Source organism: Sanguibacter sp. Leaf3 (assembly GCF_001425965.1).
Classification (GTDB): domain Bacteria; phylum Actinomycetota; class Actinomycetes; order Actinomycetales; family Cellulomonadaceae; genus Sanguibacter; species Sanguibacter inulinus.
The window spans coordinates 283063-339352 of sequence record NZ_LMRH01000003.1 but is presented as its reverse complement, the minus strand read 5'-3'; the positions used below and the strand labels follow the sequence as shown (position 1 = coordinate 339352).

General features: G+C 71.6%; 51 protein-coding genes and 1 pseudogene (2 of these 52 running past the window's edge). 25 read left to right on the top strand and 27 right to left on the bottom strand.

The window, feature by feature from the left end; translation table 11 throughout:
* From ASG53_RS14955 to serS, 4 genes are all read right to left on the bottom strand, one after another.
* Nucleotides 1-640: the start of an ABC transporter substrate-binding protein gene (locus ASG53_RS14955; protein ID WP_056135150.1), read on the bottom strand. Its footprint begins 737 nt before the window's first position; 640 of the gene's 1377 nt are visible here — the first part of the coding sequence; its start codon is at nucleotides 638-640; the stop codon falls past the left edge of the window.
* A gap of 150 nt (nucleotides 641-790) precedes the next feature.
* Nucleotides 791-1858 carry a LacI family DNA-binding transcriptional regulator gene (locus ASG53_RS14950; RefSeq protein ID WP_056135147.1) on the bottom strand — a complete coding sequence of 356 codons (1068 nt, stop codon included), beginning with the start codon at nucleotides 1856-1858 and terminating at the stop codon, nucleotides 791-793.
* Nucleotides 1855-2790, bottom strand: a complete 936-nt coding sequence (locus tag ASG53_RS14945; RefSeq protein WP_082544100.1) for an HAD family hydrolase — start codon at nucleotides 2788-2790, stop codon at nucleotides 1855-1857. The genes ASG53_RS14950 and ASG53_RS14945 overlap by 4 nt, the downstream gene beginning before the upstream one ends.
* The gene (gene serS / locus ASG53_RS14940; RefSeq protein ID WP_056135144.1) at nucleotides 2787-4070 is read right to left on the bottom strand and encodes a serine--tRNA ligase; all 1284 of its coding nucleotides are present in this window, start codon (nucleotides 4068-4070) and stop codon (nucleotides 2787-2789) included. Before serS ends, ASG53_RS14945 begins: the two co-directional genes overlap by 4 nt.
* Before the next feature lie 160 nt (nucleotides 4071-4230).
* Here serS and ASG53_RS14935 point away from each other — a divergent pair, with 160 nt between their 5' ends.
* Nucleotides 4231-4599 (top strand): DUF2200 domain-containing protein, encoded by a 369-nt coding sequence (locus tag ASG53_RS14935; protein ID WP_056135141.1) that lies wholly within the window; start codon nucleotides 4231-4233, stop codon nucleotides 4597-4599.
* 6 nt (nucleotides 4600-4605) lie between these two features.
* Here the strand turns inward: ASG53_RS14935 and ASG53_RS14930 are convergent, their stop codons facing one another.
* Both ASG53_RS14930 and ASG53_RS14925 read right to left on the bottom strand, forming a co-directional pair.
* Nucleotides 4606-6075 (bottom strand): sensor histidine kinase, encoded by a 1470-nt coding sequence (locus ASG53_RS14930; RefSeq protein ID WP_056135138.1) that lies wholly within the window; start codon nucleotides 6073-6075, stop codon nucleotides 4606-4608.
* On the bottom strand, nucleotides 6072-6725 hold the full coding sequence (locus ASG53_RS14925) for a response regulator transcription factor (RefSeq protein ID WP_056136348.1): 654 nt from the start codon (nucleotides 6723-6725) through the stop codon (nucleotides 6072-6074). The genes ASG53_RS14930 and ASG53_RS14925 overlap by 4 nt, the downstream gene beginning before the upstream one ends.
* A gap of 95 nt (nucleotides 6726-6820) precedes the next feature.
* Between ASG53_RS14925 and ASG53_RS14920 the strand changes: the two genes are divergently transcribed.
* From ASG53_RS14920 to ASG53_RS14900, 5 genes are all read left to right on the top strand, one after another.
* The gene (locus ASG53_RS14920; protein WP_056135135.1) at nucleotides 6821-8053 is read left to right on the top strand and encodes a LolA family protein; all 1233 of its coding nucleotides are present in this window, start codon (nucleotides 6821-6823) and stop codon (nucleotides 8051-8053) included.
* On the top strand, nucleotides 8050-9171 hold the full coding sequence (locus ASG53_RS14915; RefSeq protein ID WP_235533957.1) for an ABC transporter ATP-binding protein: 1122 nt from the start codon (nucleotides 8050-8052) through the stop codon (nucleotides 9169-9171). Before ASG53_RS14920 ends, ASG53_RS14915 begins: the two co-directional genes overlap by 4 nt.
* On the top strand, nucleotides 9158-10066 hold the full coding sequence (locus tag ASG53_RS14910; protein ID WP_056135132.1) for an ABC transporter permease: 909 nt from the start codon (nucleotides 9158-9160) through the stop codon (nucleotides 10064-10066). The genes ASG53_RS14915 and ASG53_RS14910 overlap by 14 nt, the downstream gene beginning before the upstream one ends.
* Nucleotides 10067-10239: 173 nt before the next feature.
* Nucleotides 10240-11388 carry a diacylglycerol/lipid kinase family protein gene (locus ASG53_RS14905; RefSeq protein ID WP_056135130.1) on the top strand — a complete coding sequence of 383 codons (1149 nt, stop codon included), beginning with the start codon at nucleotides 10240-10242 and terminating at the stop codon, nucleotides 11386-11388.
* Between the two features lie 143 nt (nucleotides 11389-11531).
* A complete protein-coding gene (locus tag ASG53_RS14900; protein ID WP_156382834.1) occupies nucleotides 11532-14024 on the top strand; it encodes a hypothetical protein in 2493 nt (830 codons plus the stop codon).
* A 102-nt stretch (nucleotides 14025-14126) separates the two neighbouring features.
* On the opposite strand, the gene ASG53_RS14895 is transcribed toward ASG53_RS14900, so the two are convergent.
* The 3 genes from ASG53_RS14895 to ASG53_RS14885 all read right to left on the bottom strand — a co-directional run bounded on the left by ASG53_RS14895 (nucleotide 14127) and on the right by ASG53_RS14885 (nucleotide 16723).
* Complete coding sequence (locus tag ASG53_RS14895; protein WP_056135124.1) at nucleotides 14127-14987, bottom strand: glycosyltransferase family 2 protein; 861 nt, start codon at nucleotides 14985-14987, stop codon at nucleotides 14127-14129.
* A 56-nt stretch (nucleotides 14988-15043) separates the two neighbouring features.
* A complete protein-coding gene (locus tag ASG53_RS14890; protein WP_056135120.1) occupies nucleotides 15044-15871 on the bottom strand; it encodes a DUF5926 family protein in 828 nt (275 codons plus the stop codon).
* 75 nt (nucleotides 15872-15946) lie between these two features.
* Nucleotides 15947-16723: a hypothetical protein gene (locus ASG53_RS14885; protein ID WP_056135116.1), complete on the bottom strand. Its 777-nt coding sequence runs from the start codon at nucleotides 16721-16723 to the stop codon at nucleotides 15947-15949.
* A gap of 255 nt (nucleotides 16724-16978) precedes the next feature.
* Here ASG53_RS14885 and pgm point away from each other — a divergent pair, with 255 nt between their 5' ends.
* From pgm to ASG53_RS14870, 3 genes are all read left to right on the top strand, one after another.
* Nucleotides 16979-18649, top strand: coding sequence for a phosphoglucomutase (alpha-D-glucose-1,6-bisphosphate-dependent) (pgm, locus tag ASG53_RS14880; protein ID WP_056135112.1), 1671 nt, complete (start codon nucleotides 16979-16981; stop codon nucleotides 18647-18649).
* 231 nt (nucleotides 18650-18880) lie between these two features.
* Entirely contained in the window at nucleotides 18881-19642 is a 762-nt protein-coding gene (locus ASG53_RS14875) for a hypothetical protein (RefSeq protein ID WP_056135108.1), read from the top strand.
* Between the two features lie 353 nt (nucleotides 19643-19995).
* Nucleotides 19996-20772 (top strand): hypothetical protein, encoded by a 777-nt coding sequence (locus tag ASG53_RS14870; protein WP_056135104.1) that lies wholly within the window; start codon nucleotides 19996-19998, stop codon nucleotides 20770-20772.
* Nucleotides 20773-20889: 117 nt separating this feature from the next.
* On the opposite strand, the gene ASG53_RS14865 is transcribed toward ASG53_RS14870, so the two are convergent.
* Entirely contained in the window at nucleotides 20890-21210 is a 321-nt protein-coding gene (locus ASG53_RS14865; protein ID WP_056135101.1) for a GNAT family N-acetyltransferase, read from the bottom strand.
* Nucleotides 21211-21284: 74 nt separating this feature from the next.
* A complete protein-coding gene (locus tag ASG53_RS14860) occupies nucleotides 21285-22010 on the bottom strand; it encodes a hypothetical protein (RefSeq protein WP_056135097.1) in 726 nt (241 codons plus the stop codon).
* A 213-nt stretch (nucleotides 22011-22223) separates the two neighbouring features.
* Between ASG53_RS14860 and ASG53_RS14855 the strand changes: the two genes are divergently transcribed.
* Nucleotides 22224-23669: a glycosyltransferase family 2 protein gene (locus ASG53_RS14855; protein WP_056135094.1), complete on the top strand. Its 1446-nt coding sequence runs from the start codon at nucleotides 22224-22226 to the stop codon at nucleotides 23667-23669.
* Nucleotides 23666-24079 (top strand): hypothetical protein, encoded by a 414-nt coding sequence (locus ASG53_RS14850; RefSeq protein WP_156382833.1) that lies wholly within the window; start codon nucleotides 23666-23668, stop codon nucleotides 24077-24079. Before ASG53_RS14855 ends, ASG53_RS14850 begins: the two co-directional genes overlap by 4 nt.
* Before the next feature lie 45 nt (nucleotides 24080-24124).
* Here the strand turns inward: ASG53_RS14850 and ASG53_RS14845 are convergent, their stop codons facing one another.
* The gene (locus ASG53_RS14845) at nucleotides 24125-25051 is read right to left on the bottom strand and encodes a response regulator transcription factor (RefSeq protein WP_056136344.1); all 927 of its coding nucleotides are present in this window, start codon (nucleotides 25049-25051) and stop codon (nucleotides 24125-24127) included.
* 70 nt (nucleotides 25052-25121) lie between these two features.
* Nucleotides 25122-26516 carry a glycoside hydrolase family 6 protein gene (locus ASG53_RS14840; RefSeq protein ID WP_056135089.1) on the bottom strand — a complete coding sequence of 465 codons (1395 nt, stop codon included), beginning with the start codon at nucleotides 26514-26516 and terminating at the stop codon, nucleotides 25122-25124.
* Nucleotides 26517-26628: 112 nt separating this feature from the next.
* On the opposite strand from ASG53_RS14840, the gene ASG53_RS14835 reads away from it, so the two are divergent.
* Entirely contained in the window at nucleotides 26629-27891 is a 1263-nt protein-coding gene (locus ASG53_RS14835; RefSeq protein ID WP_056135085.1) for an MFS transporter, read from the top strand.
* Nucleotides 27892-28166: 275 nt separating this feature from the next.
* Here ASG53_RS14835 and ASG53_RS14830 read toward each other — a convergent pair whose 3' ends face one another.
* Nucleotides 28167-28997: a putative protein N(5)-glutamine methyltransferase gene (locus ASG53_RS14830; RefSeq protein ID WP_056135079.1), complete on the bottom strand. Its 831-nt coding sequence runs from the start codon at nucleotides 28995-28997 to the stop codon at nucleotides 28167-28169.
* Nucleotides 28998-29164: 167 nt separating this feature from the next.
* On the opposite strand from ASG53_RS14830, the gene ASG53_RS14825 reads away from it, so the two are divergent.
* A complete protein-coding gene (locus ASG53_RS14825) occupies nucleotides 29165-30940 on the top strand; it encodes a pyruvate dehydrogenase (RefSeq protein WP_056135076.1) in 1776 nt (591 codons plus the stop codon).
* A gap of 275 nt (nucleotides 30941-31215) precedes the next feature.
* A complete protein-coding gene (locus ASG53_RS14820; RefSeq protein WP_056135073.1) occupies nucleotides 31216-32298 on the top strand; it encodes a phosphotransferase family protein in 1083 nt (360 codons plus the stop codon).
* Between the two features lie 101 nt (nucleotides 32299-32399).
* On the opposite strand, the gene ASG53_RS14815 is transcribed toward ASG53_RS14820, so the two are convergent.
* The gene (locus ASG53_RS14815; protein ID WP_056135070.1) at nucleotides 32400-33821 is read right to left on the bottom strand and encodes an MFS transporter; all 1422 of its coding nucleotides are present in this window, start codon (nucleotides 33819-33821) and stop codon (nucleotides 32400-32402) included.
* A gap of 77 nt (nucleotides 33822-33898) precedes the next feature.
* Between ASG53_RS14815 and ASG53_RS14810 the strand changes: the two genes are divergently transcribed.
* Complete coding sequence (locus ASG53_RS14810) at nucleotides 33899-34537, top strand: TetR-like C-terminal domain-containing protein (protein ID WP_056135067.1); 639 nt, start codon at nucleotides 33899-33901, stop codon at nucleotides 34535-34537.
* 137 nt (nucleotides 34538-34674) lie between these two features.
* Here ASG53_RS14810 and ASG53_RS14805 read toward each other — a convergent pair whose 3' ends face one another.
* A complete protein-coding gene (locus ASG53_RS14805) occupies nucleotides 34675-35112 on the bottom strand; it encodes a DoxX family protein (protein ID WP_200945512.1) in 438 nt (145 codons plus the stop codon).
* Nucleotides 35113-35251: 139 nt separating this feature from the next.
* On the opposite strand from ASG53_RS14805, the gene ASG53_RS14800 reads away from it, so the two are divergent.
* The 3 genes from ASG53_RS14800 to ASG53_RS14790 all read left to right on the top strand — a co-directional run bounded on the left by ASG53_RS14800 (nucleotide 35252) and on the right by ASG53_RS14790 (nucleotide 38666).
* Nucleotides 35252-35752, top strand: a complete 501-nt coding sequence (locus tag ASG53_RS14800) for an NfeD family protein (RefSeq protein ID WP_056135062.1) — start codon at nucleotides 35252-35254, stop codon at nucleotides 35750-35752.
* A gap of 106 nt (nucleotides 35753-35858) precedes the next feature.
* The gene (locus tag ASG53_RS14795; RefSeq protein ID WP_056135061.1) at nucleotides 35859-37337 is read left to right on the top strand and encodes a flotillin family protein; all 1479 of its coding nucleotides are present in this window, start codon (nucleotides 35859-35861) and stop codon (nucleotides 37335-37337) included.
* A gap of 147 nt (nucleotides 37338-37484) precedes the next feature.
* Complete coding sequence (locus ASG53_RS14790) at nucleotides 37485-38666, top strand: alpha/beta hydrolase (RefSeq protein ID WP_156382832.1); 1182 nt, start codon at nucleotides 37485-37487, stop codon at nucleotides 38664-38666.
* Here the strand turns inward: ASG53_RS14790 and ASG53_RS14785 are convergent.
* The gene (locus ASG53_RS14785; RefSeq protein ID WP_235533956.1) at nucleotides 38623-39633 is read right to left on the bottom strand and encodes an EamA family transporter; all 1011 of its coding nucleotides are present in this window, start codon (nucleotides 39631-39633) and stop codon (nucleotides 38623-38625) included. The genes ASG53_RS14790 and ASG53_RS14785 overlap by 44 nt on opposite strands.
* 231 nt (nucleotides 39634-39864) lie before the next feature.
* Between ASG53_RS14785 and ASG53_RS20390 the strand changes: the two genes are divergently transcribed.
* Nucleotides 39865-40179 carry a DivIVA domain-containing protein gene (locus ASG53_RS20390; protein WP_162246157.1) on the top strand — a complete coding sequence of 105 codons (315 nt, stop codon included), beginning with the start codon at nucleotides 39865-39867 and terminating at the stop codon, nucleotides 40177-40179.
* A 131-nt stretch (nucleotides 40180-40310) separates the two neighbouring features.
* Here the strand turns inward: ASG53_RS20390 and ASG53_RS14775 are convergent, their stop codons facing one another.
* Complete coding sequence (locus ASG53_RS14775) at nucleotides 40311-40934, bottom strand: superoxide dismutase (protein ID WP_056135052.1); 624 nt, start codon at nucleotides 40932-40934, stop codon at nucleotides 40311-40313.
* Between the two features lie 180 nt (nucleotides 40935-41114).
* Here ASG53_RS14775 and ASG53_RS14770 point away from each other — a divergent pair, with 180 nt between their 5' ends.
* On the top strand, nucleotides 41115-42608 hold the full coding sequence (locus ASG53_RS14770; protein ID WP_235533955.1) for an FAD-dependent oxidoreductase: 1494 nt from the start codon (nucleotides 41115-41117) through the stop codon (nucleotides 42606-42608).
* On the opposite strand, the gene ASG53_RS14765 is transcribed toward ASG53_RS14770, so the two are convergent.
* Complete coding sequence (locus ASG53_RS14765) at nucleotides 42510-43604, bottom strand: VIT1/CCC1 transporter family protein (protein ID WP_056135049.1); 1095 nt, start codon at nucleotides 43602-43604, stop codon at nucleotides 42510-42512. The genes ASG53_RS14770 and ASG53_RS14765 overlap by 99 nt on opposite strands.
* 157 nt (nucleotides 43605-43761) lie before the next feature.
* On the opposite strand from ASG53_RS14765, the gene ASG53_RS14760 reads away from it, so the two are divergent.
* Nucleotides 43762-44367, top strand: coding sequence for a class I SAM-dependent methyltransferase (locus tag ASG53_RS14760; RefSeq protein ID WP_056135045.1), 606 nt, complete (start codon nucleotides 43762-43764; stop codon nucleotides 44365-44367).
* Between the two features lie 100 nt (nucleotides 44368-44467).
* Here the strand turns inward: ASG53_RS14760 and ASG53_RS19595 are convergent, their stop codons facing one another.
* The 6 genes from ASG53_RS19595 to ASG53_RS14735 form a co-directional block, all read right to left on the bottom strand.
* Nucleotides 44468-44638: a methionine/alanine import family NSS transporter small subunit gene (locus ASG53_RS19595; RefSeq protein ID WP_082544098.1), complete on the bottom strand. Its 171-nt coding sequence runs from the start codon at nucleotides 44636-44638 to the stop codon at nucleotides 44468-44470.
* Entirely contained in the window at nucleotides 44635-46197 is a 1563-nt protein-coding gene (locus ASG53_RS14755) for a sodium-dependent transporter (protein WP_056135042.1), read from the bottom strand. Before ASG53_RS14755 ends, ASG53_RS19595 begins: the two co-directional genes overlap by 4 nt.
* Before the next feature lie 302 nt (nucleotides 46198-46499).
* On the bottom strand, nucleotides 46500-47072 hold the full coding sequence (locus ASG53_RS14750; RefSeq protein WP_056135039.1) for a CG0192-related protein: 573 nt from the start codon (nucleotides 47070-47072) through the stop codon (nucleotides 46500-46502).
* A gap of 25 nt (nucleotides 47073-47097) precedes the next feature.
* Nucleotides 47098-50286, bottom strand: coding sequence for an AAA family ATPase (locus ASG53_RS14745; protein WP_056135036.1), 3189 nt, complete (start codon nucleotides 50284-50286; stop codon nucleotides 47098-47100).
* Nucleotide 50287: 1 nt separating this feature from the next.
* Nucleotides 50288-51472 carry an exonuclease SbcCD subunit D gene (locus ASG53_RS14740; protein WP_056135032.1) on the bottom strand — a complete coding sequence of 395 codons (1185 nt, stop codon included), beginning with the start codon at nucleotides 51470-51472 and terminating at the stop codon, nucleotides 50288-50290.
* Between the two features lie 87 nt (nucleotides 51473-51559).
* On the bottom strand, nucleotides 51560-51937 hold the full coding sequence (locus ASG53_RS14735; RefSeq protein WP_056135029.1) for an STAS domain-containing protein: 378 nt from the start codon (nucleotides 51935-51937) through the stop codon (nucleotides 51560-51562).
* A 260-nt stretch (nucleotides 51938-52197) separates the two neighbouring features.
* Here ASG53_RS14735 and ASG53_RS14730 point away from each other — a divergent pair, with 260 nt between their 5' ends.
* Nucleotides 52198-52695 (top strand): hypothetical protein, encoded by a 498-nt coding sequence (locus tag ASG53_RS14730; RefSeq protein ID WP_056135026.1) that lies wholly within the window; start codon nucleotides 52198-52200, stop codon nucleotides 52693-52695.
* Nucleotides 52696-52766: 71 nt separating this feature from the next.
* On the opposite strand, the gene ASG53_RS14725 is transcribed toward ASG53_RS14730, so the two are convergent.
* Together ASG53_RS14725 and ASG53_RS14720 are read right to left on the bottom strand one after the other, a co-directional pair.
* Nucleotides 52767-53723: an acetylxylan esterase gene (locus ASG53_RS14725; RefSeq protein WP_056135023.1), complete on the bottom strand. Its 957-nt coding sequence runs from the start codon at nucleotides 53721-53723 to the stop codon at nucleotides 52767-52769.
* Between the two features lie 187 nt (nucleotides 53724-53910).
* A complete protein-coding gene (locus tag ASG53_RS14720) occupies nucleotides 53911-54591 on the bottom strand; it encodes an NUDIX domain-containing protein (protein ID WP_056135020.1) in 681 nt (226 codons plus the stop codon).
* 48 nt (nucleotides 54592-54639) lie between these two features.
* On the opposite strand from ASG53_RS14720, the gene ASG53_RS14715 reads away from it, so the two are divergent.
* The 3 genes and pseudogenes from ASG53_RS14715 to ASG53_RS14710 form a co-directional block, all read left to right on the top strand.
* A complete protein-coding gene (locus ASG53_RS14715) occupies nucleotides 54640-55392 on the top strand; it encodes a DeoR/GlpR family DNA-binding transcription regulator (protein WP_056135018.1) in 753 nt (250 codons plus the stop codon).
* A pseudogene (locus ASG53_RS19590) lies at nucleotides 55393-55712 on the top strand (helix-turn-helix domain-containing protein); the annotation flags it as partial.
* 84 nt (nucleotides 55713-55796) lie between these two features.
* Nucleotides 55797-56290, top strand: partial view of a hypothetical protein gene (locus tag ASG53_RS14710; protein WP_056135015.1) — the 5' portion only. 601 nt of this gene lie beyond the right edge of the window; only the first 494 of its 1095 coding nucleotides appear in the window; it begins with the start codon at nucleotides 55797-55799; the stop codon falls past the right edge of the window.

The window sequence follows — 56290 nt, the reverse complement described above, 5'->3', positions numbered from 1 at the left end:
CGCACCACGGGATCTTGCCCTCGTCGGCGATCTGCTGCGTGAGGGCCATGAGCTCGTCGAGGGTCGTGGGGATCTCGTAGCCGTTGTCCGCGAACTCCTGCGGCGAGTACCAGACGAAGGACTTCACGTTCGCGCCGAGCGGGGTCGCGTAGAGGGTGCCGTCGACCGAGCCGTAGTTGACCCAGTCTTCGGTGTAGTACTCGTTCGCATTGTCGATGACGGCCTGCGGGGCTGGCATCACGGCGTCGGGGAAGTCCGCGACGAGCGACTTGAGGAACCCCGGCTGCGGGATGTACGCGATGTCGGGGGCGTTGCCGGCGGTCAGGCGCACGGGGAGCTGCGCCTCGAACTCGCGGGAGCCCTCGTAGGCGATCTCGACGCCCGTGCACTCGGTGAAGGGCTTGTAGGAGTCTTCCTGCTCCTGCGACTCCGGGTCGACGATCGAGGTGTAGACCGAGACGGTCTTGCCCTCGAGGTCCCCGAACTCGTCGGTGTACTGGGTGTAGTCCGCACAGTCGACGTCGGCCGAGGGAGCGTCGTCGCCGCCACCGCCGTCGCTGTCCGAGCACCCTGCGAGCACGAGAGCGACGCTCGCTCCGGCCGCGACAGCCGCGAAACTGCGGCGCTTCAGTGTTCTCATCGTTTGCGCTTCCTCACATCGTCGTGACGGATGGTCCCCCGGGAGGCGCAGGACTCAGATGGCCACTGCTGTGGGACCGCTCAGAGCAATGCAAGCGCTTGCATGGCCCGAGCGCAACCGCTCGCACCCTCTTGCGAGGTCACAGTTGCGTCACGTCTTCCGAGGTGAGGCGGTTGACGACCGGGTGACGAGGTGCGTCGCGTGCAGCACCTGGAGCGCTCCGGACACTCTCTCCGCCCCGGGCGTCGCCCACAGCGCGATGTCCGCGAGCAGCAGCCGGGCCGCCTCGGCTCCCTGCCGTGCAGGGTCCTGCGCGACGGTCGTCAGACCTACCAGCTCGCCGAGGTCGTGACCGTCGATGCCGATGACCGACAGCTGCCCCGGGACGTCGAGACCGCGCTCGCGCGCGGCCAGCACAGCTCCCATCGCCATCTCGTCCGAGGCAGCGAAGAGCGCGGTGATCTCGGGGTGGGTGTCGAGCAGCCTGTGGGCAGCCTCGCGCCCGCCGTTGACGTCGAAGGCGCCGTCGACGGCCCAGCCGGGCTCGGCCGCGACGCACGCGTCCTCGAGGGCCACCCGCCAGGCGGCGTGCCGGGCCACGGGTGGGGACCACGAGTGGTCGACCCCGGCCGGTCCCGTGATGTGGCCGATCCGGCGGTGGCCCAGCCCCAGCAGGTGCTCGGTCGCGCAGCGCCCGGCCGCGTCGTCGTCGAGGCGGACCGTCACGTGGTCGTCGCGCCCTGTCCCGATGAAGGCGAGAGGCAGGTCGAGGGCCTCGAGCGACGTGACCTCTTCCTTGCTGAGCGGCATGCCGACCACGAGGATCCCGTCGACCCTGCGGCGCAGCACGCTCGGGTCGACCCGCGGCCGCGACTGGTCGCGCGAGAGGTCGAAGGTGTAGAGCAGCGCGTCGAAGCCCACCTCGCGCAGGGCACGCTCGGCCCCGTCGATCGCGTGCGCGTAGAACCAGCGGTCGACCCACGGGGTGAGCAGACCGATGGTGCGGGTGCGCCCGGAGGCCAGGCTGGCGGCCGAGGGGGACGCGACATAGCCGAGCCGCCGCGCGACAGCCTCGATGCGCTCGCGCGTCGCCGCCGACACGCTGGTCATCCCGCGGAGCGCGCGGGAGACCGTCGCCGTCGAGACGCCGGCTGCTCGTGCGACGTCGTCCATGCTCACCACAGCGCCGGGGCGAGGGACCGTCGGAGAGGTGCTCACGGCACGGCCTGGTCCCGTCCCTGGTCGAGGATGCTGCGGAGCACGGGGACCGCGCCGTCGTCGACGATCGACAGCGTGACCTCGTCGGCCGCCGCGATCACCGAGGCGTCGGCGTGGCCCATCGCGACGCCGCGCGCCGCCCAGCCGAGCATCTCGAGGTCGTTCTCCCCGTCCCCGATCGCGACGGTGCGATCAGCGGGGACCGAGCAGAGCGTCCGCAGGCGCTCGAGCGCCGACGCCTTGGTGACCCCGCGCGGTGCGACGTCCATCCAGCGCGTGGCGGAGATGAAGAACGACGTCGCGACCAGGCCGAGCGCGTCGACGCGCTGCTCGAGCTCGCGCGTCGGGGTGCTCGCCTCGGAGACGACCACACGGATCGCGTCACGACCGCTCAGGTCGTCGAGGGTGACCACGGTGCTCGGCCCGTGGGTCCCGTGCGCGGGGAAGCCGTCGGTCACCCAGAACCCGACGCCGACCTCTTCGATCGCGATGTGGGCCGACGGCATGTGCTCGGCCATCACGGCGAGGGCCGGGCGGGGGTCGAAGCGGACGACCTCCTCGACCACGTAGCCCTCCGGCAGGCTCGGGTCGAGGCGCGCGGTGACCGAGCCGTTCGACGAGACCACCCAGCCGGAGTCGATCCCGAGCTCACGGGCCACGGGCAGCGCACCGACGAGGGGGCGACCCGTCGCGATGACCACCTCGTGACCGGCGTCGCGGAGCGCGGCGATCGACTCGCGGACCTCGTCAGAGATGAACTCGTCGAAAGACATGAGCGTGCCGTCGACGTCGAGGGCGACGAGGTACGCCCCGTCGGCCGCACGCCGGGCGACCTCGGCGGCGGCCTGCGCCGTGAGCGCCTCGGTGGCGGGCGCCCCGGGCGACAGCACGGGGCTGCCGCCGACGGGGGCACCACCGAGGTCGAGCGTCATGCCGAGACCGGCTCGAGGACCTCGAGCCCGCCGAGGTAGGGCCGCAGGCCCTCGGGGACACGGACCGAGCCGTCGGCCTGCTGGTGGTTCTCGAGGATCGCGACGATCCAGCGTGTGGTGCCGAGCGTCCCGTTGAGGGTCGCGACGGGGCGGGTGTCGCCCGCGGCCGTGCGCTCACGGATGCCCAGGCGACGCGCCTGGAAGGTGGTGCAGTTGGACGTCGAGGTGAGCTCGAGGAACCTGTTCTGCGTCGGGAGCCACGCCTCGCAGTCGAACTTGCGGGCGGCGCTCGACCCGAGGTCGCCGGCTGCGGTGTCGATCACGCGGTACGGGAGCTCGGCCTTGGCGAGCATCTGCTCCTCCCAGGCGAGCAGGCGCTCGTGCTCCGCAGCAGCCTCCTCGACGGGGACGTAGCTGAACATCTCGACCTTGTGGAACTGGTGCACGCGGATGATCCCGCGGGTGTCCTTGCCGTAGGAGCCTGCCTCGCGGCGGTAGCAGGCGCTCCAGCCCGCGTAGCGCTGAGGGCCCGCGGTGAGGTCGAGGATCTCGTCGGAGTGGTAGCCCGCGAGCGCCACCTCGCTCGTGCCGGTGAGGTAGAGGTCGTCGGCCTCGAGGCGGTAGATCTCGTCCGCGTGGGCGCCGAGGAACCCCGTGCCGGCCATGATCTCGGGCTTGACGAGGGTCGGGGTGATCATCGGCGTGAACCCTGCGGCGTAGGCCTGGTCCATCGCGGCGTTGAGCAGCGCGAGCTCGAGGCGCGCGCCGATGCCTGTGAGGTAGTAGAAGCGGGCACCCGAGACCTTCGCGCCGCGCTCGGTGTCGATCGCCTTGAGGCGCTCGCCGAGGTCGAGGTGGTCGCGCGGCACGAAGTCGGCGCCGTACTCGGCCTGGAAGTCGCGGATCGTGCCCTCGGTGCGGAGCACGACGTAGTCGTCCTCGCCGCCGGCCGGGGCACCCTCGACGATGTTGGCGATGCGGCGGCTGAGCTCGGTCAGCGTCTTGTCGGCCTCGTCGGCCTCGGCCTGGAGGGCCTTGACCTGCTCCGAGATCGTCTTGGTGCGGGCGAGCAGCGCCGTGCGCTCGTCGCCCTGCGCCTTGGCGACGTCCTTGCCGAGAGACTTCTGCTCGGCGCGCAGCTGCTCGAACTCCGTCAGTGCGGCGCGGCGCCGGGAGTCGGCGTCCAGCACCTGGTCGACGAGGGCAGGGTCGTCACCTCGGGCCACCTGGCTTGCACGGACGAGGTCAGGGTTGTCGCGAACCACTCGCAGATCGATCACCCGGACAGCCTAGCGACCGATGCTCCGTGCTGCGCGCACGGGCCGGCGGCGGGGCCGTGCGGTGAGTGGGCCGGAGGTGCCAGACTCGTGCTGGACAGGTACCTGAGCCGGGTGCGTGTCGGGGCACCGCTCGACCGGCGGGCGCACGAGGAGGCAGCACATGGCAGGGCACAGGATCTTCAGCACGAGCTTCGCGAGCATCTACCCGCTCTACGTGACCAAGGTGGAGCGCAAGGGCCACACCCGCGAGGAGGTCGACACGGTCATCCGCTGGCTGACGGGCTACGACGACACTGGGCTCGCCGAGGTCGTCGCCGACGGGTCGGACATGGAGACCTTCTTCGCGCGGGCACCGCGCATGAACCCTGACGCCTCGCTCATCACGGGGGTGATCTGCGGGCTGCGGGTCGAAGACGTCGAAGACCCGTTGATGCAGCAGATCCGCTGGATGGACAAGCTGGTCGACGAGGTGGCCCGCGGCAAGAAGATGACGTCGATCCTGCGGGGCAGCGGGACCGCGACCGTCTGAGCGGTCTCAGGCCTCGTGCGGCAGCGAGACCGTGGCGCGCACCCCGCCGCCCGGAGCCTCGTCGAGACGGACGTCCCCTCCGAGCTCACGGGTCACCTCGCGCGCGATCGACAGTCCCAGACCTGAGCCTCCGGCGTCTCGCTGGCGTCCGTCCTCGAGCCGTGTGAAGCGCTCGAAGACCCGTTCGCGGTCGCCTGCGGCGATCCCCGGCCCGTCGTCGACGACGACGACCTCTCCGTCGGAGACGTGGACCAGCACGCGCGACGATGCGTGCCGGAGCGCGTTGTCGACCAGGTTGCGGACGACCCTCCCGGAGGCCGACGGGTCTGTCGCCGCTGTCCCTGCGCCAGTGGTCTCGACCCGGGGCACCGGGGACCCTGCGGGTCTAGACGCCCCGGCGGCGAGCACGCTGCCCGGGACGACGCCGTCGACGAGCTCGCGCAGGTCGACCGGCTCCCGTCGTGCGGTCGTGGCACCGAGCCGCGCGAGCACGAGGAGGTCGTCGACCAGCCTGTCGAGCCGCTGCACCTCCGAGGCGAGGTCGTCGGCGAGCTCGGCGGCCGTGTAGGCCTCCGGGTGCTCCTGGGCGATCTCGACGCTGACCCGCAGCGCGGCGACGGGTGACCTCAGCTCGTGCGCGGCGTCGGCGACGAAGGCGCGCTGGCGGGCGGCCGAGGACTCGAGCCTGTCGAGCATGTCGTTGAGCGTGCGGGCGAGCGCACCGAGCTCGTCTCCCCCGGCTCCTGGGACGGGCAGTGACCCCGGACCACCGCGGGCCGTGACGAGCTCGGCTCCGCGCCGGAGCTCCTCGACGGGGCGCAGGGCTCGTCCGAGCAGCGCCCAGACGAGCCCCCCGAGGGCCACTGTGAGGAGCGGGACGACGGCGCCGAGCGAGACGCGCAGCGCGGAGACCACCCCCTCGACCTCACGCAGCGGCAGGGCGCTGACCGCCCAGGCAGGCTCCCCGCGCCACTCGACGGGCAGCACCGCGGCACGGACCAGCCCGCCGGCGTAGGCGCTGCGGTCCGTCGTCACGAACACTGGCTCGGCCAGTCTGCTGCTGTCCTGGGCAGGCGTGTCGGCTGCAGGGCGCTCGGCGGCGTCGAGCACCGAGACCGGGACGACCGCGAGCGTGCGGCTGCCGCTCGCCGAGGTCGCGAGCACGAGGCCGTCGGCGTCGAGCAGCTGGGTGACCTCGCCCGGCTCGGTCGCGGGCAGGACCGCGGGCAGCTGGTCGCTCGTGGCGAGCTGCCCTACGGTCGTCACGCTCGCCCGCACGAGCTCGTCGAGGGCGGCGACGCGGCTGCTCGAGACGACCATCGACAGGAGGGTCGCGCCGAGCGCGAGGGCCACGGCGAAGAGGCCGGCCGCGACGATCGTCAGCCGCAGGCGCAGCGACCACGACGACCACGGCCGCACCCCTGTGCGTCCGTCTCCCCGGAAGACCCTGCGCCGGCCCGCTGGTCCCGGGGTCATCCGTCGACGCGGTACCCGGCGCCGCGGACCGTGGCCACGACGTCGCGGCCGAGCTTGCGGCGCAGGTACCCGACGTACACCTCGACGACGTTGAGGTCTTCGCCGTCACCGTCCCAGACGTGGTCGCGGAGCTCGACCTTGCCGACCACCTGCCCGGGCCGTCGCATCAGGTACTCGAGCAGGGCGAACTCGCGCGCCGTGACCTGGACGGGCGCACCGCGGCGGGTGACCACGTGGCTCGCCGGGTCGAGGCTCATCTCCCCCGCGACGAGGACGACGGGCCGTGGGACGGCGCCGCGCCGCAGCAGCGCCCGCAGCCTCGCGACCAGCACGACGAAGGCGAACGGCTTGGTGAGGTAGTCGTCTGCGCCGACGTCGAGGCCGTCGGCCACGTCGTGGTCCCCGTCCTTGGCGCTCAGCAGGAGGACCGGCGTCCAGACCTCTTCTGCGCGCAGCGTCTGGAGCACGTCGTAGCCGGAGCGCACGGGGAGCATGATGTCGAGGACGACGGCGTCGTAGGCACCCTCGCGGGCCAGGTCGAGGCCGGTCTGGCCGTCGTGCGCGACGTCGACCGCGAAGCCCTCGGCGGTCAGCCCACGGGTCAGGGCTCGGCTCATGACGACCTCGTCGTCGACCACCAGGATGCGCATGCCGACCAGCATGGCAGCCGCGGCGCAGACGTGCGTCACGTCGTCCACAGAGCCTCTCAGCGTCCCCACAGCAACGCTCCGGCAGAGTGTGGTGCATGGCTACTCGACGTGCACTCTCGAACCGCGCCCGCTGGGGCGTCCCTGTGGTGACCGCGGCTGTCGTCGCGGGCGCCTTCACGCTCCCGTCGGCGCTCGCGTCGACCGACACCCCCGACCTCGGTGAGATCACCGCAGCCGAGCTGGTCGAGAAGATCGCCTCGGCCGAGCCTGTCCCGGTCTCGGGCACAGTCGTCATGACGACCCGCCTCGGCCTCCCCGACCTCAACCTCGCGCAGGTGCAGGGCGCCGGGCCGCTCGACCTGCTCGGCGGCTCCTCGACCGTGCGGGTCTGGAGCGACGGCGAGGGCAAGGCTCGGTCGTCCCTCCTCGGCGACCTCTCCGAGTACACGGTCGTGACCGACGGCGGGTCCGCGTGGACCTACTCGAGCAGCGACGACGAGGCCGTCCACTACGCCGTCGCCCCCGAGGACCAGGCCGCCCTCGACGAGCTGAGCGCCTCCGTCAAGGACCTCGACCCGGCCGTGGTCGGCGACCTGCCCACACCGCAGGCCGTCGCCGAGCAGGCTCTCGCCGCAGCAGACGAGACCTCTGAGGTGACCGTCGGCCCCGCGACCCAGGTCGCTGGTCGCGACGCCTACCAGATCGGCCTCACCCCCGACACCGACGGCACCCTGGTCGACAGGGTCCTGCTCGCCGTCGACGCCGAGACCTCCGTCCCGCTCCGTGCCCAGGTGTGGAGCACCCAGGACACAGTGACACCGGCCGTCGAGATCGCCTTCACCGACGTCTCCTTCGACGCCGTCGACCCGACGGTCTTCGACTTCACCCCGCCGCCCGGGGCGACCACCCGCGACGTCGTGGTCCCGCTGCCCGAGGCGCTCCCCGAGCCCGGCTCGAAGACCGTCCCCGAAGGAGCGCCCGGCACCCGGGTCATCGGCACAGGCTGGGAGTCCGTCGTCGAGCTGACCGACGTCGACCTCGCGACACTGCTGTCCGGCGACGTCCCTGAAGAAGAGCTGCGCTCAGGCCTCGAGGGCACCTTCGGGTCGGAGAGCACCGACGAGCTGATGACCGACCTCCTCGGCGACTCGAGCGACCGTGCTGACATGACGACGCTCGACCCGCAGGCGCTGCTCGACCAGCTGACGACCGACGTCCCTGAGGGTCAGCTCATCACCTCGTCCCTCCTCACGGTCCTGCTGACCGACGACGGCCGCATCTACGCCGGCGCGGTCCCGGCCGAGACCCTCCAGGCCCTGGCCCGGTGACAGCTCCCGCCTCCGGCGAGACGGCGATGCCGGCACCGACGACCGCCCCCTCGGCGTCGGTGCCGGCATCTGCCGTACCCCAGCCCGGCCTCCCGACAGCCCAGACCTCCTCCACCGGCAATCTCCCGGGTCGTCGCAGCGACGACGCACCTGCTGCGGGCGCCGGGCAGGGGAGCCAGACAGACCTCGCGATCCGCACCCACGACCTCACCAAGCAGTTCCGGTCCGGGCAGGTCGCCGTCTCGAAGGTGAACATCGAGGTGCCTCGCGGGGCCGTGTACGGCTTCCTCGGCCCCAACGGCTCCGGCAAGACCACCACCATCCGGATGCTCCTCGGCCTCGTCGGCCCCTCCGACGGCTACGCCGAGCTGCTCGGGGAGCGCATGCCGACCGCGAGCGCGACGGTCCTGCCCCGGGTCGGAGCGCTGGTCGAGGGTCCGGCCTTCCACCCGTACCTCAGCGGACGCGCGAACCTCGAGCGCCTCGACGCGGCCGACGGGACGACCCGCAGGTCCACCCGGAAGGCGCGCATCGACGCAGCGCTCGCGCGCCTGGGTCTCGGTGCGGCCGCCGCCAAGCCGTACAGGCAGTACTCACTCGGCATGAAGCAGCGCCTCGGCCTGGCCGCAGCGCTGCTGCGTCCCCGGGACCTGCTGATCCTCGACGAGCCCACCAACGGGCTCGACCCCCAGGGCACCCGTGAGGTGCGGCACCTCGTCCGTGAGCTCGCCGACGCCGGGACCACCGTCCTGGTCTCCTCGCACCTGCTGACCGAGATCGAGCAGGTCTGCACGCACATCGGGATCATGAGCCGGGGCAACCTCGTGCTCCAGGGTCCGCGCGAGACCGTGACCGAGGCTCACGAGACCGTCGTGGTCGTCACGACCTCCCCCGACCACCGCGGGTCTGCCGTCGAGGTGCTCACGGGCCTCGGGCTCACCGCCCCCGAGGTCGCCGGCACCACGATCACCGCCGCCCTGGGCGACGTCCCACCCGAGCGGGTCTCCGTCGCGCTCGTCCACGCAGGCGTCGACCTCCTCGGCCTCGAGGTCCACCGCCCGAGCCTCGAGAGCGTCTTCGTGCGCCTCACCGGAGAGGGATTCGATGTCGCCCGCTGACACGCTCGCCGCAGACCACCCCAGGGCCGCCAGCCCGGTCGAGCACGACGACGCCGCCTCGACGGCTCAGCGTCGCGGCGCGACGGGTCGCCTGCTCCGCAGCGAGCTGAGGCTCGTCTTCGGTAGCAAGCGGAACCTGGTCCTGCTCGCCGGCCTGGGGCTCATCCCCATCATCATCGGCGTGGTCGTCCTCATCACGCAGGACACCGCGATCGCCGGGCAGGGCCCACCCTTCTTGCAGAAGATCACGAGCAACGGGCTCTTCCTCGTCCTCACCTCGCTCTTCAGCTGTCTGCCGCTGCTGCTGCCGCTGACCGTCGCGATCGTCTCGGGCGACGCGATCGCGGGCGAGGCCCAGGCGGGGACGCTGCGCTACCTGCTGGTCACGCCCGTGCCCAGGACGCGGATGCTCCTGGTCAAGGCCGTCGGAGGTCTGACCTTCGCCGCAGCCGCCGTCCTGACCATCGCGGTCGTGGGCCTCGTCGTGGGGGGCATCTTCTTCGGCTTCGGCGACGTCACCCTGCTCTCCGGGGACAGGGTCTCGACAGCCGACGGACTCCTGCGCACCCTCGGGATCACCGCCTACGTGATCCTCTCGCTCACCGGGCTCGTCGCCGTCGGGCTCTTCTTCTCGACCCTCACCGAGGTGCCTGTGGCGGCGATGGCCGCGACCATCGTCGTGCCGGTGGTCAGCACGGTCCTCAGCGCGCTGCCCCAGCTCTCGGCCATCCATGGTGGCCTGCTGACCTTCCACTGGCTCGACTTCGGGGAGTTCATGCGTCTGGACGTCGATTACTCGACGCTCGGACAGGGGTTGGCTGTGCAGGCCGCGTGGGTCGCGATCTTCGGGACCCTCGCCTGGAGCAGGTTCACCACGGCCGACGTCACCTCCTGAGCAGTGGGCTCGACCAGGTCCCAGGGCGGGCCGGCAGCGGGAGGGCGACCGGCCACGGACCGCTGCGCCCGCGACCTGGTCCGGCTGCTGCGGTGCAGCGTCCGCGGGGCAGCGTGGTGAGAACCACCCTGCCCTGCAGCGCCGACTCGGGCCCCAGGGCCTAGTTTGGTCCCATGACACTCGAAGCGTGGCTGCTGATCGCAGCGATCGTCGTCTCACTGACGGCCATCACCCTCGCGGTCCTCGTCCTGCGGTCCCAGCGCACGCTCGCTCGCACCGCAACGGCAGCACCGGCAGCGCCGGTCGACGAGGCGCCCGCAGACGACGCACCTCGCGGACCTCTCCTCGCCTTCGTCGCTAACCCCTCGAAGAACGGTGCCGAGCAGCTCAAGGCCGCGCTCATGTCGCGCTGCACGGCCGAGGGGCTGCCCGACCCGATCTGGGTCGAGACCACCGTCGAAGACCCAGGCCTCGGCCAGACCCGTGAAGCCCTCGAGCGCGGTGCCGACGTCGTCGTCGCCGTCGGCGGCGACGGCACGGTCCGCGCCGTCGCCCAGGGCATGGCCGACTCCGGCAAGCCCATGGCGCTGCTGCCCCTCGGCACGGGCAACCTCCTGGCCCGCAACCTCGACATCTCTGTCACCGACCGCGACGACGCCTTCGACATCGTGCTGCACGGCGTCGACCGTCGGATCGACGTCGGCTGGCTCACGGTCGACCAGCCTGCGGACCCCCGCGAGAAGGACACCGAGGGCAACGGTCCCGCCGACACCGGGACGCACATCTTCCTCGTCATCGCCGGGCTCGGCTTCGACGCCGCGATGGTCGCCGACGCCGACGACACCCTCAAGTCCAAGGTCGGCTGGATCGCGTACTTCGTCGCCGGAGTCAAGCACCTGCACGGGCGTCGCACCGAGATGACCATCACCCTCGACGACCGCGAGCCCATCACCACCCGGCTGCGCACGCTCATGGTCGGCAACTGCGGCCGCCTGCCGGGCGGCATCACGCTCATCCCCGACGCGATCATCGACGACGGCATCCACGACATCGCCGCGATCGACACCCGGGGTGGCCTCATGGGCTGGGTCCAGCTCTTCGGCGAGGTCGTCATGCAGGGCTTCGGCGTCTCGAACGACCTGCCCAACAAGATCGGCCGCATCGACCACACCCGCGCCAAGGTCGTGCACCTCGAGGTCCCCGAGGGTGAGCAGGTCCAGGTCGACGGCGACGTCCTGGGACGCGCCCGCGCCGTGAGCACCCGGGTCGACCCCGGTGCGCTGCTCGTCCGCGCCCCGGCACCGAGCCTCTCCCCCCGGTAGCCGTCAGCGCGACCACCATCCGTCTGGTGGCTCGTCTCCGGGGCGCACCCACGGTCCAGGAGCGCCGGCTGCGCCGGTCGGTCTGACCGGGCTCTGCACCCGACCACCACGTCCCGCACCGGACCAGCGCCTACTCTGGTCCGGTGCCCAGAACCCTGATGCCCTCTGCCCTCGCTCCCCGGAGGATCGTCTCGCTCGGGCGTCGTGCAGCACGCGTGACGCGGGCAGCCGCTGTCCTCGCAGCCGCCGGGGTGGTCTTCTCGACGGTCGCCCCCGCAGCCGCGTACGCCTCGGCAGCCGCGCCGGCTGCTGTCCAGGATGCCGCCGCACACGATGCCACGACCCGGCACGCGAGCTCCCAGCAGGCAGGGCCTCAGCAGGCAGCGTCCCCGCAGGCAGCGCCTCAGCAGACCGACGACAGGGTCGTGGTCGTCGGGACCGGCGGGGTCTCATGGGCCGACATCTCCGCCGAGGCGACCCCGGCGACCTGGGCAGTCGCAGAGCAGGGCGGTGTCGGCAACCTCGTCGTCCGCTCGGTGCGCTCGACCACCTGCCCGGCCGACGGCTGGCTCGCCCTCTCCTCCGGCAAGCGCGCGGCCGACTACCGCGGCGAGGGCGTCGACCCGTGCCGGGTCCTCACCAACCCGACAGACGCAGACCCGACGAGCGTGCCGGGCTGGGACGAGTACGAGAGCGCGGTCGAGTCGCAGTCCTACGGCGCGGCCATCGGCAGCCTCGGTGACGCCGTCCAGACCGCCGGGCTCGCGGCCACCGCGATCGGGCCGGGCGCGATGATCGCCCTCGCGACGTCAGACGGCACCGTCGCCGGCGACGTCGTCCCGCTCCCCGTCGGGACCCGGCCCGTCCCGCGCGCCGACGCGCTCCGCCTCGACGTCGCCGCGGCGCTCGAGGCCTCCAGGCTGGTCGTCGTGGACGCCGGCTCGGTCCGCGACATCGTCGACCCCGCGCAACCGACCGAGCTCACGCGCAGCGAGCAGCACGCCGCAGACGTCGCGACGGTCGACGGACACCTGGCAGCCGTGATGGAGGCTGTCCTGGCCGACGACCCGGACCTCGAGCGGACCACGGTCGTCGTCGCGTCGATGGCGGACCCCGGGCGCACGTCGCGCATGGGCACCCTGGTCGTCCTCGGCGACGGCACCCCCGTGGGGACCCTCATGTCCCACTCCACCCGGCAGCCCGGCTACGTGCAGACGACCGACCTGCTCCCGCTGGTCGCCGCGCCGCTCGGGCTGCGCGACGTGCTCCCCCGCTCGACGCTCGTGGGTACAGCACCGACGAGCGACGCCTCCGGAGCGCCGGTCTCGGAGCGCGTCGACGCCCTCGTCGACGCAGAGGACCACGCGCGCTCGACCTACCCGCTCGTCGGGACGTTCTTCACGCTCTTCTGCATCGTCAACCTCCTGCTCTTCGCGACAGTCGGCCTGGCGTTCTCACGGTGGCTGGGTGCCGCCGGTGCCCGCGGCCGCTCGACCCGCCCCGCCGCGGGACGACGCGGCATCGACTCCGCCGCCGCGCGCCTGACCGCCCGTCCGCGCGGGAGCCTCGCGGTGCTGCGAGCCGCAGCGGTCGCCGTCGCCGCGGTCCCCGTGGCGACCATGCTCGCCAACCTCGTCCCGTGGTGGCGGGTCTCCGCGCCGTCCCTCGCGCTCACGGGTCTCGTCGTCGCCTGGGTCGCGGTGGTCACCGCCGCCGCGGTCCTGCCGCCGTGGAAGCGGCAGGTCTTCGGCCCGGCAGCCGTCGTCGCCGCCGTCACCGCGGTCGTGCTCGCCGTCGACGTCGCGACAGGTGCCCGTCTCCAGGTCTCCGGGCTCATGGGGATCCAGCCGATGGTCGCGGGGCGCTTCTACGGCTTCAACAACACGTCCTTCGCACTGTTCGCGACCTCCACGATCGTCCTGGCCGCGAGCATCGGCGACGCGCTGATCCGGCACGGCCACCGTCGGTGGGCGGTCGTCTCGATCGCCACGACAGGGGTCGTCGCCGTCCTCCTCAACGGCTCGCCCAGCATCGGCGCGGACTTCGGCGGTCCTCCGGCGACAGTTCCCGCCTTCTGCCTGCTCGCCCTCGTGGCGGCCGGCGTGCGGGTCACGTGGCGCAAGGTCCTCGCGGTCCTCGCCGCCGGGGTCGTCGTCGTCTCGCTGTTCGCCGTCGTCGACTGGCTTCGCCCGCCCGACCAGCGCACCCACCTCGGCGCCTTCGTGGACGACACTCTCGACGGCGAGCTCTGGGGCATCCTGCTCCGCAAGATCGGTGCGAACTTCTCGACGCTCTCCAACCCGCTGACCCTCGTCGCGGTCGGGGGGATCCTGCTCGTGGTCATCGTCGTCGGTCGGCCCCTGCGGGCGGCGACGGTCGCCGACGACGCCGACGCCTACGCGTGGTTGACCCGGGGCACCCCGCTCAAGCAGGTGAGCGACGCAGCGCCGCTGTTCGTCCCCGCCGTGGTCTGCACAGTCGTGGCGCTGGTGATCGGCACCCTCGTCAACGACTCGGGGATCGTCATCCTCGCCGTGGGCATGTCGGTCCTGGTCCCGGTGGTCACCGCGACCTACGCGACGTGGATGCTGGGCCTCCAGCGCGAGCACACCCTGCAGGTACCAGGGCGGGTCTGACACCAGGCGCACCAGGGAGCACGCGCCGCGCAGGCGACCGTGCTCCCAGGCCGCTGCCTGGCCTGTGCCCGTGCCTCTCAGGGCACGGGAGCAGGTGAAGCCTCAGCGGCTGCGACGACGTCCGACGCTGCTCAGCGCCTCACCGACGGCCCGCACCTTGCGAGCGTTCACGGCGAGCACCACGTCGCGGTACTGCGAGGCCCTGTGCATCTGACCGCGGAAGTCTGTGCCCGACGGACGGTGCCGCAGGTCGCACGGCACCTCGACCGCCACGTACCCCAGGCGCAGCAGGTCGATGGTCAGACCTGTCTCGACGCCCCACCCACGGGCGAGGGGGGTCGCGGCCTCGAAGGCCTCGCGGGTCAGGCAGCGCATGCCCGACAGCGGCTGGACCGGAGTCCAGCCTGTCATCGACGCGATCGCACGGCGGGCGGCGCCCACGACGATCCCTCGCCCGCCGGCACCCGGCTGGGGAGGCAGGAGCGCGATCGACATGTCGGCCTCGCCCTCGCGCACCGGGGCCACGAGCGGCGCGGTGTTCACCGCCGACTCGGCGAGGTCTCCGTCGATGAACAGCAAGAGCCTGGGCGGGCGGCCCGGGGCGTCGCGCATGGCGACGATGGCCGCGCCTGTCTCCATCGCCGCGGCCTTGCCACGGTTGTGCGAGTGGCGCACGACCACGGCCCCGGCGTCGCGTGCGACGTCCTGGGTGCCGTCCTCGCTGCCGTCGTCGACGACGAGCACCAGGTCGACGTGCGGGATCGCCCGGGCCGCGCGGACCGTCGCGGCGATGCGACGGACCTCGTCCTTGGCCGGGATGATCACCGCGACGCGCTGCCTGTCACGCTCCCGTGCCGGGAGCTGGAACACGGCCGAGCGTGCCCTGCGGGGCACCGCAGCAGCGCCCCCGGTCGTAGGGGTGCCGCTCGTCGCGCGGCCGTCGTCGGACCCTGACTCACCCATCACGTCGCCAACCCTAGTCGTCCCGGCCTGCTCTGACCTGCTGTACGCGGCAGCCGTCAGCGCAGGGTGACCTGGCGAGAGACGATCCCGGCACGCGCGCGACGCTCGTTCGCGTCGAGCGGGGCGGTGCTCGCCAGCTCGGCCTCGAAGACCGGCCAGAACTCGGCCGCAGCGGCCTCGATGTCCTCGGCCTCTGATCCCTTCGGCAGCTCCCACACGGGGATGACGATCCCGGAGGAGCGGAACGCCCCGAGGAACTTCGATCCGCCGAAGCCAGACTCGCGACGGGCGTGCAGACGGGCGACGGCGTTGATGACGGTCTCCTCGTCGTAGGCCATCGACCAGCGCAGGTACTCGCGAGCACCCATGCGGCACCAGTAGCCGTGCTCGACCGACTCGAGCCTGACGGTCTCGATGATCGTCTCGTTCGCCTCGGTCAGGGACTCGCGGACGTCCGCGGTGATCTCGGCGGAGGGGTCGAGCCAGTAGTCGAAGCCCTCGTGGACGGTGACCTCGAAGGGCACCGACGGGTCGAGGATGTCCTGCAGGCGCGGGCCCGGGCCGGGGAGCACCGTGCTCGTGAGCGAGGTGCCGGGCTCGAGCTCGATGGTGTCGAGGATGGTCTGCGCGAGGTCGCGGCTCGCGTCGCCGGAGCCCGCGTGGGTCTGCAGGGCGACGAGGATCGCGCCGTCGGCACGGTGCAGCGAGGGCCAGGCGCCCGGGAGGACCGTGGTGAAGGTGATGTCGCGGGCGCCGTGCTCTGCGGTGGTCCGCGCTGTCGCCGTCGCGGCCGGGACGACCTCGCGCATCGCGACGAGGTCAGCCTCGCCGGCGAGGCCCTCGAAGGGACGCAGCACGAATTCCGGGGACGTGTTCTTTGCCATGGGACGAGCCTACCGGCACCGCCCCATGGCGCAGACCCGACCTGCGGTGGTCAGGTGAAGAGGAGAGAGAAGTCGTCAGCAGCCGGCGGAGTCGTAGGCGCAGAGCAGCTCCCACGCCGCGCCGAGCTCGCCTGTCACGACCTCGCGGGACACCGACACGGTGTTCTCGCCTCCGGCGGAGGCGACGAGGGTCACGGCGTTCCCTCGGCGCGTCACGGCCGTGTAGTAGCCCAGGGCGTTCTCGTCGCCCGACATGGCGAAGGTCCCGTGGTAGTCGACGACCAGTCCTCGTCCCTGGGCCCCCACCTCGACAGGCTCGGCCACGGTCCGGGTGCCGTCGTTCGGCGCAGCCCCTGTGCAGCCGGTGAGCGTCTCGTTGATCCTCGCCGCCTCGGCGACGGCAGCATCGGTGTCTGCGAAGACGGCGACCTGGTGGAAGCCGACGGGGACCTCGTTCGCCCCGTCACCCTGGACCACAGAACGCATCGCGGCTGCCGTGGTCGGAGCCCCGACCGAGCAGGCCTCGGGGAGCTTCCAGTCGACGACGCCCTCGGACTCGGTGCGTGGGCCGTCCGCGGGGTCGAGCGCGCCAGCGGGCAGGAGGACCGCTGCTGACAGCTCGGTGACGGCGTCGCCGCCCGAGGTGGGCTCTTCCGTCGGCTCCGCGCTGGGGCTCTCCGTCGGCTCCTCGGACTCCTCGACCGTCTCGCTCGGCTCCGGGGTCGAGGTGTCCTGGGTGGGTGACGCCGAGGCGGTCTGTGTCGTCTCCTCCTCCGGGGTCTGCGAGTCTGAGCACCCGGCGAGGAGCAGGGCTGCGGCTGTGGCGAGGGCGACGGGGAGGGAGAGTCTCATCCCAGCAGGTTCCCAGACTTGCCCCCGAGACGCAGCCCCGACACGCCTCCTTCTCGACCTCTTCTCCATCCGTGGACCTCACCAGGTCTCAGCCGCCTTCGCTGGGCGTCCGGGCAGGCCAGACCTGCTGCGCGGAGCCGACGTCCGGCCTGTCCGAGCGACCTCGCGGCACCGGAGCAGCACCTGGGACAGTGAGCCGAGAGACTGGACCCGGGCGGCGGTGCCGGAGCCTGCGTCGAGTGGCAAGATCGACTCATGGACCCTCGCGCTGGCACGCTCGCCCTCCCTGAAGACCTCATCGACGTCGACGCAGTCGTCGGCGCGTACTACGACCTCGCCCCTGACGTCGACGACCCCTCGCAGAAGGTCGTGTTCGGCACGTCCGGGCACCGTGGGTCGAGCCTCGACCACGCCTTCAACGAGGCGCACATCATCGCGACGACCGCCGCGATCGTCGAGTACCGCCGCTCGCAGGGCACCGACGGTCCGCTGTTCATCGGCCGCGACACCCACGCCCTCTCCCTCCCGGCGTGGCAGACCGCCCTCGAGGTGCTCAGCGCAGCAGGCGTCGACGTCTACGTCGACGCGCGCGACTCCTTCACCCCGACGCCTGCCGTCTCGCACGCGATCCTGCTGCACAACGGGGCCTCGACCGCCCAGGGCGTCCGGACGACCGGACCGGGCCTCGCGGACGGCATCGTCGTGACCCCCTCGCACAACCCGCCTCGTGACGGCGGCTTCAAGTACAACCCGCCGCACGGTGGCCCGGCAGGGTCCGAGGCGACGTCGTGGATCGCCGACCGCGCCAACGAGATCTTGCGCAGCGGCGTCGGCGCCGTGCGCCGCGTCTCCCTCGACGAGGCCCTCGCCGCAGAGACCACGCACCGCCACGACTACCTCGTCGCCTACGTCGACGACCTCGCGACGGTCATCGACGTGGACGCGATCCGCGACGCGGGCATCCGCATCGGCGCCGACCCGCTCGGCGGCGCGGCTGTCGAGTACTGGGGTGCGATCGGCGAGCGCTACAGCCTCGACCTCACGGTCGTGAACCCGCAGGTCGACCCGCGCTGGGCCTTCATGACCCTCGACTGGGACGCGAAGATCCGCATGGACTGCTCCTCCCCCTACGCCATGGCCTCGCTCGTCAAGGCCATGGAAGGCGACGCCCCCTACGACATCGCGACGGGCAACGACGCGGACTCCGACCGTCACGGCATCGTCACCCCCGACGCCGGCCTGATGAACCCGAACCACTACCTCGCCGTGGCGATCAGCTACCTGTACGGCGGCGCGCGCCCGGGCTGGCCGCAGGACGCGGCGATCGGCAAGACCCTCGTGTCGTCGGCGCTCATCGACCGCGTGGCCGGTGGCCTCGGTCGACGCCTCGACGAGGTGCCCGTCGGCTTCAAGTGGTTCGTGCCCGGGCTGCTCAACGGCTCGGTAGGCTTCGGCGGGGAAGAGTCCGCAGGGGCGTCGTTCCTGCGCAAGGACGGCTCGGTGTGGACGACCGACAAGGACGGGATCATCCTCGCCCTGCTCGCCTCCGAGATCCAGGCGACCACGGGGAAGTCCCCCTCGCAGCACCACGCAGCCCTCGTCGAGCAGCACGGCCAGTCCTGGTACGCCCGCGTCGACGCGCCCGCGACCCTCGAGGAGAAGGCGACCCTGTCGAAGCTCTCCGCCGACCAGGTCACGGCGACGACCCTCGCCGGCGAGCAGATCACCGCGAAGCTCACCGAGGCACCGAGCAACGGTGCCGCGATCGGCGGACTCAAGGTGACGACCGAGAACGCCTGGTTCGCCGCACGTCCCTCGGGCACCGAGAACGTGTACAAGATCTACGCCGAGTCCTTCACCTCCCCCGAGCACCTCGCCGAGGTGCAGGAGGCCGCGAAGGCCCTCGTCGGCGAGGCCCTCGCCTGACCTGCTGACCCGCCTCCCCCGCCCGACCGGGCGGACGCGCAGACGCCGGTGCCCTCCCCACGTGGAGGGCACCGGCGTCTGCGCTGTCTCGGGCCGTCGCAGGGCACCTCTGAGGGCCGCCAGACCTCACCCGCTCTCACCGAGCGAGCACGCTGACCTGCGGATAGCGTCTTCCCGTACCTGAGCGCGGCCTGCGTGCCGCCCGGACACCGACCCGAGAAGAGACACAGCATGCGCATCACCCGCGGTATCGCCTCCCTGACCGTGGCGGGCCTCGCCCTCACCGGTCTGGCCGCCTGCTCGAGCGACGACTCGAGCGCCGAGGAGACCACCGTCGCGACGACCGAGCCCGCCGAGGAGACCACCGAGGCGACCGACGAACCGACCGAAGAGCCCACCGAGGACGCCACCGACGAGGCGACAGACGACGCGACCGAGGACTCCGACGCCGCAGCGTCCGGCGACTCCCCCGCGTGGGCCGTCCCGACGACCACCCCGGGCGAGAAGATCGCGACGATCGACGCCGAGACCTTCACGGTCGACGTCTACCAGGTGGGGACCGCCAAGGCCTCGAAGACCGGCCAGTGGGTCGACCCGGAGACCAACCTCCCGCTGATCGCCGAGGGCGACGAGATCGTCTACGTCAACTACGTGTTCACCAACACGGGCACCGAGTCGATCCCGCTCACCTACAGCCTCGTCACCGTCACCCCCACCTACGCGGACTGGGAGTACCTGCAGGGCATGGACTCGATCGTCGACTCCGAGCAGTTCGAGGAGATGGGCGTGACGAGCTTCGCCATCGACCCGATGAACGGCGGAGAGGCTCCCTTCGAGTGGGCTCCGGGCGAGACCTTCTCCTCCGGCCAGAACTTCAAGTACCAGGCCGGATCGCCCATCACCTTCGAGGCGCGTCTGTCCCCCGCCGACGAGGCCGGCGAGCCCCTCAGCGACCAGCGCACCGAGGTCAGCGTGGACGCCACGATCAGCTGACACGGCGCTGGGGGTCCGCTCGCGGACGTCAGGCTCCGACAGCCCGTGCGTGAACGGGCCAGCCACTCACCGGGCGCCGACCACAGGGTCGGTGCCCGGTGCCGTCTCCGGCGTCCCAGCAGGTCCTCCCGAGGATCTGGAGGGCTTCCCCCCGGCCGCCCGGCCCGGCCGAGCACGGGTCCCCATCGACTCCACGGGTACTACTACCCACCTCCGAGATCCGCAGAATCCCGGGGTTCATGGGCAGTGGTACCCATGGCTGGCGCCACACCGGCACGGGCGCCGAGGTTAGTGTCGAAGAGAACCCGATCCCGACCTCCCGGGTCGATCCCTAGACACGAATCGAGATCATCATGCGCATCACCCGCGGCATCGCATCCCTGACCGTCGCCGGCCTCGCCCTGGCCGGGCTGGCGGCCTGCTCGAGCGACGACTCCGACAAGGACTCGTCCTCGATCCTCGCCACAGACTCCGCCGAGGAGACCACCGAGGCCTCGGACGAGCCCACCGAAGAGCCGAGCGAGGAGGCCACCGAGGACGAGTCCGAGGAGGCCACCGACGAGCCGAGCGACGACTCCGGCGACGCGGCAGCATCGGGCGACTCTCCGTCCTGGGCCGTCCCGACCACGACCCCGGGTGAGAAGCTCGCGACCATCGAGGGCACGAACTTCACTGTCGACGTCTACCAGGTCGCGACGGCGACAGCCTCGAAGACCGGGCAGTTCGTCGACCCGGACACGAACCTCCCGCTGATCGCCGAGGGCGACGAGATCGTCTACGTCAACTACGTGTTCACCAACACCGGCTCCGAGGACATCCCGCTCTCGTACAGCCTGGTGAGCGTCTCGGCCGAGTACGCCGACTGGCCCTACCTGCAGGGCATGGACTCGATCGTCGACTCCGCGCAGTTCGAGGAGATGGGCGTGACGAGCTCCGCGATCGCCACGGGCACCGGCGAAGAGGCTCCGTTCGTGTGGGCTCCCGGCCAGACCTTCTCCTACGGCCAGAACTTCAAGTACCAGGCCGGGTCGCCGATCACCTTCGACGCGACCCTGACCCCGGCCGACGACGCCGGCGAGCTCGTCCACGACGAGCGCCAGGAAGCCTCCGTCGACGCGACGATCAGCTGATCGCCGCAGGCTGACAGCCGGCGGGCCGAGAGGGTCGCCAGCACGAGAGAGGGCACCGACCGCCACGGTCGGTGCCCTCTCTGACGTCTCGGACGCAGCGACCGGCAGACCCGGCGCTCACGGGAGGAGCGTCTTGTACTCCTCGTGGCGATCGATGTAGCCGTGGACGAAGGAACACTGGGGGATCACCGTGAGGTGGTGCTCCTGGGCGTAGTCGAGGAACACCCGGGCGAGGCTCGACCCCACGCCGCGGCCCTCGAAGTGCGGCTGGACGATGGTGTGGGTCGCGACGAGGGTGCCGCGACCACCGGCACTCTTCGCCTCGACGCGGTCGTAGGTGAGGAAGCCTGCCAGCTCGCCGTCGGGCGTCGTCGCCTCGAGGCGGTGACCCTCCTCGTCGTGGGTGACCTGGGGCTCGGGTGCGGTGTCGTCGCTCATCTCTTCATCATGCACCTGGTCCGCCGCGTCGTCTCGGGGACCGGTTCGTCGCCCCGGGAGCGGACGACCGGCCTTCACGACGTCGCTGTCACGTCCGCGGCCGGCTCACCGGAGGCGTCGGGCGTCGCCGCGTCGGTCGCCTCCGCCGGGGGCTGCGCGATCGCGACGGTGAGCGTGTCGACGGCCGACTGCTTGGCGTAGTCCTCAGACGTCGGGGTCGTCTGGATGAGCACCTCGTAGGTGAGGGTGAAGGTCACCGAGGCGGCGCGGTCGTCGACGGGGGGCACCACGAAGGTCTGGTTGTAGCTGTAGGGCGCGGTGATCGCGTAGCCCGGCTCGACGCTCGCGTCGTCCGTGACCACAGCGGGGCTCGGCAGCGCGTTGCCGTCGGCGTCCTTGACGTCGGCCGAGAGGCTGACGCGCGACAGGTACAGACCCTGGCCGTCGTCGGGGACGAGGGAGCCGGAGATCGACAGGCTGAGCGGCTTGCTCGCGCCCGAGACCCACTGGTCCATGCTGAGCGTCGACCAGTACGTCACGCCGAGCGACGCCGCGCCCGCCGTGAGCGTGCGCTGGGCGTTGCCGGCGGCGAGGTCGTTCTGGATCACCTGGATCGTCTCGACGGGGGCGGGCTCGGCCGTCGGGGTCGCCGTGGCTGCGTCCGTCGGCGTCGCGTCAGCAGCCGCGGTCGACCCCGTCGTCTCGGGGTCGTCCCAGGGCGCCGTGCCGCACGCGGTCAGCGCGAAGAGCATCCCGGCGGCGAGCAGCGCGGCTGGTCGGAAGGGTCGGCGAGCGGTCATGGGTTCCCCCTGGGTCGTGGTGATGGCACGACACTAGGGCCCAGATCCGCCGGATCAAGGCGATCTTGAGGGACCGACGACATCCTGAGCACATCTTGAGGTGATGCTGAGGCTGCGCTGCGCCGACGCTGCGGGAGGCCGGGAAGACTGCTCTCAGACGCAGCAGACACCGGTCCGAGCGACCGGCCCGCACGATTCTCCAGGAGGCACACCGTGGCACATTTCGACGACGACGTGATCATCGACCACGAGACCTTCGGGGAGATCGAGAAGTACGCGAACGAGTTCATCGAGAGCGTCGAGGCGCTTACTACGGCCCGCCCGACGATCGGCTGCATCATCCCGGCGTACAACGAAGAAGAGTCGATCGGCTCGGTCATCGAGTCGCTGCTCGCCCAGACGCGCCTGCCTGACGTCATCCACGTGATCGTCAACAACACGACCGACAAGACCGTCGAGGTCGCGGCCGGCTATGCCGGGGCGCACTCCTCGGTGGTCGACGGCGTCGAGCAGTTCACCGAGGTCTACGTCCACGACATCGGCAAGAACCCCGACAAGAAGGTCGGCGCGCTCAACTACGGCTTCACGCTCATCGAGGGCATGGACTACCTGCTCGGCGTCGACGGTGACACCGTCGCGAGCGAGAAGGCCGTCGAGCAGCTCGAGGAGGAGATCGTCTCGGACAGCCGCATCGGCGGCATCTCCGCGATCTACACGATCGACCCGGACCCGATCCAGGGCACGATCGCGAAGTTCCTCATCTCCGGGCAGCGCGCGCAGTTCGCGGCCTTCAACATGCAGAACATGCTCCGCGGCCGGAACATGGCGGTCCTCGGCGGCCAGTACTCGATCTTCGCGACCAAGGCGCTGCGCGACGCCATGACCCAGAACCACCAGACCACGCCGTGGGTCAAGGACTCCGAGGTCGAGGACTCGCTCCTGTCGCTGCAGATCAAGAGCGCCGGGTACCTCACCAAGATCAGCGCCCGGGCCCGCGCCGACGTCGGCGGCATGACCACCCTGCGCGGCCTCGACGCCCAGCAGGTCAAGTGGAACTACGGCGCGATCGAGCTCATGTGGCCCGGCCAGCGCGGCGACACCAAGGGTCAGCCCTTCCACCCGAACCTGCGCCTGCGCTGGCTCGAGAACGCGTCGATGGCGATCAACGCCGTCGCCCGCGTCATGTTCATCCTGCTGGTGGTCGCGGCCGTCTCGATCGACGCCTTCGTGTTCAGCCCCGTCTGGCTCGTCCCGCCGTTCGTCGCCGCGGCGCTCAACGTGCGCATCGCGATGTCGATGCAGGGACGTACGAGGCGAGACATCCTCTTCGCGGCGCTGATCTTCCCGGCCGAGATGTACATGTGGGTCCGCATCGGCCACTTCCTGCGGGCCTGGACCAAGTTCGCGAGCAAGAAGCAGGTCGACAACTGGGCCGCCCAGGCGAAGGCCGAGCGCGGTGCCGGCAACGCGTACCTCACCCCGCTGCTCATCACCGTCGCCGTGATGATCGCCCTGGCCGCCGTGTGGGTCCAGCTCTCGATCGTCGTCCAGTCGACCGTCCTGTGGGTCGCGTGGCCCTTGCTCGGCACCATCGCCGTCCTGCAGACCCTCGGCATGTTCGGCAAGCTGGTCCGGCGTCACCACGGATACCAGGCGTGATGACCGCCAGGGGGCCGGAGACCGCGCGTGCCGTCGACCGCAGCGTCCTCGAAGAGCTGCTCGAGGACCTGCTCGGCAACGTCCTCACCTTCGAGAGGTTCGTGGCCGACTACGTCGCACTGTGGTCAGGGCGCATGACGACCCTCGACGCAGCGCTCGCCCGCACCGACCTCGCGGCGGCCGACACAGGGGTGCTGAGCATCCGCTCGAGCAGCATCATGCTCGGGTGCGCGTACGTCGCCACCATCTCGGACAGCATGCTCGCCGCCGTCCGCCGCGCCGACTGCCTGTCGGCGCAAGCCTGGCTGCCCGAGCTCGACGCCGCCGGGACCGAGGCCTGCCACGAGCTGTCGCTCCTCCTCGTGGAGGAGACGCACCGCAGCTGGGGCGAGCCCGAGCAGCACCCCTGACGGCCCTCCCCGACGTCTCTCGGTGCTCTCGGGCTCCCCTCGCCCTCAGCTCTCGTCGACCGAGGTGAGCCTGTAGCCGACCCCGCGCACGGTCTCGATCCAGCGTGGGGAGGTCGCGGTGTCGGTCAGCTTGCGACGCAGGTTGGCCATGTGGACCTCGATCGCCCGCTTGTCGGCCTCGCTCACGTAGTACGACGTCACGTAGCTCTCGCCGCGGAGCAGCAGGGCGAGGTCCGCCTTGCCGCGCACCCGCCGACCCGTCTCCATGAGGGCGGCGAGCAGGTCGAACTCGCTGCGGGTCAGCACGATCTCGTCCTGACCGTGACGCACCAGGCGCATGTCCGGGTTGAGGCGCAGCCCGCGGTGCACGAGCCAGCCCTCGCCCTCGTCGACGAGGTCGGCCGGCTCTGCGGCCGCGGGTGCGGGCGCGGTGCCACCTGGCTGCGTCGCGGCGGGCTCGACCAGCGAGGCAGGCGAACCCTCGGCCGGCAGGAGCGACGGGTCTGGGACTGCGGGCGCCGGGGCGGCGGGGGCCGCCGTGGTGGGGGCCGGCGCCTGGGCAGGCTGCCCTGCTGCGGGGTCGACCCCGACCACCCGGGGCCGTCGCAGCATCGCGTCGATGCGCGCACGGAGCTCGCGCGGCCTGAAGGGCTTGGTCAGGTAGTCGTCCGCCCCGGCGTCGAGGGCCTGGAGCGTGTCGATCTCCTCGCTGCGGGCCGAGACGATCACGAGGTAGGTCTGGCTGAACTGGCGGATGCGGCGCGCGGTCTCGAGACCGTCGATCCCGGGCATGCCCATGTCGAGGGTGGTGACGATCGGGTCGTAGGCCTTGACCGCCTGGACCCCGTCGAGACCGTTCCCCGTGGCGATCGTGTGGAAGCCGGCGTCGGAGAGCACAGCCTCGAGGAGGTGCCGGATGTCGGCGTCGTCCTCGATGATGACTGCGGTGCGGCGTTCCTCGTCCGGTGCCACGGTGCCTCCTTCGGTGAACCTCACGGTGCGCGCGCCCGACCAGACGTGTCGAGCGTGCTCCGAAGAAGGATCAGGCCCTGTCCTCGGCGACGAGGCTGAGTGCCCGGTCAACCCACCATTCTCCGGCAACGGGGCCTCCGCCGCACGTCCCGTCGCTCTCACCTGGAGGTTTCACCCACAGGTTGGCGTCGAGGCCCTCGGCCTCGAGGGTCATCGGTCGGGCACCCAGTGCGGCACCCGGAGGGTTGCACCACGTGCCGTCCGACCCGTTGCCGTTGCGCCCGGTGTCGACCACGAAGGGGGCTCCGTCGAGCTGGGCGCTCAGTCGCTGCGCGTAGGCGAGCTCGGAGGCGTCGTCGTTGTAGTTCGACACGTTCGTCGCGAAGCCGTGCACACCGGCGATCCCGGCCCGGCGCAGCAGGTCCGCGGTCTCCTGGACGGAGTGCCAGTTGGAGTGACCACCGTCGAGGTAGACCGTCGCCCCGGCGTCGGTGAGAGTCGCGCCCGCGGTGCTGACCAGGCTCAGGCGCCCCTCGACGTCGCCGCACTGCTCGGCGAGGGAGATGCTGTCCGGCTCGAGGATCACAGGGGTCCCGGTCCCGTCGAGGGCCGCGGCGATCTCGCGGACCCACACCTCGTAGCCCTCGACGGTCGTCCCGCCTGCGGAGAACTGCCCGCAGTCGCGGTCGGGAACTCCGTAGACGACGAAGAGCGGCAGCGTGTCCTGCGCAGCCGCGTCAGCCACGACCTGCGCGACGAACGGTCCGACCTCGCCGGCCGGGTACTTCTCGGGGGTGAGCCAGATCCCCGTCGGCTGGTCCGCGATGGTGAGGAAGGCGTCGCGCGTCGCGGAGTCGGTCGCGGAGTCGACGGCACGGATCGCCTGGGAGTCCGGGTCGACGTAGAGGTCGCGCCCCGCGAAGGGGTTGTCACCGTCGAGCAGACCGCTGCGGACGACGACCACGGCGGCGACGGCTACGACGACCACCAGCACGGCGAGGACGGTCAGCCAGCGGGAGGCACGCGAGCGGCGGCGGCGCGGCGGGCGAGGACCACGGGCCTCACGTCCGCGACGGCCTCTCCCGGAACCGTCGCTGGGACCGCCAGGTCCGCCTGCCTGCGCGCCGCCCCCGACGACCGTCGGGACGGAGGTGTCGGTGGGGGCTGCCAGGCCCGGCTGGACCGCTGTCCCAGCAGCCGCTGGAGCGGCCGGCTCCCCGGCCTGGCCCGACCTGACAGACGGGAGCACCTCAGCGGTTCCCCGCGTCGTAGGCACCTCCGCGGAGGACCCTGCGCGGATCACGTAGTCGCTCGCCGGCCGCGCCTCGGGTGCGTCGGTGCGCCCACCACGGACCGGGAGCACCTCGGGTTCTTCAGGGCTCTCGTCGGCGGGCACGCGGATGACGTAGCGGGGGTCGCGCGGCCCCAGCGGGGCGTCGGGCTCGTCGCTGCTCGTGCGTGCCATGCGAAGCCCTCCCGAGCTCGTCCGTCAGACTCGGGTCAGCCTACGCGCCAGACCACGGGGACGACGGTCGAGGAACCGCTCGCGCGCCGTCCCAGATGAGAGACTGGGAGACGTGCCAGACGAACCCGGGACGACCCCCGAACCAGCCCCCGCGAAGGCCTCGCGGAACCCCTACGGAGCGCTCCTCGCGATCCCCGGCACTAAGCAGTTCTCCGGGTCGGGCGCCCTCGCCCGCCTCCCCATGTCGATGGTGGGCATCGGCATCGTCCTGATGATCCAGCAGACGACAGGCTCCTACGGGCTGGCCGGCCGGGTGAGCGCCGCGTACATCGTCGCGCAGGCGATCTGCTCGCCGCAGATCGCCAAGCTCGTCGACCGCAAGGGCCAGGCCCGGGTCATGCGGCCGATGTTCGTCGTCACCTCGCTCTCGCTCCTCGGGCTCATCCTCTCGACAGCCCTCGGCGCGCCCGAGGCCTTCCTCTACCTCTTCGCGGTGCTGACGGGGGCGTCGGTCGGCTCGGTCGGCTCGATGGTCCGGGCCCGCTGGTCGAACCTGCTCGCCGACCCGCGCAAGCTGCACAGCGCGTACTCCTTCGAGTCGGCCGTCGACGAGCTGTGCTTCGTCGTCGGACCGATGCTCGCCACCATCCTCGCGACCTCCGTGGCCCCGACCGCCGGGCTGATCGTCCCGCTCGTCGCCGTGGTCGTCGGCGGCTTCTGGTTCTTGTCGCTGCGCGAGACCGAGCCGCCGGTGTCGATCCCTGTCGAGGGTGTGAAGAACCGCTCCGTCCTGCTCAACGGCGGCATGCTCGCCGTCATCGCCGTGTTCATCGGCATGGGCGCGGTGTTCGGTGCGACAGACGTCGCGACCATCGCCTTCGCCAAGGAGGCCGGACACGAGGCCATGGCCGGCGTCATCCTCGGGGTGTTCGCGGCCGGCTCGCTGATCTCCGGTCTGCTCTACGGCGCCAAGCACTGGCTCTCACCCCTGTGGAAGCGCTTCGCCGTCGGCATGCTCGCCCTCGCCGTCGGCGTGACGCTGTTCTTCTTCGTCACGTCGCTGCCGATCCTCGCCGCGGTGATGTTCGTCGCCGGCTTCGCGATCTCGCCCACCCTCATCAACGGCAACAACCTCGTCCAGCTGCTCGTGCCGCCCTCCCAGCTCACCGAGGGGCTGACCTGGGTCGGCACCGCCCTCGGCGTCGGCGTCTCGGTCGGGACGTCGGTCGCGGGCGCCCGGATCGACGAGGCGGGGTCGCACGCCGGTTTCACGGTGGTCGTGGTCGCCGCCGGGATCGCCGTCCTCGTCATGCTCGCCTCGCTGACGACCCTGCGCTCGCGGACCGCTGGGTCGACGGTCACCGAGGGGCACTGAAGGGCACTGGGCGGCGCTGAAGAGTAACGAGGAGTGCCGAAGGCGCTGACCTGGGGTCTCGGGTGAAACTCGAGGGTCCCCCGCCGGCTCCACCAGGTCGCCTCACCACCCACGAGGTCGCCTGGACACGCCAGATCGACCCGTCCTGGTGCACGTCTTGTCGTGTCTGGGCGACCTTGCGGGTAGACGTGCGACCTCGCGGGTGAGCGTGCGACCTCGGGGAGGGCATCGCCGGTGGGAGGGGGCAGGTCAGGAGAAGAGCAGTCGCGCCGGGGTCAGCGACCGGCGACGACGACCGTCGCGTCGGCCTCGTCGGACCGCACGACGCGTGCTGCCAGGCCCGCGGCCGTGAGCAGCGCGGCGGTCGCGGGTGCCTGCCGCTCGCTGGTCTCGACGAGGACGTGCCCTCCCCCGGACAACCACCCTGCGGCGTCGCGGGCGACGCGGCGCTGGATCTCGAGACCGTCCGTACCGCCGTCGAGCGCGACCAGGTGCTCGTGGAGGCGAGCCTCCGGGGGCATGAGGGCGACGGCGTCGGTCGGGACGTAGGGGGCGTTGACGACGAGCAGGTCGACCCTGCCGCGCAGACCCACGGGCAGCGCGGAGAAGAGGTCGCCCTCGTAGACCGATCCCCGCGAACCCAGGTTGCCGCGAGCGCAGCTGACAGCCGCCGGGTCGACGTCTGAGGCGTGCAGCTCGACGCCGGGCACGGCGGCAGCGACCGCGAGGCCGACGGCGCCGGTCCCGCAGCACAGGTCGACGACCACGCTCTGGGCGTCCGCGAGCGCAGCGGCCTGCTCGACGAGCAGCCGGGTGCGCTGGCGCGGGACGAAGACCCCCGGGGCGACGGTGACCCGTACCCCGGCGAGCTCGGCCCACCCGAGGATCAGCTCGAGGGGTTCACCGGCGACCCGGCGCCGGACCAGCGCGTCGAGCGATGCACCCGCTGCGGCAGCCTCGAGCAGCAACCGGGCCTCGTCCTCCGCGAAGACGCAGCCCGCGGCCCGCAGGGCTGCCACGGTGCTGGCGGTGCTGGCGGGGCTGGCGGTGCCGTGGGTGCTTTCGGTGCTGGCAGTGCTGTCGGGCTCTTCTCGCGCAGCGCTCATCACCCTCAGTGTGCCGCACCGGCCGTGTGTGGTGGACGAGACATCCCTGATGTCCGGCTCTGCCGTGCGAGCAGCCACGAACCGGAGCAGGGTGGAGGGGAGCGGGACGCCTCCGCCAGACCCACGTGGGGCTCCCGGACACCCGTCGCCCACCGGAGGTACCCATCGTGGCCAAGTCGAAGACCCGCGGCACGACAGTCGCAGACCTGCTCGTCGCCCAGATCGTCGAGGCAGGTGCCAAGCGCATCTACGGGATCGTGGGCGACAGCCTCAACCCCGTGGTCGACGCCGTGCGCCGCGCCGCGAAGGAGGGCGTCGACATCGAGTGGGTGCACGTGCGCCACGAAGAGGCCGCGGCCTTCGCTGCGGCCGCCGAGGCGGAGGTCACCGGGAACCTTGCGGTCTGCGCGGGCTCGTGCGGGCCGGGCAACCTGCACCTCATCAACGGTCTCTACGACGCCAACCGCTCGAAGGTCCCGGTCCTCGCGATCGCGAGCCACATCCCGAGCAAGCAGATCGGCACGAGCTTCTTCCAGGAGACCCACCCGGACCGACTCTTCAACGAGTGCTCGGTGTACTCCGAGATGATCTCGTCGGCCAAGCAGGCGCCGCGGGTCATCAACTCCGCGATCCACCACGCCTACGGCGCCCCGGGTGTCGCGGTCCTGACCATCCCGGGGGACGTCGCCGACTTCGACGCCCCGGCGGCCGTCTCCGACGTCTCGACCCGCCCGCCCAAGCCGCGCGTCATCCCGGCCGACGAGTCGCTGCGCGAGCTGGCCGAGGCGATCGACGAGGCCAAGAAGGTGACGATCTTCGCGGGGGTCGGGGTGCGCGGGGCGCACGACGACGTCATCGCGCTGGCCGACAAGATCGCTGCGCCGATCGGTCACTCGCTGCGCGGCAAGGAGTGGATCCAGTACGACAACCCCTTCGACGTGGGCATGTCCGGTCTGCTCGGCTACGGCTCCTGCTACGACGCGACCCAGGAGGCCGACCTGCTGATCCTGCTGGGCACGGACTTCCCCTACGACCAGTTCTTGCCGGAGTCCGTGCGCACGGTCCAGGTGGACATCGACCCGAAGAACCTCGGACGCCGCACCCGCCTCGACCTCGCGGTGGTCGGTGATGTGGGCGAGACGGTCCGGGCGCTCCTGCCGATGGTCAAGCCCGCGCGGTCGCGGCGCTTCCTCGACTCCATGGTCAAGAAGCACGAGAAGGCCATGAACGGTGTGGTCGGTGCGTACTCGGGCGGCAAGAAGGCTGAGTCCATGACGCCGATCCACCCCGAGTACGTGGCGGACGTCCTCGACCAGGAGGCGGCGGAGGACGCTGTCTTCACGGTCGACACCGGCATGTGCAACGTGTGGGCCGCCCGCTACATCAGCCCGAACGGCAAGCGCCGCGTGATCGGGTCCTTCCTGCACGGGTCGATGGCCAACGCGATGCCGCACGCGATCGGTGTCGCCGCGTCGCAGCCGGGCCGTCAGGTCGTCGCGATGTCGGGCGACGGCGGGCTGGCGATGCTGCTCGGCGAGCTCGTGACGATCAAGCACTACGACCTCCCGGTCAAGATCGTGCTCTTCGACAACGCGACGCTCGGCATGGTGCGCCTCGAGATGCTCGTCGACGGGCTCCCGGCCTTCGGGACCGACTCCCCGGTCGTCGACTACGCGGCCGTCGCGCGGGCCGTCGGCATCCCCGCGGTCCGGGTCGAAGACCCGAAGGACCTGCGCAAGGCGCTGCGCGGGGCGCTCGACCGTCCGGGGCCGGCGCTGATCGACGTGGTGACCGACCCGCACGCGCTGTCGATCCCGCCGACCATCACCGCAGGCCAGGTGCGCGGCTTCGCTGCCGCGATGAGCAAAGAGGTGCTCGGCGGCGGCCTGGGCGAGGTCGTCTCGATGGCCCGCTCCAACCTCCGCAACGTGCCGCGACCCTGAGGTCAGGGGCAGTGCTGCGGCGGGATCAGCGCAGCACTGCCCACCACCTACCGGCACGAGGTCTGGCCGCGGTCCCCTACGCTCGGCGTACCAGCAGCCCTAGAGCATCGACCAGGAGAAACACCAAAGGCCCGCCGTAGCGGGCCTTGGCCGAACTCGTAACGAGGGAACCTGTCCTCGCTTTCGAGATGGAGCCTACAAGCACGGGCGGCAGGCTGGACACCCCCGGACCTCCGGCGCTGGTCTGCAGGTCAGCGCGGTGCCAGGATGGTCCGGTGCCTACCGAGCCCACGCCTGCCGCGACCCTGCCCCACGCCGTCATCCCGGAGGCCGCGCGTCCGCCGGCAGTCCTGCCGACCGACGCGGACGGGGTCGTCGGGGCGCTCGCCGCGGTCGTCGCGCCGCTCGTGGCCGAGCTCGGCGAGGTCGTGGCGACGGACAAGCTCGACGGCGGGATGTTCGCCACCACCTACAGGATCACCTTCGCCGGGGGTGAGAAGGTCGTCGCGAAGATGGCCCCCACGGCCGTCGAGAAGCTCATGACCTACGAGAAGGACATCCTCTCGACGGAGGCGGCTGTGTACAGGCTCGCCGCCGAGCACCCTGACCTGCTCATGCCGCAGGTGCTGCTCTTCGACACCTCGCACGAGCACGTCGCCTCCGACGTCCTGGTGGCCTCGTACCTCGACGGTGTCCCGTGGCACACGCTCACCGACCTCACGTCCGAGCAGCGCCTGGAGGTCGAGGGTCGGCTCGGTGCGTACACGACCCGGCTGCACGCCGTCACGGGTGACGCCTTCGGGTACCCGGCGTCGCCGTCCCTCCAGGCACCGACCTGGCGCGAGGCCTTCGGACGCATGGTCTCAGGTGTCCTCGACGACGCCGCGACCTGGGGAGTCGACCTCCCCGTGGGTCGCATGACCGAGGCCCTCGAGCGGCACGGGCACGAGCTCGACGTGGTGCGGACGCCGACACTCGTGCACACCGACCTGTGGGAGGGGAACATCTTCCTCGACCCCGACACCCTGGAGATCGTCGGGGTCATCGACACCGAGCGCGCGATCTTCGCCGACCCGCTCTACGAGCTCGTCGGCGCGAGCCAGTTCGGCGACGGCGGTGCCCCCGCGCCGATCGCCGCGGGGTACGTGGCGGCCGGCGGGCACCTGGACACCTCGGAGTCGCTCGCCTCCGGCAACCTCACCTCGGACGACGTCCGCATCCTGCTGTACCGCTGCTACATGTACTCGATCCTGCTCGTCGAGCCCGCGCCGCGCGGCTACGAGGGCGAGTGGGTCGAGACCAACCGCATCACGCTGCTGGCCAAGCTGGGCACGACCCTCGACCTGCTGCTCGGCTGAGACTCCGCGCTGTCCGGAGCCCGACGGCGAGCGGGCCCACCAGCCTCGTCGAACCCTCCGCGGGTCGTGGAGAACCAGGGCCCGCTCGGCCCTCACCTGGCTCACGACGCACCAGACCGGCGTCCCCGCCTCTCGTCCAGGCGCCCCGCGAGCACGGCACCCACGAGGCCGAGCGCGGCGGTCAGACCGAAGACCGCGAGGAATGCCGGAGTCGTGGTCCCGAGCCCGGCGACGAGCGCGCCGCCGACCCCGGCGACGACAGCCGTCGCGAGCGTCTGGGCGAGCTGCAGGCTCGCGCTGATGCTGCCCGCTGAGCCCGCCGGTGTCACCGCCATGGTCGCGGCTGTCGCGGCGTTGAACGCCACCCCCATGCCGACACCGGCGATCGTCCAGCCGACGACGGCCCAGCCCGGCCAGGCACCCGGGAGCGCGACGGCGAGCCCCATGACGACCTCGCCGGCCAGGAGCGCGAGCAGCCCGACCCGGGCCGACCGGGCCCGGGTACCCGGGCGTGCGGCGTCGAGCCGAGCCTGGACGAAGGAGCCTGCCGTCCAGGCGAGCGCACCGGCCGCGAGACCGAGCCCCGCGAGCGTGACGTCGAGGCCGTGGACGCTCGTGAGACCGAGCGGGAGGAAGGCCTCCGAGCCGAAGTACACGCCGCACAGGATGAACCTGATGACGATGCCTGCTGGTGCCCCACGACGAGCCGAGAGCGTCCCGGTCGGCACGATGCGTCGCAGCGCGACGACGCTGCCGACCAGTCCTGCGACGACGAGGACGACGAGCACCGGGAGGGCGTCGACCTCGAGGCCGAGCAGGAGGGCACCTGTCGCCACGGCGAGCAGGATCGAGAACCAGACGGGTGCGGGGACCCGCCGACCGGCACGCGGCGTCGGGGCCGACGTCCGGCGTGCGCCAGGGAGCACGAGGGGCAGCAGGAGCAGGGGGACCGGTGCGATGGCCCAGAAGACGACGCGCCAGTCGAGGAGGTCCGTGACCACACCCGCGAAGACCGGGCCCAGGAGCGACGGGATCGTCCAGGCCGAGGAGAGGAAGGCGAACATCACGGCCTGCAGGCGCGCCGGGTAGGCGATACCGACGAGGCTGTACGCGTAGGCCATGATCGCCCCCACGCCGAGCCCCTGGAGCGCGCGGGCGGCGACGAAGACGCCCCACCCCGGGGCGAGCCCGGCGAGCAGGCAGCCGGCGGCGAAGACGAGGCTGCCGACCAGGACAGACCGCGCCGGTCCTCGCCGGTCGATGTCGGTCCCAGCCACGACGGTGCCGACGATGTTGGCGAGCATGAGCGCGGAGAGCCCCCAGCCGTAGCCCGACAGGCCACCGAGCTCCTCGGCCACGGCGGGCAGGATCGTCGCGACACCGAGCGACTCGAAGGCCACAGCCCCGACGCTCGCGAGGATGCCCACGGTGAATCCGCGCAGCCGTGGGGAGAAGACTCCCCCGGGGTCGGGATCAGCTCCTGCCGCGCCCGTGGCCAGCTGCTTCGTCGCGTCCTGCGTCATACCCGCTCCTCTGACATACCCGCTCCTTGGTTTATGTTCCACGGCGGAACGGAATGAATCTACGATAGGGTTGCACGATGGCGCAAGCAGAGCAGGGCAGGGCAGCCGGGCCGACCAGGGCAGCACAAGGCCGCCCCCGTGACACGACCATCGACGCGCGGGCGACTGCGGCCGTCGTCGAGCTGCTCAGCACGCTCCCCTACAGCGCACTGACGCTCGAGGGCGTCGCGACGGCCGCGGGGACGAGCAAGCCAGCGCTGCGTCGGCGCTGGAAGAGCCTGCCGGGGGTGGTCGTCCACACCTTCATCTCGGTCCTGGGCACGACACCGACCCCCGACACCGGGTGCGTCCACTGCGACCTGGTGCACGGCATCACGAACCTCGCCGAGGTCTTCGAGGACTCCCCCATCACCCGAGCCCTGCCCGGTCTGCTGTCAGACCTCGAGGCAGACCCGGGGCTGCGGGCGGACTTCTTGCGGGACTACTTCGAGGCGCGTCGCGCGACCTCTCGCACGGTCCTCGAGCACGCGGTCGAGCGCGGCGAGATCCAGGAGGGGCTCGACATGGAGCTCGCCCTCGACCTTCTCGCCGCGCCGCTCTACTACAGGGCCTTCTTCGGCCACCAGCCGATAGACGCCGGGCTCGCCGAGAGGACCGTGCTGAGCGTCCTCAACGGCATCGCGACACCCGAGTGGCGTCGACACCACGAGCCGTAGGCCGAACCCCTCCCGGGAGCCGGGCCCAGGCGCCTCCTGCAGGCCGGGCCTCGGCCCCACCCGCAGGCCTCCCGACTGAGCAGGCCTCGCGGACGCCCCGGGGAGAGCCGTGGACGGCGTGCGCCCGGGACCGGCGATCAGCCGCGGCGCCACGCCCTCCACGCGCCCGTCGACCACAGCGCCCAGAGCACGAGGAGCGGCTGGAACAGCAGGCGCCCGGCGCGCTTCTGGTCGGAGTCGAGACCGAAGGCGTCGGTGTGCGTGACGAGCTGGGAGATGTTGCCAGGGAAGATCGCGACGAAGAACGCCGCGACGATCCACCCGACCGGGACCTTCTTGTGCGGGAGCACGAGCAGCGCCCCGCCGAGTGAGATCTCGACGACGCCCGAGACGAGGACGACGGCGTCTTCGGACAGCGGCACCCACCCGGGGACCTGCGCCCGGAACTCTTCACGCGCGACGGTGAGGTGCGTGATCCCAGCGAAGAGCAGGAACGCGCCGAGAGCCAGCCGCCCGACCGTCCGCGGGGTCGAGGTGGGGCTGTCGGCGAGCCGTGAGGCGAGGTCGTGATCCATCCCCCAAGTCTCGTCCGCGCAGATGTCACCGCAAGCCGGAGTGGGATTTCTCTCCCTGTGAATATCCTCTGAAATACCTGCGGATAAGGTATCGTGATGGCAAAGAAATAGTCTCGGCACTGACGACGAGAGGTGACGCATGCTGGCATTCATCATCATCGGGGCGGTCGGCCTCGCGCTGCTCGTCCTCTCGATGCTCCTCGGTGAGCTCTTCGACCTCGGGGACGGGCTGGTCTCCGGCACCTCCCTCGGCGTCGGCGGCGTCGTGTTCGGCGCCCTCGGGGCGATCGCCACCACCAACGACCTCCCTCCGTGGACCACCTACGCAGGCTCGGCCGTCGTCGCGATCGCCGTGATGCTCTTCGTCAGGCGCGTGATCCGCGGGCTGGCGAGCTCCGAGGACGGGGTCGCCCGCGACCTCGTCGGCATGCAGGGCGCCGTGACCTCGACCATCACCGGCGGCCACGGAGAGGTCTCGCTCGACGCCGAGCTCGAGCGCCGTCTCGCGTGGGCCGACCAGGTGATCACCGAGGGCACCCGGATCGTCGTCCTCGACGAGGCTGCCGGCCGTGTCCGCGTCACCCCGTACTGGCCCACGCACGGCTCGACCGAGCCGCGCCGCTGGCCGCAGTCCACCTGACCTCTCGCGCACCGGACGCCCCTCGCGGGCGACCCGGCGCCGCGACCCACCGCCCGGTCCAGCCCACCTCACGGAAGGAGCCACCCCTGCCCGGGGTGCACCCCTCATGACAGACCAGACGATCACCGTCATCGCCGTCGTGGCACTGGTCATCGCGTTCTTCGCGGTGCTCATCTTCATCGCCAACCGGATCCGCCGCGTCCCGCCGAACGAGGCCCTCATCATCGTGGGTCGCGGCGCAGGCAAGAAGGCCTCCGCCGAGGAGGGCGGGCAGCGCGTCATCGTCGGCGGACGCGTGTTCGTCTGGCCGATCCTCCAGCAGGGCTTCTCGATCTCCCTCGAGCAGCGCCAGATCGGCATCACCGTCGAGGGTGTCGACAAGAACCGCATCAAGATCGCCATCAAGGCGTCGATCAACTTCAAGGTCCGCGGCGACGAAGAAGGCGTCCGCCGGGCCGGGCAGCGGTTCCTCTCCCAGCAGGGCACGCTCACCGAGATCATCAAGGAGTCCCTCGAGGGCTCGCTCCGGTCGATCGTCGGCGACATGACGATCGAGCAGATCATCTCCGACCGCAAGGGCCTGTCCGACCGCGTCGTCGACTCGACCAAGCTCGACCTCGCCGAGCAGGGCCTCCAGGTCGACCTGCTCAACATCTCCGACATCTCGACGCCCGGATCTGACTACCTCGCGAACCTCGGTCGTGCCGAGAACGCCCGTGCCCGTCAGGTCGCCGAGATCTCCGAGGCCGAGGCACAGCGTGCGTCCGACTTCGCCGCGATCGAGGCGCAGGAGCAGGTCGCCGAGCGCCGCAAGGCCTTCGAGCTCAAGCAGGCCACCATCAAGGCGCAGACCGACAAGGCCAACGCCGAGGCGAACGCCGCCGGTCAGCTGGCCCGCGCCGAGCAGGACCGCCTCGTCGCGACGCAGCAGCGCGACGCTCTCGCCGAGCAGGCGAAGGTGACCGAGGAAGAGCTCGACATCTCCGTCCGCAAGCCCGCCGAGGCTGACGCCTACGCGTCCGTCCAGCGCGCCAACGCCGAGCGTGACGCCGCGAACGCGGCCACCGAGGCAGACGCGTACAAGCGCACCACGATCGCCCAGGCCAACAAGACCGCGGCGATCCAGGACGCCGAGGCCAACGCCGAGGCCGTCCGCCGCACAGGTGAGGCCGAGCGTGACCGCCAGGTCGCCCTCGCGGCCGGTATCCGCGCCGAGGGTGAGGCCCGCGCGGCCGCGACCGAGGCCGAAGGTCGCGCCGAGGCCGCATCCCTCGACGCCAAGGCCGAGGCCCTCAAGAAGTACGGCGAGGCCGCTCTCGTCCAGGAGCTCATCGAGCGCCTGCCCGAGATCGTCCGTGCCGCCGCGGAGCCCATCGGCAACATCCAGGGCATGACCGTCATCTCGACCGACGGCGCCTCCGCGATCACCAAGAACGTCGCCTCGGTCCTCGGCGAGGGGCAGGGCGTCATCAAGCAGCTCACAGGCCTGGACCTCACCGAGATCCTCTCCAGCCTCACGGGGACCAGCGGCTCGGTACCGGCCGCAGCGGCGCCTGCTGCTGCGTCGGCGCCGACCGCGCCGTGACACCCCGGGCTGCGTGACCAGGGGTCGGTGACGCAGGCCGGAGCCTGACACGAGCCGGCCACCCGATCCTGGGTGGTCGGCTCGTCGCCGTCCACAGGACCGTCGGCGCACCACCTCCGCTGGGCAGTGCTGCGGCACACTGGTCCTGTGCCCTCCGACACCAGCCCCGCCGCAGCGGTCAGCAGCGCCCGTCGCCCTGGTCGCGCCCGTCGTCTCGAGCGGCTCAGCCGGGCTGGTCGGTTCAGCACAGCTGGTCGGTCCAGCCAGCTCAGCCGGGCCGGTCGTCCCGGTCGGCTCGACCGGCCCGGTGTCCGGGCCCTCGGCTGGTCCGCCGGGATCCTCGGCGCCGCCGCCGCGGTCACCGCGCTCGCCCTGACGCAGCGCGTCCGGGCTCGAGCACTCGTGGTCCGCGCGGCCTTCGACCGCGGGTCGCGGGCGACCACGACCGCGCTGCTGCCCTTCGCTCCTGCACCGGGCGCGGTCACCATCCAGGCCAGTCTGCGCTACAGGCCAGACGACCCCGACGCGCTCTTCGACCTGTATGCCCCAGCAGGACGCGGCGACGAGCCGCTGCCTACGGTCGTCTGGGTGCACGGCGGCGGCTGGCTCTCCGGAGCCCGCGCCGGGCTCGCGACCTGGGCGCAGATCCTCGCCGACCGCGGCTTCACGGTCGTGGTCCCGGGCTACACCCTCGCCCCCGCGGCACCCTATCCGCAGCAGCTCCAGCAGGTGCTCGACGCACTCACCCACCTGCGCGCCTCGCCGCCACCCGGTGTCGACCCCGCGCGACTGTTCTTCGCCGGAGACTCCGCAGGCGCGAGCCTGGTCGCCCAGGTCGCGACAGTCGTGACCCACCCGGCCTACGGTGAGACGGTCGGTGTGTCGTGCGACCTGCCGCCCGACGCCGTCGCAGGGCTCCTGCTGTGCTGCGGGCCCTACGACCTCAGTCTGATCTCCGGCGCGCGCGGGCTGCTCGGCTGGGCGTCGACGACCATCGGCTGGGCATACCTGGGCACGAGGGCCTTCGCCGCAGACCCGCGCAGTGCGACCCTCAGCCTCGTCGACCACGTCTACCCAGGCTTCCCGCCCACCTACCTGACCGGCGGCAACGGCGACCCCCTGACCCGCGGAGCCCGGGTCTACGCCGAGCGGCTCGCCGCCGCCGGCACGCACGTGGAGACGCTGTTCTTCGACGAGGACTACACCGAGCGCGGCGAGCCGCTCGGCCACGAGTACCAGTTCGACCTCCGGCTCGCGGCCGCGCGGCGTGCCCTCGACGAGATGGTCAGCTTCGTGACGCGCCGCTCGGCGGAGCCGGCTCAGGGCTGACCGTCTGCGCAGGAGCAGGCAGGCTCGTGGGGGGAACCGCGGGGACGACTCCGGGGACCACCCCTGCTGCGGGAGGCGCCTGGTCGGCGCCCAGCTCAGCAGCCCGACGACCGGCGAGCCAGATGACCACGGCCCCCGACCCCACGACGAGCACGATCCCGAGGACGACCCCTGCGGTCAGCGTCTGACCGAGCGCGACGGCGCCGACGAGCGCACCCATCACCGGGTCGACCGCGAAGAGCGTGCCGACCACCCGCACCGAGGTGATCCGGACGGCGAGGAAGTCGAGGCTGAAGGCCACGACCACCCCGAGGACCGCCGAGAGAGCGAGGACGCCCCATCCCCCGCCGTCGACCCGCGGGGCGGCGTGCACCGAGAACGGCGAGAGCAGGACCGCGCCGACCAGGACCGACAGCGCGAGCCCGTCCAGACCGTCGGTGTCACCGCCGACCCGCCCGGCGAGCACCGTGTACCCGCCGAAGGCGATCGCCGCCCCGAGGCCGAAGACGAGACCGAGCAGCGTGAGCCCGCCGCCGGGGCTGCTCACCAGCAGCACGCCGACGAGGGTGAGAGCCGGGAGCAGCAGCTCACGCCGCCGGGTGGTCGCCACGGCCGCGACGGTCAGCGGCCCGAGGAACTCGAGCGTCACCGCGATACCGAGCGGCAGGTGCGCGACGGCGTTGTAGAAGAGGACGTTCATCGCGGCCATCGCGACGCCGTAGAGGACGATCCCGGTCCAGGCGCGCCGCGACCGACCGCGCACCGAGGGCCGGACGAGGACGAGCAGCACGACGGCGGCGACAGCCATCCGCAGCCCGCTGACCCCGAGGGGCCCGACGGTGTCGAAGAGGTCGGAGGCGACGGCCGCCGAGAGCTGGATGCTGAGCGACCCGACCAGCACGAACAGACCGCCGAGGAGCGGTGCGAGGTGCGGGTGGGCAGCACGAAGAGGACGAGCGAGTGTCATGAGTGGTCCAGAGGTGAGCGTGCCGGCACGGCCGGCGAGGAGCGGTGGTCAGCGGAGACGCTGTCCGACCAGGCGTGGTGCCAGGTCAGGCAGACGTGCGACGACGCTCGACGGACGGTCCTCTGCGAGGCGCGCACCCGTAGCTGCTCATGGGATCCATGGAGGGAGGATATCTCGCCGACGGGCCAGGTCCGGCGAGCGTCTCACCACGGGGATGACTACCGTATGGCCATGACGACGTCACACGATGTGCTCGAGTCGCGGTTCCACCCGACCAGGTTGCGCCCGGGCTACTCGGTCGACGAGGTCGACGACTTCCTCGACAGGTGCCGCGCCACGCTCGACCACTACGAGACGGGCGGCACCGCTGCGGCGGTCAGCCTGACGAAGACGTCGGGGACCGGCGGTCTGCTGACCGCCGCAGAGGTGCGCACGGTGACGTTCCCGACCACCCGCTGGCGCGAGGGCTACGCCATGGAAGAGGTCGACGACCTGCTGGACCAGGTCGACAGCGCGCTCGTCCGCTGGGAGACCGTCGCGCGCTGACACGTCCTCACGGCGGCGCCACGTCCTTGCCGCGGCGCCAGGTCCTCGCGCCGGCCGCGCGCAGACCGGACCTGCGCGCAGCGACGCTCTCGGCTCCGCACAGCCCCCGCGCACCGATCATCACGCCAGAGTCAGGCGGGCAGCAGGAGCGTCCCCGCAGCACGGGCCCGTGCCAGGCGCGCAGCGACGTCTGACCAGTCGACGATCGTCCAGAAGGCTGCCACGTAGTCGGCGCGCACGTTCTGGTAGTCGAGGTAGTACGCGTGCTCCCACACGTCGAGCATCAGCAGCGGGACGACGCCTGCGGGCAGGTTGCCCTGCTGGTCGTAGAGCTGGACGATGATCGGCCTGGAGCCGAGGGCGTCCCACGCGAGGACAGACCAGCCCGAGCCCTGGACACCGAGGGCGACGGCCGTGAAGTGCGCCTTGAAGGCCTCGAGGGAGCCGAACTCCTCGTCTAGCGTCGTCGCAAGGTCACCCTCGGGACCGCCGTCGGCACCGGGTGCGAGGTTGGTCCAGAAGATCGAGTGGTTGACGTGGCCACCGAGGTTGAAGGCCAGGTCCTTCTCGAGCTTGTTGACGTTCCCGAGGTTCCCCGTGGCGCGCGCCTCCGCGAGCTGCTCGAGGGCGGTGTTCGCGCCGGTGACGTAGGCCTGGTGGTGCTTGCTGTGGTGCAGCTCCATGATCCGGCCGCTGATGGCGGGCTCGAGAGCGGAGTAGTCGTAGGCGAGGTCAGGCAGCGTGTACAGGGGCATGGAGGGTTCCTCTCGTAGGCGGAGCCGCCACGCTATGACCTCAACTGCGCTTGAGGTCAAGCACGGGATCCGCAAGAGGGCAGGCCCGGCCCGAGCCGGTCCGGGCCGCGCACCTTGACCTCAACCGAGGTCGAGGTCCTAGCGTCACGTCGACCTCGTCCTCGACCCTGGGAGCTCTCCGTGCTCGACACCGCACCACGCCTGCCCGTCCCGCAGCACCGCAGCCTGCACGTCGCCGTGGTCGGCGCCGGCCCGGCCGGGATCTACGCGACAGACATGCTCCGGACGCAGGCCCCCGGGACCAGAGTCGACCTCTTCGAGAGGCTGCCCGCCCCCTACGGGCTGGTCCGCTACGGGGTCGCACCCGACCACCCGGCGATCAAGAGGATCGTCGACTCGCTCCACGTCATGCTCGACGGGTCGGACGTCAGGGTCTACGGCGGGGTGCACGTCGGCGTCGACATCACGCTCGACAGGCTGGCCGCCCACTACGACGCCGTCGTCGTCGCGACGGGGGCGGACACCGACGCCGTCCTCGACGTCCCCGGGGTCGACCTGCCCGGCTCCTTCGGGGCTGCGGACTTCGTCTCCTGGTACGACGGTCACCCCGACGCCCCGCCGACCTGGCCGCTGACCGCGCAGGAGATCGCCGTGATCGGTGCCGGCAACGTCGCGCTCGACCTCGTGCGCATGCTGGTCAAGCACCCCGACGACCTGCTGAGCACGGACATCCACGACGCGGCCCTCGACGCGCTGCGGACCAACCAGGCCCGCACCGTGCACCTCTTCGCGCGGCGCGGTCCCGCAGACACCCGGTTCTCGGCCAAAGAGCTCCGCGAGCTGGGCCAGCAGACCGGCGTCGAGGTCGTCGTCGACCCGGCAGACGTCGCCCTCGACGCGCACGCCGAGCGGGTCATGGCGCAGAGCGCGCAGCGCCGGCTCACGGCGGAGACGCTCGTCGGCTGGTCGCGCCAGACGCCCGACCCGGACGCCGCTCGCCGCATCCACATCCACCTCTTCGAGGCCCCGAGCGAGATCCTCGGCGCAGACCGCGTCGAGGCCTTCCGCACCGAGCGCACGGTCCCCGACGGCCTGGGGCACGTGACGGGCTCGGGCACGTACCGGACGTACCCCGTCCAGGCCGTCTACCGCGCCGTCGGGTACCGCAGCACCCCCGTCGACGGGCTGCCCTTCGACCTGGAGAAGAACGTCGTGCCGAGCCTCGCGGGCCGGGTGATCGACGAGCAGGGCCGTCCGGTCCCCGGCAGGTACGTCACCGGGTGGGTCCGCCGAGGACCCGTCGGGCTCATCGGCTCGACCCGGTCCGACGCCGCGCAGACCGTCGCCTCGCTCCTCGCGGACCACGCGACCAGCGGTCCCTGCGCGCACCGGGACCCTGCCGTCGTCGAGGGGCTGCTGCGTGCTCGTGGCGTCACACCGGTCGACTGGGCCGGCTGGCTCCGCATCGACACGGCCGAGCGAGCGGCAGGGGCGGCTGCCGGTCGGGACCGGGTCAAGATCTCCACCTGGTCAGGGCTCACCGAGGCGGCCGAGACCACCGCCCCGGACGGACGGTCAGCCGACGGTGGCCCCGAAGAGCAGACCGAGGGCGTAGGTCGCCGCGGCGGCGCCGAAGCCGATCGCGAGCTGGCGCAGCGCGCGGCGGACCGGTGACGCGCCGGAGAGCACCCCGACCGTCGCCCCCGTGAAGCACAGCGCGACACCGACGAGGACCGAGCCCACGGCGATGGCGGCGAGCCCTTCCATGCCGACGAGGTAGGGCAGCACGGGGATGAGCGCGCCCGAGGCGAAGAAGCAGAAGCTCGAGGCCGCGGCCCCGAGGGCCGTGCCGATCTCCTCGTGGGCGTCCGACTCGCTCGCCGGCGCGATCTCTCGGGAGCCTACGGCTGAGGCGAGCACGGCGTCGGCCCGCGCCTGGGCCTCGCCCGCGTCCAGCCCGCGCGCCCTGTAGACGAGGGCGAGCTCGTTGGCATCGACGTCGAGGTGCCCGAGCGCGGCCGAGGCCGCGGGGCTGGGGTCGGAGGCGGCGAGCAGCTCGCGCTGAGAGCTGACCGACACGTACTCGCCGGCCGCCATCGAGAGGGCCCCGGCGAGCAGGCCGGCGAGCCCGGTGACGAGGATCGTCTGCGGGGCGACGCCCGAGGCCCCGACGCCGAGGATGAGCGCGAGGTTCGAGACCAGCCCGTCGTTCGCGCCGAAGACCGCCGCACGGAAGGTGCCGGAGATCCGCGTGCGCCCACGCGTCGCGAGACCGCGGACGACCTCGCCGTGGATCCGCTCGTCGGCGGCCATCGCGGCGGTCGCGTCGACGTCGGCGTCGTAGGCCGAGCGCGACTCGGCCTGCTGGGCGAGGGCTAGCACGAAGACTCCTCCGAAGCGGCGCGCGAGCACCGCGAGGAACCGGGTGCGCCACTGGCCGCGGAGCGGACGTCCGGCGTCGTCGCCGAGCAGCTCGAGCCAGTGCGTCTCGTGCCGCTGCTCGGCCTCGGCGAGGGCCACGAGGATCTCGCGCTCTTCGCCGGAGCGTCGCGCCGCGAGCTCGCGGTACACAGCCGCCTCCGCGCGCTCGTCGGCCAGGTAGCGGCGCCAGCGACGGACGTCGCGCGGCGTGCGTGCGCGGTCGCTGGCGGGGGTGGGGTCGGTCGTCATGGTGACAGTGTGCCGCGACCGCGCGGATCTGGACTTCGCAGGCCCGAAGCCTCGTGCGCGGGTGCCCGGACCCGGGTCAGACAGAGGTCCCGACGCCGGCCCTCCCCACGGCGATAGGGTCGACTCGTCCTGCACCCTCGTCGAAAGGTCGTCACCGATGCGCACACCGTCCCTCTGGGAGGACATGGTCGCCCAGCGTCCCGAGCACTCCGTCTGGTACGCGACCCGGATGCGCACGATGGCCGCCGAGGGCGCAGACCTCGCCGGCGAGGCGCGCTTCGTCGACGCCATGGTGCCGCGCGGCGCACGGATCCTCGACGCGGGCTGCGGCCCGGGACGCGTCGCAGCAGCTCTGACAGCCGTCGGGCACACCGCCGTCGGCGTCGACGTCGACCCCGTGCTGATCGAGGCCGCCCGTGAGGACCACCCTGACGGCACCTGGGTGGTCGGCGACCTCGCCGAGCTCGACCTCGCCGCCCACGAGATCACCGACCCCTTCGACGTGATCGTCTGCGCGGGCAACGTCATGACCTTCCTCGGGCACGGGACGCACACCTCCGCACTCGAGCGCATGCGCGCGCACCTCGCGCCCGAGGGTCGGATCGCCGTGGGCTTCGGGACGTCCCGCGGCTACGAGCCCGAGGCCTTCTTCGCCGACGTCGAGGCGGCCGGTCTGCGCACCGACGTGCGCTTCTCGACCTGGGACCTGCGCCCGTACGCCGACGGGTCCGACTTCCTCGTCGCGATCCTCAGCGCCGCCTGACGCCTGACCGCCCTGCTCGCTCGCGGACGCCGACGAGCGGGCACGGCGGTCAACCGGCAGACCGGCACACGCCCGTCCGCCTCTGTCGTGCGCCAGAGACTCAGCGCCTCCCGGCCGGACCGGACCCGTCGCCCGCGAGCGGCTGGTCGGTCTCCGGCTCGTCGTCGTCGGGGTCGACAGGAGCCCTGCGGAGGTTGAGGATCGCCAGCGCGAGCCCTCCCCAGACGACGGTGAGCGCGAGGACGAGCACGACGATCGCCGTGGGGGTCATGAGCGGTCTCCACTCTTGGTGAGGCCGCCGGAGGGCAGCGGGGGCCAGGGGACGAAGTCGTCAGGGTCCTTGACCCACCGGATCCTGGTCATGATCACGGCGAAGACGACCATGAACGCGACAGCGCCCCAGCCGAAGACGAGCCGGAACCAGAGCGGGTAGCCCTCGTAGCCGTCGGTGATCAGCGTCCACACACCCGAGACGAGCATGTAGCCGAGGACCAGCGGTACCAGGACGCCCACGACGTACTGCCACCACGGGCCGACGCGGGTCGACGAGACCTGGTTGAGGTGCCACCGGAGCTGAGGCAGCATCCGCAGGCGCCACGCGACCAGGATGGTCATGACGACGGCCGAGGTGATGACACCGACCTCGTTGGCCCACTTGTCGAAGGCGTCCAGCACGTAGAGAGCCGTGGTGGTCGAGAACAGGACTGTCGAGACCACGGCGGCGACGGCGCCGACGCGCAGCGCGGCCTGCTTGGCGTCCCAGCCGAACTTCTCCTGGAACGCGGCCGAGACCACCTGCAGGAGGGACAGCAGGGACGTGAGGCCCGCGACGGTCAGCGACAGGAAGAACAGCACCCCGAAGAACCCGCCGCCCGGCATGGCGGAGATGATCTGCGGGAAGGTGCTGAACGAGAGCGTCGGCCCGGTGAGACCCTCGAGCTCGGACACCTCGATGCCCTGCTGGTGGGCCATGAAGCCGAGGGTCGCGAAGACGCCGATCCCGGCGAGGATCTCGAAGGACGAGTTGGAGAAGGCCACGACCAGCCCGGAGGAGGTGAGGTTCGACCGTCGCTTGAGGTAGGAGGAGTACGTGATCATGATGCCGAAGGCGATCGAGAGCGAGAAGAAGATCTGCGCGACGGCCGCCACCCACACCCCGGGGTGAAGCAGCGCCGACCAGTCCGGGGTGAAGAGGGCGTCGAGGCCCTCGGCCGCGCCGTCGAGGAAGAGCGCGCGCACGACGAGCGCCGCGAAGAGGACGACGAGCATCGGCAAGAAGATGATGTTGGAGCGCTCGAGGCCCTTCTGCACGCCGAGCGCGAGCACGACCAGCACGACCACCCACACGCCGATGAGCGGCCAGAGGACACCCGGGACGACGTCGAGGCTGATCCCCGGCTCGTCAGCCACCCGCAGGAAGTCGCGCGTGAAGAAGGTCGCGGCGTCGTCGCCCCAGGTCTGGCGGACCGAGAACCAGACGAAGCTCAACGACCACGCGATGATCACCGTGTAGTACAAGATGATGACGATCGAGATGCCCACCTGGAACCATCCGAGAGACTCGGCACGCCGGGTCACCCTGCGGAAGACCGTCGGCGCCGAGCCACGGAACCTGTGCCCGAGCGAGTAGTCGAGCAGCAGCACCGGGATGCCGATGACCAGCAGCGCGATCACGTACGGGACGAGGAAGGCGCCGCCGCCGTTCTCGTACGCGACACCGGGGAACCTCCAGATGTTCCCGAGACCGACTGCCGAGCCGATCGCCGCGATGATGAACCCGGTCTGTCCGGACCACTGCTCGCGTTCTGTCGAGGCCTTCACGCGTGCCATACCGGGTCTCCGATCGAGGGGGTGAGCTCAGAACCTGGTACAGCCTAAGAGCGGTCGGCCGGGACCGCACCTGAGTCCAGCATGTGTCGAAGTCGGACTTGTCGGTCTCTGACCTGCGCTGATGCTCTCAGCCAGGCTCGGCTCGGCCAGGCTCAACCAGGCTCGGCTCGGCCAGGCTCAACCAGGCTCGGCTCGGCCAGGCTCAACCAGGCCCGGTCAGGCTCGGCTCGGCTCGGCTCGGCTCGGCTCGGCTCGGCTCGGCTCGGCTCGGCTCGGCTCGGCTCGGCTCGGCTCGGAGGATCTCAGACCAGGTACGCCAGCACGGCCGGCTCGTCCTGGCCTGTCCACGTGCCGGTGAGCGTGTGCTCGCTCGGGACGACCGCGTCAGCCGACGGGAAGCGGACCACGACGATCTCGGGTTCCCCCTCCTGGCCTGCGGCGCTCCCGCTCCCGCTGCCACGGACGAAGGCTGTCGGTTCACGCTCGACGGGACCGTCGGGGGTCTCGACCATGAGGCGCACGTGCGTCCCGCCCTCGCGGACGACGCGGGTCAGCTCGGCCCTGTAGACCGGGTCGCCCACGGCGTCGTAGACCCACCGGGTCCCCAGGACCGAGTGCTCCATCGTCCCGACGAGCCACTCGTCCCCGCCCGGCAGCGGCGCACCCCTGTAGGTCACGGGGACGTGCACGGTGCGGCCACCGACCTCGACGAAGAACGCCTCCATGCCGACCTCGCCGGCCGGGTCGTCGAAGCGGTAGGCCGCGACCGGCACGGTGACCTCTGCGGTCCCGCCGAACCACGGCTGCGCCGACAGCCAGGTCGCGAGGGTCTCGGCCTTGGACGGGGTCAGTGTCGCCTGGTGGATGATCGCCATGCCGCTCAATGTAGCGGTGCCCGCCCTACCCAGCGCGGACCGTCAAGGTGCTGGACCCGTCAGGGAGCCTGCGCACGCTGATGCCGTCGGCGATGGTCTGCTTGAGGGCCTCGACGTGCGAGACCACACCGACCACGCGACCACCGGCTCGCAGCCCGCCGAGGACCCCCAGCACCGAGTCGAGGGTCTCGGGGTCGAGCGATCCGAAGCCTTCGTCGACGAAGAGCGTGCCGAGGTCGATGCCCCCGGCCTCGGCGGTGACCACGTCGGCCATGCCGAGCGCCAGGCACAGCGACACGTAGAAGGTCTCCCCTCCGGAGAGCGTCCGCGGGTCGCGGGCCGTCTCCGTGCTGTGGTCGAGGACCCGCATCGCCAGGCCGGTCTTGCGGGTGCTGACGTCTTCGCGGTCGTCGCTGCGGACCAGCTCGTAGCGGCCGTCCGACATGGTCGCGAGCCTGTCGTTCGCCGCGGCCACCACGTCCTCGAAACGGCGCATGAGCACGAAGGTCGTCAGGGTGAGCGACCGGGTGTTGTCCGAGGACGCGCCTGTCGCGAGGTTGGCCATGCGGATCACCGGCTCGGTCGAGTCGCGCACGGTGTCCAGGGCGACGACGGCGTCGGTGACGTGCCGGGCGCCTCGCTCCATGTCGGCGGCCCGCTGCGCGACGACAGCCGCACGGGTGGTGGCTTCGTGCGCGATCGCCTCGGCCTCGGTGACCGCTGCGCGGAGCGCGTCGAGGTCGACCTCGACGGTCTCCGGCAGCGCGACGAGCGAGGGCTCGGCCAGCCCCGCCGCGACGCGGTCCTGGGCGGACCTGTGCTCCGACACGCGGGCCTCGACGGCGGCGAGCTCGCGCCTGTCGAGCCAGGCGTCTCGGGCGGCCTGGACCGTGGGGAAGTCGTGGTCGTCGAGAGCACGCACCCGCTCTGTCTCGCGCTCGGCGAGCGACTGCACGGCTGAGGCGTGCGAGGCGCAGACCTCGAGGACCGACGTAATCGCGGAGACCCGACGCTCGAGGACGGCGACGATCTCCGAGATCGTCGCGACCTCGGTGGGCTGTCCGGCGTCCCCGGCGAGAGCGTCGACGACCTCAGGAGCCTCGGTGACGACGTCTCGGTGCGCCGCACGTGCCGTCTCGACCTCGGTCTCGTCTGCGGTGATCGCGGCACCGTCGTGCTCGAGACGGGCCTCGTCGGCTGCCACCTGCTCGGCGAGACGGGACCGGCGCGACTCGGCTGCGAGGGTCTCGGTGTCGAAGTCGACGACAGCGCGCTCGGCGGCCTGGACGGCGGTACCCGCAGCCTCGGCCTCGCGCAGACGGGTCCTGACGGCCTCGAGCTCGGTGGCGGCGGCTGCCGTGTCGACCCCGTCGAGGAGAGCCTCGTGCGCCGCGACCCTCTCGGCCAGCCCAGTGACGCTCGCGTGCCGCGCCGTGAGCTCGCGCTCGGCCTCCTGGCGCGCGGCCTCGGCCTGCTCGACGCGCTCCTTGCCGACGTGGTCGTCTCCGACAGTCGCGGGGGCTGGGTGCTCGTGGCCACCGCAGACCGGGCAGGGCTCGCCGGGGCGGAGGTCACCGGCGATCTCCCCGGCGATGCCCTCGATCCAGCGTCGCCGCAGCTCGCGCTCCTGGTCGGCGGCCTGCTGGGCCTGGCCGGCCGCGACCGTCAGCGCCGACTCGGCCTGCCCCAGCTCGGTCCGCAGGGCGCTGAGCCGTGCGATCGTCTCGGTCGTCGTGGCCGCACGCCGCTCCTGCTCGCGCAGGGCGTCGACCTGGGCGGCGAGAGCACGGGCGGCGTCCCGCTCGGCCTCGAGAGCAGAGCGGGCGGCTGGACGCTCGGCGAGAGCGTCGGCCGCAGCCGCCAGCTCTCCCCGCGTGACGTCGAGCGCGACCGTGGCCTCCTCGAGGCGGGCACGCCGGGCCGGCAGACCAGCTTCGAGACGGGCGACGCGGTCGAGCAGCACGACCTGCGCGGTGTCGGCGGTGCGGCGCTCGACGAGGCTGGCGACAGCGGTCTCGACGGCGGCACGTGCGGCCATCACCTCGTCGTCCGTGTGGGCGGCGGACCTGTCGCTCCAGTCGAGACGCGCGAGCGCGTCGATGCTCGACAGGTCGCCGACGACAGGTCCCTGCGCCTCGACTGCGGCAGCGAGGCCAGCAGCCGCTCGGGCGAGCCCGTCGCGCGCAGCGACCTCGGCGTCGACGGTGGGCAGCACGACGCTCGCCCGGCGGGCGGCATCGAGCCTGTCGGCCAGTCCACGGACCTCGTCGGCTGCCTCGGCGAGCCGAGCGGACTCGACCCGCAGCGCGTCACGACGCGCGACGGCGTCGAGGGTCCCCCGGCCCAGGTCGAGCGCCTGCCGCCGACCGCCGAGCACCTCGCGTGCTGCCGCGGCGTCGACCTCGAGGTGCTTGGCCGTCTCGGCGAGCTCGTGCGCGTGCTCTGCGGCCAGCTTGCCGAGGTGCTCGGGGCGGGCGGCTCGGAGGGTCTCGGCGTCCTCAGGGTCGAGGGCCGACGTCGCGAGGAATGTCTCGAGCGACACCTGGACGCCTCCCTGGGCGGCCTTGAGCTGCTGGTCGGCCGTCTTGCGCATGGTGACGAGCGCCGCCTCGGCACGGTCGTAGACCTCGGTCCCGAAGACCTTCTGCAGCAGACCCTTGCGGTCTTCGGGCTTGGACCGCAGGAAGCTCGCGAACTCGCCCTGCGGGAGCACGATGGTCTGGACGAACTGGGCGCGGTCGAGGCCGACGGCCCGCTGGATCTCCAGGCCGACCTCGTCGAGGCGGGTCGAGGTGAGCTCGCCGACGTCGCCAGGCTCCCCCAGCCCGGCCCCTGAGGTGACAGCGTCGCTCGGCAGGCGCCACAGCTTGACCGTGGCCTGCTGCTTGGTGGTGCCCTCGCCGCGCTTCTTGGCGCGCTGGCGCTCGGGGGTCCGCAGCACCCTGAACACCCCGGCGGCCGTCTCGAAGGTGAGGTCGACGAAGGAGTCTGTCGCGTCGTCGGCGTAGGCAGACCGGAGCCTGTCGTCGCTCGTCGAGGCCGAGGCGACCTTGCCGTAGAGGGCGAAGACGACGGCGTCGATGAGCGTCGACTTTCCCGCGCCCGTGGGGCCTTCGAGCAAGAAGATCCCCGACGCGGCGAGCGCCGCGAAGTCGACGGTGTGGCGCCCTGCGAAGGGACCGACCGCTTGCAGGGTCATCGAGTGCAGCTGCATGTCAGGCGCTCCGCTCTGCGGCGTTCGCGGTCTCGAAGGCGAGGCGCAGCGCGGCCGTCTCACGGACGTCGGGCTGGTCGCCGGTGACGTGCTGGACGAAGTCGGCAGCCACCACCAGGGGGTCGCTCGCCGTGGTGACGGCGAGGGTGAGGGACTCTCGCAGGCCGCGGTCGGGTGGGCGGTGCGTCATGACGAGGGCGTGTGGGAAGCGCTCCTTGATGCGGGCGTTCATCTCGCGCGGACGTGCGGGGTCGGTCACCGTCACACGCACCCAGTCGTCGGCGTGCGGCTCGCCGGCTGCCCCGAGGAGCTCGTCGAGGGTCCCGCTGACCTCGCTCAGCCGACGCGGGACCGGCGCGGGTACGAGCTCGGGCGTCCCGACGACACCGTCGGGCCCGAGGTCGACCAGGACTGTCGACTTGTGCTGACGCATCTCGGAGAAGGAGTAGGCGAGCGGCGACCCGGAGTACCGGGCGACGGTCCCCTCGCCCGTCGAGACGCGCTGGGCTCCGTGCAGGTGCCCGAGCGCGACGTAGTCCACCCCGTCGAGGACGGCGGCCGGGACTGTGTCCACACCGCCGACGCGGATGTCGCGCTCGGACTCCGACGCCTCACCACCCACGACGAAGGCGTGCGCGACGAGGAGGGAGCGCGGACGGGCGGTCGCTGCCGCCGACCGGGCGGCGAGGTCTGCCCGGACGCGGCGCATGGCCGCACCGGTGACGGCCTCGTGCGAGCGGGCGAGGGGGGCCTCGTCTTCCTCACGCAACGCAATGCGAGCGGCGTCAGGGTCGAGGTAGGGCAACGCGTAGACCAGGGCCGGGGCACCGTCGGTCGTGACGAGCTCGACGGGCCGGCCGACGTCGGCGACCTTGGCGCGCACGTGCACACCGTCGCGCCACAGCTCGGCACCAAAACCGAGGCGCGTCGCAGAGTCGTGGTTGCCCGGGGTGACGACCACCTGGGTGATCTCGGCGAGGCGGGCGAGCGTGCTCGACAGCAGGGTGACGGCCTCGACGGGCGGGATCGCGCGGTCGTAGACGTCACCGGCGACCACGACGGCGTCGACGCCCTCGCTGCGGGTCAGCTCGACGAGGTGGTCGAGGTAGGCGGCCTGGTGCTCGAGGAGGTCTACCCCGTGCAGAGTCCTGCCGAGGTGCCAGTCAGAGGTGTGCAGGATCCGCATGCCTCGACGGTAACGGCCGCCACCGACACCGAGGACGCGCCACGGCGGTGGGCTCTGTCACGGTCAGACGAGAGCCTCGACGCAGTGTCAGGCTCCGGCGGCCAGCGAGTCGGACGACTCGGAACGGCGGACGCGGAACTGGTCACCCATGCCCAGGACCTCGATGAGCTCGAGCAGGTTGTCCGAGGGGTCGAGGAGCTCGAGGTCGAGCGCGCTCTCGGAGCACAGCCTGTGCAGCTGCACGAGGAAGGCCAGCCCTGAGGAGTCGATGAAGGACACGGCGCCGACGTCGATGACGACGGGAGCGTTCTGCACGACGACAGTCACCATGGCCTCGCCGGCCTGGTCGCGGAGCGCCGCGTCGATCTCGCCGCGGAGCGTGACGACGGTCTTCCCGCCATCCGGGCCGCAGGTGATGCTCGACTCTGTCCGGTCGAAGGGGGTGCTGGGGTGGGTGTCGTTCATGGTCTTCCTGCCTCGTCCTGCTGTGCTGGGCGCACCGCAGCACTGAGGGTCAGCGCCGTCGGAATCCCCGAGCAAGGGTGTCACACGACGATAACGACCACCACCGACGGTCGCACGCGGATCGGTGCACCGCCAGAGAACCCTCACGTGACCTGCGCGTTCTCTCGCGACAGGCTCAGAAGTCGCAGATCGACCGGGCGGCGGGTGAAGGTTCGGTGCGGTCCCAGGCTCTTCTCAGCGAGATGATGCAGAATCGTGACATGACGTCGAAGACGACGCGGATCGCAGCCGCCAGCCTCCTTGCGCTCACCCTGCCGCTGGTGCAGGGCACAGCCGCCCACGCCGAGGTGCGCACATCCACCATCGTCCCGGTCCGCTCGCAGACCGAGGTCGTCACCCGTGACATCACCCTCGCCGCCGTCGTGAGCCTGTCGCTGCCCGCCACCGTCCGCGCCCAGGTGGACAGCGCGATCATGTCCGCGCAGGCCGCGACCACCGCGGCGCAGTCGGCCATCACCGCGGTCGACACCGCCGACGCCTTCTCACTGTGGACGGCCCAGACCTCGCTCCACGACGCCCGCACCGCCCTCGACGCCGCGTCGGCCGAGCTGCGGCACGTGACCTCAGCGGTCGAGGGGGTCGACCCGGACGTCACCGCTGCGCTCGACGCGCTCCAGACCGACATCGACGTGCTCCGCGGCGTCGGCTCAGTCGATGTCGGCTCGGTCGACGTCGGGAACCCTGTCGCCGTCGCCTAGGCAGCACGACCGGCAGCACATCTGCCGGCCCGCCTGGTCGGCTCTCGCTCCCGGGACCGGACGTCCTGGCGTCAGTCGCGCAGCCACTCCACGTAGGCGGCGCGCATCAGCCGCGCCTCGCGCTCCTGCTCGGGGTACTCCATGTGCCCGGCGGTGAGCAGCAGCAGCGACCTAGGTCCCCCGAGACCTGAGAACACCGACACCTGCCCGACGGGCGGGACGACGGGGTCTTCGCGCGCCGCAGAGACCAGCACGGGCTGACGGATGCGCCCGGCCGCGGTCGCCGCGTCGAAGTAGGCGACGACCTGGCGGACGCCCGGGTCGTCGAGTGCAGCGAGCCGGACGGACTCGCCGCTGCCGGCGCACGGCGTCTCGAGACGCACGGGGTGGTTGCCGAAGCTCGGGACGTCGAGGCAGGCCGCCGTGACCCTGGTCTCGAGGGGCAGCGCGAGCGCACCGATGCCCCCACCGAAGCTCACGCCCGTGAGGTCGACGCGCTCGGCCCCGGGCACGAGCAGGAGCGCTGCGGTGACCGCCACCCAGGCGTCCTGGACGCAGCCGCGGTGCACGTAGGTGTCGCGGTGCTCGATGCCGTGCAGCACGTGCAGGTCGCCTGTCGACGGGATTCCCTCGACGAGGCCGAGCGACGGCAGCCCGCGCAGGACCGGCGTGAGCTCGGCCGTGGCCTCGAGACCGAGGGGGTCGTGCGGGCCTTCAGCGCCGCCGTAGCCGTGCAGCCGGACGAGCACCCTGCGCACAGGGCCCTCGGCGGGCTCGCTGAGCCAGCCTCCGAGCTCGATCCCGTCGGTCGTGCGCAGCGAGACCCGAGTGACGACCCTGCCGCCCTCGCGCGAGACCACCTCAAGGCGCTCGGGCGCAGGGTCCACGGCGAGCGCCTCGTCCCGGGCGACCTGCCAGAACGCGTCGAAGTCGTCGGGTCCGCGACGGACCTCCTCGCTCAGCGGGACGACGAGGGCAGAGTCTGCGGTCAGGTCGAGAGCGGTCGTGGCGGGGGAGGTCGTGGGCACGGGTTCTCCTGCTGGGCGGGGTCGGGGGGCGATCTCCATGCTGCCACCGTGGGCGCCTGTGGCCAGCACCGCAGCGACCAGTCTCCCGTCGCGGCCCGGCGCAGACCTCGCGGGGTACGCAGCCGAGGTGCCGTCTGCGTCGTGCGGGTCGGCGGCTCTTCGTCGCCAGCGCCGGGAGCGCCGACCCTCAGCCGCCGAAGAGGTTGAGCTGCGCCCACTGGAGCAGGATCACCGTCTTGCCGTCGACGATCTCGCCGGTCTCGATCATCTCGAGCGCCCGTGCGAAGGGCAGCGCGAGCACCTCGATGTCTTCCCCTTCCTCGACGACTCCGCCGCCCGCTCCGGTCCGGGTGTCGGCGGTGAAGGGCGCGACGTAGAAGTGCAGCCGCTCGGTGACAGACCCCGGGCTCATGTAGAGGTCGAAGACGTGGGTGAGCTCGCCGACCTCGACGCCGAGCTCTTCGGCGGCCTCGCGGCGGATCGCGACGTCGGGGGCATCGTCGTCGAGCAGCCCCGCGGCGGCCTCGACGAGCATGCCGTCAGGGTGGTCGTTGACGTAGGCGGGGTAGCGCAGCTGGCGGGTGAGCAGGACGGTCTGGTTCGCGAGGTCGTAGAGCAAGATCGTCGCGCCGTTCCCGCGGTCGTAGGTCTCGCGCTGCTGGGTGGTCCACGTGCCGTCGGCCCGGCGGTAGTCGAAGGTGGTGCGGCGCAGCACGTGCCACCCGTCGGAGGTCACCTCGACGTCGCGGACCACGACGTCAGGGTTGCGGTCGAGGTCGCGGCCGACCCTATCGAGCCCGGTCCGCCCGCGCGAGTCTGGGATGTCGACGCCGGGACGGGAGACAGACTGCTCTTCGAATGTCGTCATGGCGCTAGACTACGACAGGAACGTGCAACAGTCGGAAGGAACGTGCACATGCTGGTCGCTGAACGACACGCTCTGCTGCTCGACCGCCTCGCCCGGGACGGTCGGGTCGTAGCGCGCGCCCTCGCCTCCGAGCTGGGGCTCTCGGAGGACACCGTGCGCCGGGATCTGCGCGAGCTCGCAGCGGCCGGGCTCTGCCAGCGCGTCTACGGCGGCGCCGTCGCCTCGTCGCCGGCCGTCGCGGACTACACGGCCCGGACGACGGTCTCCCCCGAGAGCAAAGACCGCGTCGGGGCCCGCGCCGCACGGTTGGTCGAACCCGGGATGACCGTGATGCTCGACGGCGGGACCACGTCGCTCGCCGTCGTCCGCGCCCTGCCCGCCGACCTGCGCTGCACCGTCGTGACCCACAGCCCGACTGTCGCCGTCGCGCTGCTGCCCTACGAGGGTGTCGAGGTGCTGATCCTCGGCGGGCGGCTGTTCAGACACTCGGCCGTGACGAGCGGCGCGGCTGCCGTCGAGGCGGCTGCGGGAGTTTCGGCCGACCTCTTCCTGCTGGGCGTCACGGGGGTGCACCCGGACGAAGGGCTCACCACCGGCGACGCCGACGAGGCCGCTATGAAGCGGGCGCTGTCACGGCGCAGCGCGGAGACGATCGCCCTCGCGAGCGAGGAGAAGATCGGTGCCGTGTCACGGTACCGGGTGCTGCCCCTCGACGAGGTGACGGCGATCGTCGCCGACACGACCGACAGCGCCGCGACGGCGCGGCTGCGGGAGCGCGGGGTCACGGTCGTCGAGGCCTGAGGAGCAGCGCTGCGCGTGCTCAACCTCGGAGGGGCCAACGTCGGCACCTCCGCACCCATCGGCTCCATGGTTTTCACCCTCATGGCCGCACTGGCCCAGATGGAGCTCGAGATCAAGCGCGAACGCATCAACAACTCCGTCGCCCAACGCCGCGCCACAGGCGCCGACCTCGGCGGCCGGCGCCCACATTTACCAACAACCAGATCCACAATGCCCAGCGCCTCGTCGAAGCCGACGAACCAGCCAGCCAAGTCGCACGCGACCTCGGCATGTCACGCGCTACCCTCTACCGCCGCATCAGGGCCTTGCCTGCAGCCTGAGCTGCGCTTGCCCCTAGCCCTGGGTCCCGTCGTCCTCCTGTCAAGGAGAAGCCGATGCGGCTTGCGATCACCTAGGGTGCTCGTATGACAGTCCGTATCGACGATCTGCAGCTGGTATGGCCTCGGGACCTGTTCATCCAGGAGTTCAGGGCCTCGACGATCCGTAGCGCAGATCCCTGGGACGACGACGTCACCTATTCGTGGACGGACAGGCTGGATCTGCTCTTCAGCGAAGCCTTCTATGACGATTCTGGCGCTGAGTGGTTGACCTCCGCTCGAGCGGAGGGAACGCTCGAGGCGCTCCTCGCCGTGATCGCTGCGGACCAGGCCTGCGTGCCAGTGTTCACGCAGCCCGTCTTATACCGAGATCGAAGGAATTCCTCGTCGGCCACCTCCAAGAAGCCGAGGTTCACGTTCACGCAGGTCCGAGACAGGTTCGAGGACCTCGTGAAGGAGCTAGACAGCACCGGGTACTTCGACGCGGCATTGGGGACAGACTGCGTCGACTCCGACAACGACCACGAGAAGCGCGGTCGCCACCGACTCTCCGACCTCATGGGCTCCGAAGAACACTGGCC

Coding starts and splice junctions, on each gene's coding strand:
- ASG53_RS14735 (WP_056135029.1), bottom strand. CDS start 51,937: ATGAACGACACCCACCCCAGCACCCCCTTCGACCGGACAGAGTCGAGC.
- ASG53_RS14810 (WP_056135067.1), top strand. CDS start 33,899: ATGGCGCAAGCAGAGCAGGGCAGGGCAGCCGGGCCGACCAGGGCAGCA.
- ASG53_RS14865 (WP_056135101.1), bottom strand. CDS start 21,210: ATGAGCGACGACACCGCACCCGAGCCCCAGGTCACCCACGACGAGGAG.
- ASG53_RS14805 (WP_200945512.1), bottom strand. CDS start 35,112: ATGGATCACGACCTCGCCTCACGGCTCGCCGACAGCCCCACCTCGACC.
- ASG53_RS14730 (WP_056135026.1), top strand. CDS start 52,198: ATGACGTCGAAGACGACGCGGATCGCAGCCGCCAGCCTCCTTGCGCTC.
- ASG53_RS14930 (WP_056135138.1), bottom strand. CDS start 6,075: ATGACCCCGGGACCAGCGGGCCGGCGCAGGGTCTTCCGGGGAGACGGA.
- ASG53_RS14885 (WP_056135116.1), bottom strand. CDS start 16,723: ATGAGACTCTCCCTCCCCGTCGCCCTCGCCACAGCCGCAGCCCTGCTC.
- ASG53_RS14815 (WP_056135070.1), bottom strand. CDS start 33,821: ATGACGCAGGACGCGACGAAGCAGCTGGCCACGGGCGCGGCAGGAGCT.
- ASG53_RS14765 (WP_056135049.1), bottom strand. CDS start 43,604: ATGACGACCGACCCCACCCCCGCCAGCGACCGCGCACGCACGCCGCGC.
- ASG53_RS14795 (WP_056135061.1), top strand. CDS start 35,859: ATGACAGACCAGACGATCACCGTCATCGCCGTCGTGGCACTGGTCATC.
- ASG53_RS14905 (WP_056135130.1), top strand. CDS start 10,240: ATGACACTCGAAGCGTGGCTGCTGATCGCAGCGATCGTCGTCTCACTG.
- ASG53_RS14755 (WP_056135042.1), bottom strand. CDS start 46,197: ATGGCACGCGTGAAGGCCTCGACAGAACGCGAGCAGTGGTCCGGACAG.
- ASG53_RS14775 (WP_056135052.1), bottom strand. CDS start 40,934: ATGCCCCTGTACACGCTGCCTGACCTCGCCTACGACTACTCCGCTCTC.
- ASG53_RS14895 (WP_056135124.1), bottom strand. CDS start 14,987: ATGGGTGAGTCAGGGTCCGACGACGGCCGCGCGACGAGCGGCACCCCT.
- ASG53_RS14925 (WP_056136348.1), bottom strand. CDS start 6,725: ATGCGCATCCTGGTGGTCGACGACGAGGTCGTCATGAGCCGAGCCCTG.
- ASG53_RS14750 (WP_056135039.1), bottom strand. CDS start 47,072: ATGGCGATCATCCACCAGGCGACACTGACCCCGTCCAAGGCCGAGACC.
- ASG53_RS14745 (WP_056135036.1), bottom strand. CDS start 50,286: ATGCAGCTGCACTCGATGACCCTGCAAGCGGTCGGTCCCTTCGCAGGG.
- ASG53_RS14875 (WP_056135108.1), top strand. CDS start 18,881: ATGCGCATCACCCGCGGTATCGCCTCCCTGACCGTGGCGGGCCTCGCC.
- ASG53_RS14740 (WP_056135032.1), bottom strand. CDS start 51,472: ATGCGGATCCTGCACACCTCTGACTGGCACCTCGGCAGGACTCTGCAC.
- ASG53_RS14935 (WP_056135141.1), top strand. CDS start 4,231: ATGGCAGGGCACAGGATCTTCAGCACGAGCTTCGCGAGCATCTACCCG.
- ASG53_RS14870 (WP_056135104.1), top strand. CDS start 19,996: ATGCGCATCACCCGCGGCATCGCATCCCTGACCGTCGCCGGCCTCGCC.
- ASG53_RS19595 (WP_082544098.1), bottom strand. CDS start 44,638: ATGACCCCCACGGCGATCGTCGTGCTCGTCCTCGCGCTCACCGTCGTC.
- ASG53_RS14800 (WP_056135062.1), top strand. CDS start 35,252: ATGCTGGCATTCATCATCATCGGGGCGGTCGGCCTCGCGCTGCTCGTC.
- ASG53_RS14760 (WP_056135045.1), top strand. CDS start 43,762: ATGCGCACACCGTCCCTCTGGGAGGACATGGTCGCCCAGCGTCCCGAG.
- ASG53_RS14920 (WP_056135135.1), top strand. CDS start 6,821: ATGGCTACTCGACGTGCACTCTCGAACCGCGCCCGCTGGGGCGTCCCT.
- ASG53_RS14860 (WP_056135097.1), bottom strand. CDS start 22,010: ATGACCGCTCGCCGACCCTTCCGACCAGCCGCGCTGCTCGCCGCCGGG.
- ASG53_RS14715 (WP_056135018.1), top strand. CDS start 54,640: ATGCTGGTCGCTGAACGACACGCTCTGCTGCTCGACCGCCTCGCCCGG.
- ASG53_RS14890 (WP_056135120.1), bottom strand. CDS start 15,871: ATGGCAAAGAACACGTCCCCGGAATTCGTGCTGCGTCCCTTCGAGGGC.
- ASG53_RS14945 (WP_082544100.1), bottom strand. CDS start 2,790: ATGACGCTCGACCTCGGTGGTGCCCCCGTCGGCGGCAGCCCCGTGCTG.
- ASG53_RS14720 (WP_056135020.1), bottom strand. CDS start 54,591: ATGACGACATTCGAAGAGCAGTCTGTCTCCCGTCCCGGCGTCGACATC.
- ASG53_RS14840 (WP_056135089.1), bottom strand. CDS start 26,516: ATGGCACGCACGAGCAGCGACGAGCCCGACGCCCCGCTGGGGCCGCGC.
- ASG53_RS20390 (WP_162246157.1), top strand. CDS start 39,865: ATGACGACGTCACACGATGTGCTCGAGTCGCGGTTCCACCCGACCAGG.
- ASG53_RS14830 (WP_056135079.1), bottom strand. CDS start 28,997: ATGAGCGCTGCGCGAGAAGAGCCCGACAGCACTGCCAGCACCGAAAGC.
- ASG53_RS14785 (WP_235533956.1), bottom strand. CDS start 39,633: ATGACACTCGCTCGTCCTCTTCGTGCTGCCCACCCGCACCTCGCACCG.
- pgm (WP_056135112.1), top strand. CDS start 16,979: ATGGACCCTCGCGCTGGCACGCTCGCCCTCCCTGAAGACCTCATCGAC.
- ASG53_RS14910 (WP_056135132.1), top strand. CDS start 9,158: ATGTCGCCCGCTGACACGCTCGCCGCAGACCACCCCAGGGCCGCCAGC.